The sequence below is a fragment of the Labrys sp. E2SS-1L genome (assembly GCF_057073705.1).
Genome location: NZ_CP172713.1, coordinates 628,372 through 684,209, shown reverse-complemented (window position 1 = coordinate 684,209; position 55,838 = coordinate 628,372). Strand labels below are relative to the sequence as shown.

The following is a 55,838-nucleotide window of genomic DNA, read 5'->3' as shown; positions in this document are numbered from 1 at the left end:
GTCCGCGTCGGTGGCGCCGTGGAACTCGGCGGTTTGGAACTCAAGCCGAATTTCCGGCGCTCGGAAGCCATGCTGAAGAAGGCGCAGGCCTTCCTGCCAGGCCTGAAGCCGGAAGGCGGCGTGCAATGGATGGGCTTCCGCCCCTCCCTGCCCGACAGCCTGCCCGCCATCGGCCGTTCCCGCGCCACGCCCCGCGTGATCCATGCCTTCGGCCACGGCCATCTCGGCCTCACCCAGTCGGCCGGCACGGCGCGCATCGTCGCCGACCTCCTGACCGGTCACAAGCCCGCCATCGATATCGCTTCTTTCTCGCCTCAGCGTTTCTGACGAAAAGGTCCTGCCATGGCCAACCACACGTTCTCATGCATCGACGGCCACACCTGCGGCAATCCCGTCCGCCTGGTGTCGGGCGGCGGCCCGCTTCTCAAAGGCGCGACCATGCTGGAAAAGCGCGCCCATTTCCTGCGCGAATTCGACTGGATCCGCACCGGCCTGATGTATGAGCCGCGCGGCCACGACATGATGTCGGGCTCGATCCTCTATCCGCCGACCCGGCCGGACTGCGACGTCGCCGTGCTGTTCATCGAGACCTCCGGCTGCCTGCCGATGTGCGGCCACGGCACCATCGGCACCATCACCATGGGCATCGAGCACGGCCTGATCACCCCGCGCGAGCCCGGCAAGCTCTCGATCGACGCCCCTGCCGGCAAGGTCGACATCACCTACCGCCAGGAAGGCCGCTTCGTGGAGGAAGTGCGCCTCACCAACGTGCCCGGCTTCCTCCATGCCGAGGGCCTGACGGCCGAGGTCGAAGGACTGGGCGAGATCGTGGTCGATGTCGCCTATGGCGGCAATTTCTACGCCATCGTCGAGCCGCAGAAGAATTTCCTGGATATGGCCGACCACACCGCCGGCGAACTGGTGGGCTGGAGCCCGAAGCTGCGTGCCGCGCTCAACGCCAAATACGAGTTCGTCCATCCCGAACACCCTGAGATCCAGGGCCTCAGCCACATCCAGTGGACGGGCAAGCCGACGCAGGCAGGCGCCCATGCCCGCAATGCTGTGTTCTATGGCGAGAAGGCCATCGACCGCTCGCCCTGCGGCACCGGCACGTCCGCCCGCATGGCGCAGCTCGCCGCCAAGGGCAAGCTCAAGGTCGGCGACGACTTCGTGCATGAATCGATCATCGGCTCGCTGTTCAAGGGACGGATCGAGGCGGCCACCGAGATCGCCGGCCGCGCGGCGATCATCCCCTCCATCGCGGGTTGGGCGCGCATGACCGGCATCAACACCATCTTCATCGACGATCGCGACCCCTTCGCCCATGGTTTCGTGGTCAAGTAAGCCGGTTTCGTATTGAAATGAGCAGTTCCCCTTCCGCGCGCAGCATCCTCGCAGGCTCCGCCCACGGGCCCGTCATTGCCAGCCAGGAAGCGCTCAGCTTCTGGGGCGGTGTCGATCCCGCCACCGGGCGGGTGATCGACGTGCACCATCCGCTGCACGGGACCTGCCTCACCGGCGGCATCCTGATGATGCCGTCCAGCCGGGGTTCCTGCACGGGTTCGGGCGTGCTGCTCGACCTCGTCCTCAATGGGCGGGCACCTGCGGCACTGGTTTTCGGCGAGCCCGAGGACGTGCTGACCCTGGGAGCGCTGATCGCCGCCGAGCTCTTCGGCAGGGCTCTGCCCGTGCTGCGCCTGGCGCCCGAGGCTTTCGCGGCCCTGGCGCGGGCAAAGTCCGCGCGGATCAGCGAGACAGCCATCGAGATCGACGGCCTGTCCTTGCCTCTCGCACCTCCTGCCACCACGACGCTCGACCTCACCGAGGCCGATCACGCCATGCTCGATGGACGGGATGGACCGGCTGCGCAGCAGGCCATGCGCATCATCTGCGCCATGGCCGCCCAGCAGGGCGCCCAGGGGCTTGTGGACGTTACCCAGGGCCATATCGACGGCTGTATCTATGCCAGCGCCGCCAACCTGACCTTTGCCGAGAAGATGGCCGAGATGGGCGCTCGTGTCCGCGTGCCTACCACGATGAACGCCATTTCGGTCGACCATGCCAACTGGCGGGAACAGGGCGTGCCGCCCGCCTTCGGCGCGCCGGCCGCGCGCCTTGCCGATGCCTATGTCCGCATGGGCTGCCGGCCGACCTTCACCTGCTCGCCCTATCTGCTCGACAGCGCTCCCCATGCGGGCGAAGCTATCGCCTGGGCCGAGTCCAATGCGGTGATCTTCGCCAATACCGTGCTCGGCGCACGGACCGCCAAGCATCCCGATTTCCTCGACCTCTGCATCGCCGTGACGGGGCGGGCGCCGCTGTCGGGCGTCTATCTCGACCGGCACCGCGAGGCCCGCCGTCTCATTGACGTCGAACTCCCCGACCAGGTGGACGATGCCTTCTGGCCGCTGATCGGCTATCTCGCCGGCCGTGCCGCGCCCGAACGCATCCCGCTCCTGCGCGGCCTCGCCAAGGCCGGGCCCTCGCGGGACGACCTCAAGGCGCTCTGTGCCGCTTTCGGCACCACCTCGGCCGCACCGATGCTGCATGTCGAAGGGGTCACGCCGGAGGCCGACGGTGCCGCAGCCGATGACGCCGACACTGTCGTCATCACGCGCGCCGACATGGCCGCGGCCTGGCAGCGCCTCAACGAAGGGCCGGAACAGGTGGAGCTCGTCGCCATCGGCAGCCCGCATGCCTCGCTCGACGAATGCCGCGGCCTTGCCGAGGCGCTGGCGGGCCGCAGGCGTCTTGCCGATGTCGCCGTCATCGTCACCGCCGGACAGCAGGTCATCCGCGAAGCGGAAGGCGACGGCACCCTCGCACGCCTGCAGGAGAGCGGCGTGCAGGTCCTGCCCGACCTGTGCTGGTGCTCGATTTCAGAACCGGTCTTTCCGACGCGGACCCGGGCCGTGATGACGAATTCCGGCAAATACGCCCATTACGGCCCGGGTCTCTCCGGCCGCGCCGTGCGCCTCGGCAGCCTCGCCGATTGCGTGACCGCGGCGTTGACCGGTCATGCCCCGCATCGTCTCCCCACCTGGCTTTCCTGAGGACTTTTCCATGCGCAGCACGAAAACCATCCACGTGATCTCCGCCCATGCCGAAGGCGAGGTCGGCGACGTCATCGTCGGCGGCGTCACCCCGCCGCCGGGCGACAGCATCTGGGAGCAGAGCCGCTGGATCGCCCGCGACCAGGCCCTGCGCAACTTCGTGCTGAACGAGCCGCGCGGCGGCGTGTTCCGCCATGTCAACCTGCTGGTGCCGCCCAAGCATCCCGAGGCCGATGCCGCCTTCATCATCATGGAGCCGGAAGATACCCCGCCCATGTCCGGCTCGAACTCGATCTGCGTCTCCACCGTGCTGCTCGACAGCGGTATCCTGCCGATGCACGAGCCGGTGACGGAGATCACGCTGGAGGCTCCCGGCGGACTCGTCCGCGTCCGCGCGGAGTGCCGGAACGGCAAGGCAGAACGTATTTTCGTACGCAATCTTCCTAGCTTCGCCGACAAGCTTGATGCAAAGCTCGAAGTTGAAGGGTTAGGTACGCTCACCGTCGACACCGCCTATGGCGGCGACAGTTTCGTCATCGTCGATGCAGCCGCCCTGGGTTTCAGCCTGAAGCCCGACGAAGCGCATGACATCGCCACGCTCGGCGTGCGCATCACCAACGCCGCCAATGCGGCGCTCGGCTTCCACCATCCCGAGAACCCCGACTGGAAGCATTTTTCCTTCTGCCTGTTCGCTGGCGCCGTCGAGCGCACGGCCGAGGGCCTGCGCGCCGGAGCCGCGGTGGCGATCCAGCCGGGCAAGGTCGACCGTTCGCCGACGGGCACGGCGCTGTCGGCCCGCATGGCCGTGCTGCATGCCCGCGGACAGATGACGCAGGAAGACAGCCTGACCGCGGTTTCGGTGATCGGCTCGACCTTCACGGGTCGCATCGTCGGCACCACCGAAGTCGGCGGCCGGCCGGCGGTGCTGCCCGAGATCTCGGGCCGCGCCTGGATCACCGGCACCCACCAGCACATGCTCGACCCCTCCGACCCCTGGCCCGGCGGCTACAAGCTGAGCGACACCTGGGGCGCGCGCTGACAGGCGCGCTGCCGCAAACCATCGGCACCGTCATTGACCCGAAACCTGCCGCCTCTATATCGATAAACGACAACGGTTTTCGAAAAGACGGGCACTGTGGCAATGGCGGCCGACGGACTACCGGATCCTCCCGAGCGGCCTGATGCGTCTGCGCAATCCTCCGAGACCGGACAGGAGCAAGGCCTACCGGCCATGCACGGACCTGCCGACGGCTCACCCCGGGAGGTCTTCGGCGTCTTCCTCAAGCTCGGGCTGACCTCCTTCGGCGGACCGATTGCCCATCTCGGCTATTTCCGCGATGAAGTGGTGGTACGTCGCCGCTGGATCAGTGAAGCCGCCTATGCCGATCTCGTTGCGCTCTGCCAGTTCCTACCGGGGCCCGCCTCCAGCCAGGTCGGCTTCTGCCTGGGCGTCCTGCGTGGTGGCGGATTGCTGGGTGGGCTCGCGGCCTGGCTTGCCTTCACCTTGCCCTCGGCCGTCATCCTGACTGCCTTTGCCCTCGGCGCGTCGGCCCTTGCCGGTCCCCTGGCGGCAGGCGCGCTTCACGGCCTGAAGCTGGTGGCCGTCGCCGTCGTCGCCCAGGCGATCTGGGGCATGGCCAAAACCCTGACGCCGGACAGGGAACGTGTCGGCATTGCCTTGGTGGCCGTCGCCATCACCGCCCTGACGGCAGGCTGGTTCAATCAGATCGGCGCCATCGTGATCGGTGCGCTTGCCGGGCTCTGGCTCTGTCGCAGCGGACAGAGCGCTCCCGTCGGCCGCCTCGGCTTTGTGGTATCGCCACGCAAGGGCATTGTCGCCCTGGCCCTGTTCGCCGCCTTGTTCTTCATTCCTGTCTTGCTCGCAGGCGCGACGGGCGGAGACTCGGCCTTCAAAGGCGCGATCACCCTGTTCGATGCCTTCTACCGCTCCGGGGCGCTGGTCTTCGGCGGCGGCCATGTCGTCCTGCCTCTGTTGCAGGCCGAAGTGGTGGCGCCCGGCTGGGTCGGCAACGAGGCCTTCCTTGCCGGCTATGGCCTGGCCCAGGCCATGCCGGGGCCCCTCTTCACCTTTGCCGCCTATCTCGGCGCCGTCATGACACCAGCGCCGAGCGGCATTGCCGGCGCGCTGATCGCCCTCGTCGCCGTCTTCGCGCCGGGCCTGCTGCTGGTCTACGGCATGCTGCCCTTCTGGGATGCACTGCGCTTGCGTCCTGCAGCACAGGCGGCCATGCGCGGGGCCAATGCTGCCGTGGTCGGCATCCTCGCTGCGGCCCTCTATTCCCCCGTCTGGACCAGCGCGGTCCTTTCGCCGCGAGACTTTGCGCTGGCGCTGGCCGGCTTCCTGCTGCTCACGGTCTGGAAAACGCCACCCTGGGTCGTCGTCGGCGTGCTGGCCGCAGGTGGGATTGTCCTTCGTTTGAATTGAGCGCCAAAGTCGGCCACACCGCGTGTACACGTCATAGGATTAATCGTTTTATAGTATATTTTCGTAATTTTTCCGATAAAATTGGGTCCATCTTTTGTAATATACAGTTGTCAATCGCTTCGGCGCGGTGTTTTATTGAAACAAGAGCGGAATAGTCCGCCGCAACAATCCGGCGCAGGGGGTAGGCGATGACATCGACCCTCGACTTCTTCAAAGCCGTCAAGTTGGATACAGGCCAGTCCGAGACGACCCAGATCCATGAAGCTCTGCGGAGCGCCATCATCGCGATGGCGATGGCACCGGGGGAGGCCGTTCGGGAAGAGGAGATCTGCGCCGGACTGTCGGTATCCCTTGCGTCCTTGCGGGATGCTATCCTGCAACTGGCAAACGAACGCTTCGTCGTCATCGAGCCTGAGGGTCATGCTCGCGTCGCCGCGATCGACATCGGCGAGGTGCTCACCGGCCAGATCGTCCGCGAAACGCTGGAGGTCCGGATAACCCGCCTTGCGGCCCGGCACTTCGCCCCGGCCCGGGCCACGGATTTCGAGCTTTCCCTGTCCCTGCAGGACGAGGCCGCCAAGCGGCACGACACCGATGAATTCTTCGCTCTCGACCATGCCTTCCATCAGTTGATCTGCGAAATCTCCGGCATCAGCAACAGCTGGCGCATTCTGCATGCGGCAACGGGGCAACTCGACCGCGTCAGGCGGCTGGCCTTTGCCTTCGAGAACAGCTTCGACGTGGTGATCGCCGAACATGGCGCGATCTATCAGGGCTTGAAAACCAGAAGCGAGCAGGCCGCTGTCACGGCCCTCCAATTCCAGCTCGACAGCATGTTCGAAAACCTCCGGCTGCTGCGAAAGCAAAGCCCGGATCTGTTTGCCGATTACGGCGATATCGATTTCGACATGATCCGATAGGCGCGACGCGCTGATCAGGCGGCTTGGCGAACCAGCAAGCTCCCGCCGCGACCCAAATTTAATTGCATAAAATTTGGATTTATTTGCCAAGAAAATGCGTTTGTATGCATTCAAATCAAATGCCAGGATTGTTTAGGTGATCGAAAAAATAACACTCTATTTTTGTTGATTGGTGCTGCCGTCTCCGTGGCAGGCCCTGTCTTTGGGATCGACCCGCCATGAGCATGACCGAATTTCGGGGCCCCGGATTGTCCGAGAGCCAATGGCACCAGATCAGGACGCTGGCCACCACGCTCGACAACCGGCAGTTGCAATGGCTGAGCGGCTTCTTCGCCGGCATCGAGTTCAAGGCCGGCGACTGGGGAACGCATACCCCTCTCGCGCCGACGCAACAGGATGCCGTTTCCAGCCGCCGGATCACCATCCTCTATGGCAGCGAGACCGGCAACAGCAGCGCCCTCGCGGCAAGTCTTGCCGAGCGGGCCAGGGCCGAGGGGTTCTCGCCCCAGTTGTTCGACATGGCCGACTACAAACTGCGCGGCTTGAAGGAGGAACAGGATCTCCTTCTGATTGCCAGCACCTATGGCGAAGGAGACCCGCCCCAGCCGGCAGCGAATTTCTTCGAATTCGTCGAAAGCCGCAAGGCGCCCAGGCTGCCGGGTCTGCGCTTTGCCGTGCTGGCTCTGGGGGATTCCACCTATGAACGCTATTGCGAGGCGGGCAAGCGCCTCGACCGGCGCTTCGAGGAGCTCGGCGCCATCAGACTGCAGCCGCGCGTCGACTGCGACGTCGACTATGACGAGCCGGCCGCGGCCTGGATGACCAACGTGCTCAGCCACATGGCCAAGCCGGCCTCGACGATAGCCGGCTCCCCGGCAGTGGCGGAACCGCGCACCAGCACTGGCTTCGACAAGCGGAATCCCTTCGCCGCACGCATCCTCGACAATCTCGTTCTGAGCGGGCGTGGTTCCTCCAAGCAGGCCCACCATGTCGAGATCTCCCTGGAAGGCTCGGGACTGGCCTATGAGCCCGGCGACTGCCTGGGGCTGATGCCGAGCAACGATCCGGCTGTGGTCGAGGCCATGATCGGCGAGCTCGGTTTCGACGGCGCAGCGACGGTCACGGTGAAGGATACGCCCTTTGCGATCCAGGAGGCGCTCGCCCGCCATGTCGAGATCACCGCGCTGACGCCGCGTTTCATCGAGCATTGGGCAGGAATCACCGGTGCCGAAGCCCTGAGGCGCCTCGGCGATCCTGCCTCGGTCGAAGACCGGTCTGCCTTCATGCGCGGGCACCACATCCTTGACGTTGTCAGGCGTTTTCCAGCCAAAGGCCTCGACCCGCAGATGCTGATCGCCGGTTTGAGGCCGCTGCAGCCACGGCTCTATTCCATTGCCTCGAGCCTGTCCGCCGTGCCTGACGAGGCCCATCTGACGGTCTCCACCGTCCGCTACGAGCTGGCAGGCGAGCCGCGTTCCGGCGTGGCCTCGGGGCATCTCGCCGATCGCGGCCAGCCGGACCAACAACTGCCGGTCTATATCCATGCCAATCCGCATTTTCGCCTGCCTGCCGACGACGTGCCCATCATCATGGTCGGTGCCGGCACGGGGGTGGCGCCCTACCGGGCCTTCATGCAGGAGCGCGAGGCACGCGCGAGCAGCGGGCGCAGCTGGCTGGTGTTCGGCGAGCGCAATTTCCGCACAGACTTCCTTTACCAGAGCGAATGGCTGGCCATGCTGTCCGCCGAGGTGCTGACCCGCATGGACGTGGCCTTCTCCCGTGACGGACATGAGAGGATCTATGTCCAGCACCGGCTAAAGGAACAGGCGCGCGACATCTTCGCCTGGCTGGAGGAAGGCGCCTCCTTCTATGTCTGTGGCGACGCCAGCCGCATGGCCCCCGACGTGCACCAGGCCCTGCGCTCGATCATCGCCACGCAAGGCGGCCTCGGCGCGGATGCCGCCGACGATTATCTGCAGCGCCTGCAGCGCGAGCATCGTTACCAGCGCGACGTCTATTGAGGCTGCCATGACCGATCTCATCGCCCCCACTGACCGCAGCCGCGACCTGTCGCAATCGCTTGAGCACCTCGGTCCCGACGAAGCCCTGAAAGCCGACAGCGACCAGTTGCGCGGCACGATCAAGACCAGTCTGCTCGACCGGCTGACCGGCTCGGTCACGCCCACCGATACCAAGCTGATGAAGTTCCACGGCATCTACCAGCAGGACGACCGCGACCTGCGCGACGAGCGCCGGCGTCAGAAGCTGGAGCCGGCCTATCAGTTCATGGCAAGGGTGCGCCTGCCCGGTGGCGTGTGCACGCCCGCGCAATGGCTCAAGCTCGATGAGCTGGCCCGGGCTTATGGCCAGGAGACGCTGCGGCTCACCACGCGCCAGACCTTCCAATTCCACTGGCTGCTCAAGCACGATCTCAAGGCCACGCTCCAGGGCCTGCACGAAGTCCTGCTCGATACGATCGCGGCCTGCGGCGACGATTCACGCGGCGTGATGGCCTCGGTGAACCCGCATCTGTCGGCGCTGCATGCCGAGGTCTACCGCTACGCCCGGCAGGCCAGCGACCACGCCATTCCCCGTATGCCCGCTTATCACGAGATCTGGTATGGCGAGGAGCGCGTTGCTTCGTCCGAGCCGGAGGAGCCCTTCTACGGCCGGACCTATCTGCCTCGGAAATTCAAGATCGGCTTTGCCATTCCGCCGATCAACGACATCGACGTCTATGCGCAGGATCTCGGTTTCATCGCCATCGCCGAGCGTGGAAAGCTGGCCGGTTTCAACGTCGCCATCGGTGGCGGCATGGGCCGCACCGACCAGGCGCCGGCAACCTATCCGCGCCTTGCCAACGTGATCGGCTTCGTCGAGGCGGACAAGGTGCTGGCGGTCTGCGATGCCGTGATGGGCCTCCAGCGCGACTATGGCGACCGCAAGGACCGCGCGCATGCCCGCTTCAAATATACGATCGACGACCGCGGCCTCGACTGGACCAAAGCCGAGATCGAGCGGCGCCTCGGCTTCGACCTCCAGCCGGCGCGCTCCTTCGACTTCACCGCCAATGGCGATGCCCTGGGCTGGCAGGTGGGCGAGGATGGCCGCCATCACCTCACCTTGTTCATCGAGAACGGCCGTATCGCCAACCACCCCGGCCGGGCCCTGATGGACTTCCTGCGCGCGGTGGCGCGGATCCATACCGGCAGCTTCCGCCTCACGCCCAACCAGAACCTCATCATCGCCGAGATCGCGCCACAGGCCAGGGCCGGCATCGAGGCGCTGCTCACCGAATATGGCCTGGGCGCCAGCAAAGGCGAGAGCGGGCTGCGGCTCAACTCGATGGCTTGCGTGGCCCTGCCGACCTGCGGTCTCGCCATGGCCGAAAGCGAGCGTTATCTGCCCCATCTGCTCGACAAGCTCGAGGAAATCCTGCGCAGCCACGGCCTGACGGACGAGCCGATCACCATCCGCATGAGCGGCTGCCCCAATGGTTGCTCACGTCCCTATATCGCCGAGATCGGTCTCACGGGCCGGGCCCCAGGCAAATACAACCTCTATCTCGGCGGCGGCTTCCACGGGCAGCGGCTGAACAAGATGTATCTCGAAAATGTCGGCGAGACCGCCCTACTCGCGGCCCTCGACAAGACGCTCGGCCATTTCGCCAAAGAGCGGCAGGAAGGCGAGCGCTTCGGCGATTTCGTCATCCGCGCCGGCTATGTGGCGGAAGTGAAGGCCGGTCGCGATTTCAACGCCTGAATCATCATAATCCAGCAAGGAAAGCCCCGATGTCGATCCAGCTCGGCCAGATCGCCCCCAACTTCATCCAGAACAGCACGGAAGGACGCATCAGCTTCCATGATTGGCTGGGCGAGTCCTGGGGTGTCCTGTTCAGCCACCCCCGCAACTTCACGCCGGTCTGCACCACCGAACTCGGCGAGGTCGCCCGCCTGAAACCCGAATGGGACCAGCGCAACGTCAAGGTGCTCGGCCTGTCGGTGGATCCGCTCGACGCTCATGCCGCCTGGGGCGAGGATATCGCGTCGACCCAGGGCCATGCCCTCAATTTCCCGCTGCTCGCCGACGCGGACGGCGCCGTGGCGCATCTCTACGGCATGATCCATCCCGAGGCCGATGCCAATGTCACCGTGCGGGCCGTGTTCGTGATCGACCCGGCCAAGAAGGTTAGGCTGGTGCTGACCTATCCGCCGAGCGCCGGGCGCAATTTCGCCGAGATCCTGCGCGCCATCGACAGCCTGCAGCTGACCGATGCCCAGAAGGTCTCCACCCCGGTCAATTGGGAGCCCGGCCAGCCGGTGATCATTTCGCCGAGCCTCAGCGACGAAGCGGCCCGCGAGCGCTTCCCGCAGGGCTGGACTACGCTGACGCCCTATCTGCGCGTGGTGCAACTGGACGCCTGACGACCCCGGAATTACCCGGGCGGCGGGTCATGCTCAATGCAGCCCGCCGACCCCGAGCAGCCGCTCGATCACCTCCGGTTGCTCGGAAAGCGTGGCCGAAGCGCCGGACCAGGCGATGCGGCCCCTCTCCAGAATGACGACATGATCGGCGAAGTCGATCGCAGTCTGGATGCGCTGCTCGACCAGCAGGATGGTCATCTCGCCCCGGGCGGCGAGGCGCGAGAACACGGCCATCAGTTCCTCGCAGATGACGGGGGCCAGCCCTTCCAGCGGCTCGTCGAGCAGCAGCACCGTTGGCCGGCCCAGAATGGTACGGGCCGTGGTGAGCATTTGTTGCTCGCCTCCCGAAAGTTGCGAGCCGAGATTCCTGCGGCGCTCCTTGAGGCGCGGAAACATCGCATAGGCTTCCTCGATCGCCGGGCGGCCGCGGTTCTTGAGGCCGACGAAAAGATTCTCCTCCACCGTCAGCGAAGCGAAGATGCAGCGGGCCTGCGGGACATAGCCCAGACCGCTGCGGGCGCGCGAGGCGCTGTCGAGCGGGCTGATATCCCTGCCGCCAAGGCACAGCGTGCCGCCATAGCGCCGGGTCTGTCCGGCGATGGTGGCGAGCAATGTCGTCTTGCCCATGCCGTTGCGCCCGAGCACGGCCAGGCGCCCACCGGCGGGAACGGCGAAGGAAATGTTCTCCAGCACCCGGGTCGGGCCATAGCCGGCGCTGAGATCGCTGATTTCAAGCGGCGTTGCGGTCATGCTGACTGCTTCTCATGGGCATAGTTTCCAAGATAGGCCTGGCGGACACGCGCATCCTTCGTCACCTCCACAGGAGAACCATCGAAGATGATGGCGCCGGCGGCCAGCACGATGACACGCCGGGCGAACCGGAAAACCAGATCCATGTCATGCTCGATCATCAGCACGGCGAGGTCGGCGGGCAGGCCGGCCAGCGCTTCCTCGATGCGGGGCGTATCGCTTTGCGGCACGCCGGCAGCCGGCTCGTCGAGCAGGAGAACCTTGGGCTTGAGCGCCAGCGCCAGCGCGATCTCGAGCAGGCGCTGCTGGCCATAGGCGATTTCCGCGACCGGGCGCGTGGCGATGGCTGCCAGGCCGAGCGTAGCCAGCAATTCGTCAACCTCGGCCATCACGTCGGGTTTTGCACGATAGTGGCCGAAGAGACGGCTGGCACGGCCCGTGCGCTGCATGACGGCAAGAGCCAAATGTTCCTGCGGCGTCATGTCGGGAAAGAGCCGGGTGACCTGAAAGGAGCGTACCAGACCCCGGCGGACGCGCGCCGTCGGTCCGAGCCCGGTGACGTCCCTGCCGGCGAGCATCACCTTGCCGGAATTGGGCACGAGATGGCCGGTGACCAGATTGACGAAGGTGGTCTTACCGGCACCGTTCGGGCCGATCAGGGCGACACGGTCGCCGGCGTTCAGGGTGATCGACAGGCCCTGCGTCACGGCAAGGCCGCCGAAGGATTTCTCCAGATCGAGGGTCTGAAACACCGCGCTCATCCGCCCCTCCCCTTGAAACGGGCAAGCAGTGCGGCAGCCGAACCATAGAGGCCACGCGGCGCGAACAGCACGACCGCGATCAGCAGGGCACCAATGATGGTAAGCCAATGGAACGGATTGGCCGCCGAAACGAAATCCTCGAAGCCCATGAAGGCAATCGTGCCGACGAGCGCCCCGTAGAGCGAGCCGGTGCCGCCGAGCACGAGCATGACCAGGGCCTCGGCCGAAAGGGTAAAGCTCAGGCTGTCGAGGCCGACAACCTGGGTGGAAAGGGCGTTGAGCCCGCCGCCCAGGCCGGCCACGGCGCCGGAGATGACATACATCTTCAAAAGCGTGCCCTGAACCGAAGCGCCCATGGCGCGGATACGGACGGGGTCCTGCCGGATGCCGCGGCAGAGCATGCCAAAGGGCGAGCGCACGACCAGCCTGAGCAGGATGAAGACGACGAGGAGAAGCGCCACCCCCAGTCCATAGGCGGTACGCCCCCAAAGGTCGAATTCGAACAGACCGAAGACCGGATCGGGGGCGATGCCCGACAACCCGTCACTGCCGCCTGTATAGGCCGAAGCCTTGTTGGCGACTTCATGGAAGAGATGGACCACAGCGATCGACAGCACCAATTGCGCGAGCCCGTGCCCGCGCAGGATCACCGCACCAGAGACCAGGCCGGCGAGCGCACCGCCGACGGCCGAGATGGCGAGCATCGCCAGGGGATCGGTGACGTTCCACTGCACGGCGGCCATGCCGGCGGCATAGGCGCCGGCACCATACAAGGCCGCATGCCCCAGCGTGGCGACGCCGCAAAAGCCGGTGACGAGGTCGAGCGAAAGCACGAGCAGCGCAACTGAGAGGATGCGGGTCAGCAGCGCCAGATTATCCGGAAAGAGCACATAGCCGATGGCGGCGGAGGCTAGGATGGCCGCAAGACCGGCCAGGTCGCGCCTCAGCCAACTAGTTTGCGATGTTTCTCCCCGGCCGGCCATAGGTTTGTTCTCCGCCATCTCCATCTAGGCGCTCCTGCCCATCAGGCCACGCGGGAAAACGCAGACGATGGCGATCACGGCGAGATAGAAGAAGAATTCCCCATATTCAGGCAGGAGATAGCGGCCGGCGGTGTCGACCAGACCGAGCACCAGACAGGCTAGCAAGGCGCCGGGGATCGAGCCCGCTCCGCCGACGCAGACCACCACCAAGAAGGTCACCATATAGCGCAGGGCATAATAGGGCTCGATCGGCAGGAGTTCGGCTCCGACAATGCCGCCAAAAGCTGCAAGGCCGACGGCGATCGCGAAGCTGACGGCGTAGACGGTTCCGGTGCGCACGCCGAGCGAAGCAGCCATGGCGGCATTGTCCACCGCGGCACGCAGTTTAATGCCGAAACCGGTCTTCTCGATCAGATACCAAAGGGCCAGGGCAACGCCCAGGCCACAGGCGATGGCGAACAATTTATGCGCGGCGATCGAGCGAAAGCCGAGATCCGCCGGGCCACTCAGCATTTCCGGCAAGGGAATGGTCTTGAGCGTGGGGCCGAAGACGTAATTGGCGATGCCGATGACACAGAAGGTGATGCCGATGGTCATCAGCACCTGGGTGAGTTCGGGCGCCCCATAGAGCCGGCGGTAGAGCAGACGCTCCAACGGAAGGGCGATCACCACCGTGCCCGCGATGGCCAGCATGATGGCCACGACATATCCCAGGCCGAGTGATTGTGCGGCGTAGGACGCGATATAACCGCCAATCATGGCGAACGCGCCGTGGGCAAGGTTGATCACCCGCATCAGCCCCATGGTCACGGACAGCCCGATGGAAATAACGAACAGCACCATGCCATAGGCAAGGGCATCGATACCCACGCTGAGAATGGTTTGCATGGCCTCATCCAGCATTGGAGGAATGACGATTTTCTCAAATCGTTGTTTGCTCTATTTCCTTTTCATGAAGCATTTTATGAATTGAGATCCATCGGAAGATACTTTCATCCGAATGCCGCTTGCGCCCGCCCGAGGCTCTCGATGAGCGGCTGCTATTTCGAAGCCGCCAGCCCGGGGTCGCCCTGCTTCTCGAAAGTAGCGATTTCCTTGTTGTAATAGCTGCCGTCCTCGGCCTTGGCGACCTCGCGCAGATAGATGTTCTGGGTGATGTGACGGCTTTCAGGGTCGATCGAGACGGGTCCTCGCGGGCTTTCCCAGGCCAGGCCCTTGACGGCATCCACGGCCTTCTGGGCGTCCTGCTTGCCAGCCGTCGCCTCGATCATCTTGTAGATGACATGCATGCCGTCATAGGCTCCGACCGCCGGAAACGACAATTCGCTCGGGTTGCCGATGGCCTTGCGAGCCGCCTCGACGAATTTCTTGTTCTCGGCCGAGTCATGCGAGACGGCATAATGGAAGGTGGTCAGCAGGCCCTCCGCCGCCTGGCCGAGCGCCGGCAGGTCCGACTCCTGGGTAAGGTCTCCGGGCGCGAGCAGCTTCACACCCGACTTGGCCAGCCCATTCTCGTTATAAGCCTTGACGAAGCCGAGCGTGGTCGGCCCCGACGGCAGGAAGGCGAATAGGGTATCGGCGCCGGAATCCTTGACCCTTTGCATGATCGGACTGAAATCGTTGGTCGACAGGGGCATGCGGATGGTGCCGACGACCTCGCCGCCAACGCCGGTGAAGCTGGTCTTGAAGGCGTTCTCGGCATCGACGCCGGGGCCGTAATCGCTGACCACCGTGATCGCCTTCCTGGCGCCGCGCTCCTTGGCAACCTTGGCCATGGGCGCCGAGGTCTGCCAGGTGGTGAAGGAGGTGCGCACCACCAGGGGGCTCTTGGTCACGATGGCTGATGTCGCCGCATTCATCACCACGAGCGGCACATTGGCCTGCTTCAGCAGCGGGGTGACGGCCATCGCGTCCGGCGTGAAATAGAAGCCGGCGAGATATTGGACGCCTTCCTTCACCACGAGTTCCTGGGCCAGCGCCTTGGACTGCGCAGGATCGGCCTGGGGCACGTCGCGATAGATGATCTGGATGTCGTCATTGCCGGCCTTGCTGCCGTGCAGGGCCTGATAGGCGTCGATGCCCGCTTTGAAATTCTTGCCCTGAATGGCGAAGGGCCCCGAGAACGGACCGATGACGCCAACCTTGATGGTTTCGGCCAGGGCACTACCGGACAGCATGGCTATCGCCAAAGTAGCGAAAACAGATCTGGCGGCGAGAACGGATTTTTTCATTCTTTCCTCCCAAAGCCGGACCAGCGCTTTTCGGGCACGCCGCTCGCAGGCTTTCCATATTGGTCAAATGTGACGTGTTGATTGGTAATGTAAAATGAAAACAAGCGCTCGAAACATAACCTACAGGATATGTGATGGAGCTGACGCTAAGCGATTTCAGTAGGGAAGACCGACATAGTTTTCGGCAAGCGCCGCAGACGCCATCTGCGAATGAACGAGGTAGTCGAGTTCGGCCTCCTGGATCCGTTGCCCGAAATCGTCGGTATCCGGGAAGCGATGAAGCATCGTCGTCATCCACCATGAAAAACGCACCGCCTTCCAGACGCGGGAAAGCGCCCGGCTCGAATAGGCATCGATGCCGGCCGATGACTTCTCCCGATAGAATTCCCGCAATCCCCAATAGAGATAGCGCACGTCGCTGGCGGCGAGGTTGAGCCCCTTCGCCCCGGTGGGCGGCACGATATGGGCGGCATCGCCGACCAGGAACAGGCGCCCGAAACGCATGGGCTCGGCAACGAAGGAGCGCAGTGGCGCGATCGACTTCTCGAAGGAGGCTCCGGTGACGATGCCGGCCGCAGCCTCGGCAGGCAGCCGCCGGCGCAGCTCATCCCAGAAGCGATCGTCGCTCCAATCCTCGATCCTGTCATCGAGCGGGCACTGCACATAATAGCGGCTGCGATGGGTCGAGCGCATCGAACACAGCGCAAAGCCCCTGGGATGGTTGGCATAGATCAGTTCGTGGCCGGCCGGCGGCACCTCGGCAAGAATGCCGAGCCAGCCGAAGGGATAGGCTCGCTCATAGGTCCTGATCGCGGTCGACGGCACCGATTTGCGGCTGACGCCGTGGAAGCCGTCGCAGCCGGTGATGAAGTCGCAATCGATGCGATGGCCGACGCCGTCCTTTTCATAGGTGACATAGGGCGCCTCGCCACTGAAGTCGTGGGGCTCGACATTCCCGGCCTCGTAGATGGTGGCCAAGCCGGCTGCCTCGCGTTTGTCCATCAGGTCATGCGTCACCTCGGTCTGGCCATAGACCATCACGCGCTTGCCGCCGGTCAGGGCCGCCAGGTCGATGCGGTGCAACCTGCCGTCGAAGGCCAGCGAGATGCCCTCATGCGGCAGGCCTTCGGCATGCATGCGCGCGCCTGCCTTGGCTTCGTCGATGAGATCCAGCGTGCCCTGCTCGAGCACGCCCGCCCGCACGCGACCGAGCACATGATCGCGGCTGGCACGTTCGAGGATGATATTGGCGATGCCCTCATTGGCCAGCAATTGTCCAAGCAGCAGGCCGGAAGGACCCGAGCCGATGATGACCACCTGTGTGCGCATTTCCTGCCCTCATCGCCACGAGTTCCATGCCATCGGCAGGCCCGGGTCGGTTTTCGTTCCATTCCTGCCTCGGGATCGCGACTATCCGTCGGCGAGCACACCGATACTGTCGATCTGGGCGGCGAGTTCCCCCGCCAGCCGCAGCGACGCCGCGGCCGCCACGGCCATTTGCGGCAGAAGCAGCCATTCCAATGTCCACGCCGCACCCGAGCGTTCCTGTTCGTGCAGCAAGGCCTGATGCATGCCGGCAAGCTGGGTGGCGTTGAAGCGGGCGAGCGTGACCAGCACCTCCGCCGCCACCGGATTTTGCTTGTGGGGCATGGCGGAGGACCCGCCACCCGCCGATAAGACAATCTCGCCGCCATCCTGGGCCATCAGGGCGATATCCTGGCCGAATTTGCCGAGGCTTCCGGTGATCAGCGACAATAGATTGGCGAAATCGGCGAGCCGGTCACGCTGGCTGTGCCATTGCGCGGCATCGCCGAGGCCGAGGCGAGCCGCGAGCCGGGCCCGAACGGCGGCGGCCTTGGTCCCGAGTTTGTCCAGCGTGCCTGCGGCACCGCCGAACTGCACCACCAGCAATGCCGGCCGCAGGGTTTCGAGCCGTTTCCTGTGCCGTTCCAGCGGTTCGCGCCAAGCCTGTATACGGTCGGTGACAGTGATTGCGATCGCCGCCTGCATGCGGGTGCGGCCCATCAGCCTGCGGCTGCCGAATTCGAGTTCCAGGCCAGCCAGTTTCGCGACCATCTCGACCAACAGGTCATCCAGCCGCTGCAAAACCGACACCAACCGCAATATCAGGGCGGTATCGATGACATCCTGGCTGGTGGCGCCGAAATGCAAGCTGTCGCTGGCGGGCGTCCCAACCGCCTCACGCAATTGGCGCACCAGCTCCGGCACGATGACGCCGTCACGGGCAACGCCGCGTCTGAGCGCCTCGAGATCGGGGACGAACGAGGCCAGGGCGGCGGCGATCGTCGCGGCGACATCGGCTTCGATGACCCCCTCCTCGGCTTCCGCCTCGGCGAGGGCAAGCTCGAAGGCCAGCATCGCCGCCATCTCCACCTCGAAGGAGAACTGGCGCACCGTTTCTTCATCGCCCAAGAGGGCGGCAAGAACGGGATGATCGAGGGGCGAGACTGTCATATGTCGAAGAACACCGTTTCGTGCTCGCCCTGCAGGTGGATGTCGAAGACATAGGCATCCCCTTCGCGCGCCGCGACGAGCGTGGCGACGCGATGGCGATGCTCGATGCGGGCCAGCACCGGGTCCTCGGCATTCGCCTCCGCCTCATCGGCGAAATATAGGCGGGTGTGCAGGCCGAGATTGATGCCGCGGGCAACGATCCAGACGGTGAGATGCGGCGCCATCAGGCGGCCATCCTTGAACGGTACCCGGCCGGGCTTGACCGTCTCGAACACGCACTCGCCGGTCGTCATGTTCGTCGCCTTACGGCCCCAGCCGGTGAAATGGGGATCGGCCTTGCCGCGCCGTTCCGACGGCGAATTGTAGAGACCCGCATGGTCGGCCTGCCAGATCTCGACCAGCGCATCCTTGAGTGGCGTCCCCAGGCCGTCGATCACGCGCACCCGCACGCTGATGCGCTCGCCCTTGGTCGCATCGTTGACCATGACATCGCCGAGGTCATGGTCATAGACGCCTGCTATCTCCGCGAAATTCGGCGTCAACCCGATATGGACATAGGGACCGGCAGTCTGCGAGGGGCTTTCCTTGAAGCGGTCGAGAGCCTGAACCATCAATTGCCCTCCAGCCGGTTCTCGAACATCGTCGAGCGGCGCCCGCGCAGCACGATGTCGAACTTGTAGGCGCGGGCGTCCATGGGGATGGTCGCCTGCATGTCGAGGGCTGCGATCAAGCTTTCGATACCGACCTTGTCGGGGATCGTCTTCACGATCGGGCAGAGCCAGATCAGCGGATCGCCCTCGAAATACATCTGCGTGATCAGGCGCTGGGCAAAGCCATGGCCGAACACCGAGAAATGGATATGGGCGGGGCGCCAGTCATTGACGCCATTCGGCCAGGGATAGGGACCGGGCTTGATGGTGCGAAAGGCATAGCCGCCGTCCTGATCGGTGATGGTGCGGCCGCAGCCCCCGAAATTCGGGTCGAGCGCGGCGAGATAGCCTTCCTTCTTGTGCCGGTAGCGTCCGCCGGCATTGGCCTGCCAGAATTCGAGCAGTGCACCCGGCACACCCTTGCCGCACTCGTCGAGGACACGCCCGTAGACAATGATGCGCTCGCCGATGGCACTCTCGCCCGGCCTGGCGAAATTGTGGATGAGGTCATCGTCGAGCGGTCCCAAAAGATCATGGCCGAACACCGGCCCGGTGATCTCGGACAGTGTATTGTCGAGCGACAGCAGCGCTTTTTGCGGCGAACGCAGCACGGATGTCTTGTAGGGCGGCGTCAGGGCCGGCGGATGCCAGCTTCTATCGCGCTGGAAGAAGGCGCCCGTCTCGGGCCGGAGGTCGGTGCGTTCAGCGGACATCGGATTTTCCTGCCTCCTCGTCCATCTGGGCGAATACCTGCTTGGCGATCCTGATGGCCCGGTTGGCCGCCGGCACACCGGCATAGACAGCCACATGCAGGAAGACCTCGCAGATGTCCTCCCGCGTCGCGCCGGTATTGGCGGTCGCCCTGACATGCATCGCCACTTCCTCGTCATGGCCGAGTGCCGCCAGCAAGGCGAGGGTGACGATCGAGCGCTCCCGTTTCGTCCAGGTCGGACGCGACCATACAGTTCCCCACGCAGCCTCGGTGATCAGTTCCTGGAACGGGCGGTCGAATTCGGTGGAAACCCCCTCCGCATGGTCGACATGGGCATCGCCGAGCACGGCGCGGCGAACAGCGAGGCCCTCGCGATATCTGGCCGAGCGTGGCGCCGGAACACTCATTGCAGGATCACTCCGATGGCAGGCGTGCGAGAAACTGGGTGATGAGGGCAACGAGCATGGCGGGTTGCTCGATGCAGGGAATATGGCCGGCGCCGGTGATGACCTCGAATTGCGAGCCAGGAATGATCTTGGCCATCGAGCGCACCAGAGCCGGTGGCGTCGAACCGTCCTGATCGCCGACGATGCAAAGTGTGGGAACGGCGATCGCCTCGGCGGTCCTGGTATAGTCGGCATCGCGTATCGCCGCGCAGGTCGCGGCATAGCCCGCCACGGACTGACGGGTAAGCATGTTGCGGCAACCGTCCAGTTCGGCCTTGCGCTCGGCATGGAAACGCGGCGTGAACCACAATTTCATCACGGTATCGGCGATCGCGGCGATCCCGTCCTCCTGAACGGTAGCGATGCGGCTGTTCCAGCCATCGGCGGTACCGATCTTGTGCGCCGTGTCGCACAGCACCAGGCCTCCGACGATCTCCGGCCGGCGGTCGGCGAGGCCAAGCGCGATCAGGCCGCCGACCGAAAGGCCGCACAGCACCACGTCCTCGATGCCGAGATGATCGATGAGGCCGAGGAGATCGCCGACATGATCCTCGATCGCATAGGGGGTGGCGCCAAGGTCGGATAGCCCATGGCCGCGCTTGTCATAGACGAGCGTCGAGACCGAGCCGCCAAGTGCGCCGGCTACCTCGTTCCAGATGCGCAGATCCGTGCCGAGCGAATTGATGAAGACGAGGTGCCGCCCGCCCCGCCCGGCCGGTCTGTGGTCGAAATGCAGCGTGATGCCGCCGATGGAAATGAACTGCACGGCCGTCTCCTCTCCACGAAGATGGATGACGCTATTGGTTTGGTAAAATCATATTTTCTAGCGTTATCTTAACTGCTGGGTTATGGATCGCCATGATCGACAGCCGTGTCAAGTTCCGCCATCTTCAGACTTTCCTGGAAGTCGCGCGCCAGAAAAGCGTGGTGAAGGCGGCCGGTGTGCTGCATGTCAGCCAGCCGGCAGTGACCAAGACGATCCGTGAGCTCGAGGAAGCCTTGGGCGTCAGCGTGTTCGAACGGGACGGCCGCGGCATCAGGATGACCCGGACCGGCGAAGTGTTCATGCAGCATGCCGGCCTCGCCGTCAGCGCCCTCAGGCAGGGGATCGATTCCGTCGCCCTGGCCGGCGCCAAGGTGGGGCCGCCCCTTCGCATCGGCGCGCTGCCGACGGTCTCGGCCCATATCATGCCGCTCGCCATGCAGTTCTTCCTCAAGGAGGACACCGGCGTCACCGTCAAGATCGTGACCGGGGAAAACAGCGTCCTCCTGGAGCAGTTGCGCATCGGTGAACTCGACCTCGTGGTCGGGCGCCTGGCGGCGCCGGACAAGATGACGGGCTTTTTCTTCGAGCACCTCTATTCGGAGCAGGTCGTGTTCGTGGTGCGTCCTGGACATCCGCTGCTGAACAGCGGCGGCAACCTGTTCGAGCAGATGGGCGCCTACCCCGTGCTGATGCCGACGCGCGGCTCCGTCATCCGCCCCTTCGTGGAGCGCATCTTCATCGCCAATGGCGTCGCGACCGTGCCGACGGAAATCGAGACGGTGTCGGATTCCTTCGGCCGGGCCTTCGTGCGCCGGAGCGATGCGATCTGGGTCATCTCGCACGGTGTGGTCAGCAACGACATCGAGGAAGTCACCTTGAGGACCCTGCCGATCGAGACCAGTGATACCAAGGGACCGGTCGGCCTGACCATGCGCACCGACATGGTGGCCCACCCCGCCTTCACAATTCTGCTCAGGACCATCCGCGAGGCGGCCGGGAAGCTCGGTTGAAAGCCGGCGTGGTTCGGCGACTACTCGTCTTTGTCCCCGCCATCCTCATCGGCCTTACGGCGTTCGATCACGGCCTGCACCTGCGTGAAGTCGGAAGGGGCCATCGACAGCCCCTCGATCTTGTCGCTCCCGAGTTGGTTGACGGTCGCCCGCAATTCTCTCACCGGCACGACCTGCACATCGCCGCCACGCAGCATGATCGCCACTGTTCCCGGCTCGACCAGATCGCTGGCCACAATGCCGAGGCCGTCCAACAAGATGACTTCACCGGTCACGCATCACTCTCCCCTAAGCTACTTCTCCTGACCGAGCCACCAGGACGATCGAGAGGAGTTTGCAGCATGCCAGACATTTGCAGGATTCCCGGCAAGGCCCATGGGCGGGCCTTGCCGGGAATCCTGCATGGTCTCTCCATGCGCCTACCATAGGGGGATCGGAAAGGTGTACCAACCTTTTAAGACTGCCGTCTCGCGTCGATCTCCGCGAGCAAGGAAGTCATTGCAGGCGAAAGCGCTGCTGCAGAATTGCCGAGGGATGGACGATCGACCTCGCTTCGAAGCGACTGCATTTGGAAGACGTCACTGGAACCCGGAAGGGGGCGCCGAAACAAAGGGCCAGTGTCAAAGCGCATTCCTTACAAACCACGCCTTTCTCCATCCCCTTGTTTCAACACTTTTTCTTAACCGAAAAGCCTGTCGACCTTTCTGGAAAATGCCCTAGGCGTTGCCCTTCTTGGCCCTGCCCCGCGCCGTGCGAACCGGAGCCTTCTCCTTGGTCTGTCGGCCTTGCTGACCCAGACCGAGTTCCTTTGCCAACCGTGAGCGATGGGCCGAGTAATTCGGTGCCACCATGGGATAGTCGGCGGGCAGCCCCCATTTCTCGCGGTATTGCTCCGGCGTCATGTCATAGGCGCTGCGCAGGTGCCGGCTCAGCGACTTGAACTTGCGTCCATCCTCCAGGCAGATGACATAGTCGGGCGTGATGGACTTCTTGATCGGCACCGCCGGCGCTGCCGCAACGACGGGTTCGATTGGCCTTCCAGTATTCAGATCGCTCAACCGTCCATGTACCGATCTGATGAGTTCGGAAAGGGACGAAGAGGAGACCTGATTGTTCGCCACATAGGCAGAGACGATATCGACCGTCAGGTCGACCAGTTTCGTGTCAGCTTCAAGCACGTTGAGCCACTTTCGTTGTTGTGTTGATTTCAAAGTGAGTGAAGTTTTCTTAGTGACCGCAGCGTTGTGGACCCTATTGCCGCGGTGAGTCTGTGACACTCAAGCAAATTTCCACCCATGTAAAGCCATGCTGGGCAAGTCTTTGGGCCTATCCTCAGGCAACACCGATAGTGCTGGCGATTCGACAGGCCCGGCCTTCGGCCATCACGTATAAGACTGTCGATATGCTTAAGAAAAAGGCAGTCCCTCTTCTTCCCGGATGCAGGCCGAGGCCATAGGCAGCCAGGCAGGGCACTGGTGGCACCGCTCCGCCGAGCCATCGATTGGCCTCGAGGAGTTCCTTCGGAAACATCACGCAATCCTCGTCTGCCGCAACGAAGACCCAGGCCGGCCTCATAGTTGCCAGGAATAGCCACCGTCATGACGGGCTGACGATTGAACGACTTCAAGAAAGTCGTCAATATCATCCTCCGATCTGGAGAGTTCACCAATGAGGATTGCCTTCGCCTTGTCTTGCGCTGGCCTGATCGCCTGCTTGGGCACCGCCTCGGCCTGGGCCGATGGCGCCAGCTGCAGCGACATCAAGCGCGCATTGGTCTCCGCGAATATGGACTTGATGCGCATCGAGCGAGGACCGCTGCCTGTCGCGCCGGTGCAGGCCGCCTTGGTGATCGGCCAGATGTCTGCCCTCACCCAGCTCACCCAGCTTGCCTGCGACGAGGAGGATGCTCGCCAGATCGCAAAGGTCGTCGGGGTTCGCCTGCGTGGCCTGCAGGCCATGCTGCCGATCGGTTCCGCCCCTGCCGAGTCAGCACAGGCTCCGGAACCCCCTGCCGAAACGGCGGAGAGCGCGGAAACTCCACCGACGCCACCTCCGGCCCCGCCCAGCGAAGCCCGGCGGCAGATCACCCGGAAGCCAGCGAGTGCCGTCGGCTGCCACCGCGTCTATTATACGAGGGACGGCCATCGCTATTGGCGCTGCCAGCGCTGACCACAGCGGGCCTCGCAGCCGCGCTCATTCGCTGCCTTCGCAGATCGGGGTCGGCCGCGGCGGCGGAGCGGGATGATCGAGCTTGTATTGCGCCAGGACCGGTTCGAGGACTTGTCGCGACCAATATTTGGGGGCGCCGATCTCCCTCAGGCAGGCAGCATTCCAATAGAGGCCGGCCCGGGCAGGCGATTGACCGGCTGCCACCGCGCGCGCGACATTGCTGACGTCGGCGGCTTCGGGATAGATATACAGCGTGGTCGGATAGTCCCTCACCATGGACAAGATCTGCTTCACATCCCCGAGCGACCAGCTGGTGCAGCCATTGCTGCGCCCGCCGGCATAGTCCACCAGCTTTCCAAAGGGAACATAACCGTCCTGGTTCGCATAGGGGCTACTCGGAGCCTTGCGCAGGCACACGCCCTTCAGGGCGACGGCGGCATGGCCCCCGATCGCGCGCTGGCGGGCATTGGCGGTCTCGCCCACGCCATCGAACTGGATGAAGGATCGCAGGAATGCTGCGTCCTGGTTCGCCGCCACGCGATAATAGCCCTTGAAAGAGGTCTTGGTTTCGGCCGTCACATAGGAACCGCCGGTCGTCAGTTCTGAATCCTGCGCATTGCCGAAATGCCTGGCGCAGCGTCGCCCGTTGGAAAAGTCCGCCACGCCTCTCAGATTGCGGCCGCCGCCATGCCCGGCCGAAATGGCCCGGAAGGAATGCTGGGATTCACAGATGATGTAGAAGCGTCCACCCGAACTGCCAGGATCGTTGGGCCGCGTCGCATCCATGGCGAAGTAGCAAGGGTTGCTGATGGCTCCCTGGCTTGCCTTCTGGATATAGAGAGCCCGGGCTCTTTGCAGGACCGGCAAGGCGATCTGTCCTTGCCCCTCGCCGACATAGGTCATCAGCCAGGAGGGAATGCCGGCTGCCAGGGCCCCACTCGATCCGCCGGCGATGGCGGCACCGAAGAACAGGCAGGCGACGCCCACGCCCTTCGCCAGCCTGGATTTCGGCCGCACCGAGCTTGTCGGCCTTCCAAAGCGCGACCCAAAGGCTGCTTCCAGGGTCTCCATTCTGCGGGTGCGAGGGGTCGCCTTGAGCATGTGCGCCAACCGAGCCATCGTGAGTTCTTTCCCTCTTTTCGCCGAACCGGCCCGCGAAGAAGGCGCAGCACCAGGCGATGCGAAGACCAGGCGAGCACGGCCGCAATCGGCATGGGGTCAGGCTAGCCTGGAAGCGTTACGTTTCCTTTACTCGCCATGCATGTCGGTGGAGGACGGCAAATTGATGGAGAGCTTGCGTTGCGATGGAGAGCCGCTCTGGCGGCTAAAGGCGGCACCGTGGCGGCGACCTCAGCAGAGCTTCAGAGCGCCCGCTTTCGAGCTGCCCGTCTTGCGGTCGATGACGAGTTCGAAACTCACCTTTTGTCCCTCGTGCAACTCGCCAAGGCCCGAGAGCGTCACGGCGGTGATGTGGACGAAGATATCCCGGCTGCCATTATCCGGCGCGATGAAGCCGTATCCCTTGGCAGGATCGAACCATTTGACAGTACCAGTGCTCATGCTGAGCCTCCCCCCAAGAGGCTTCAATCCCGGCTTTCGGCACCCAATGCGGATTCGGAGTTTTGCCAAAGACACCAGGCCACCCCGCAGACGCCATTCGTTCGGATCGCGTAGAATGTCATCGGCGAGCCACCGGCAGGCTATTCCCGATGGCACAGGCAAATGGCTCGCTGCCTCCACTCCATTCAGAAAGAGCCCGACGTTTTGAACGCCGGGCAAGGTCGTGTCTTAGGACCTGTCACCCGCCAGCTCCTCCTAAGGCAGGTACTGGCAGTATCTCGATTTTCGCACGATCTCGTGATTTCGCCGTGACAAAATGCCTTCGGGACAACGGGGCTCAAGCACGATGGCGCAACAGGGCAATACGGCATTGCATGTGCATCGTCGTCAGGCCGCCGGGAAGGCTTCCTCGGAGCTCGTGCTTTCACGCTTCCCTTGATACTTTCGGGCGTAATGAGCAGGTGGCAGGCCGACATGCCGGCTGAAGGCAACGCTGAACGTACTCGCCGAGCTATAGCCCACCCGCTCGGCAATCTCGGCGATACCGCCCTCTCCATTCCGCAACTGGCGCTTGGCCAGTGCCATGCGCCAGGACAGCAGATACTCCATCGGCGAGACACCGACCACATGCCTGAACCTTTCGAAGAAAGCCGAACGGGACAGGGCTGCCGCCTGTGCAAGAAGCGCCACTGTCCACGGACGGGCCGGATCTGCGTGCATATGCCGGATCGCAGGCGCGAGGCGCCCGTCGGCAAGGCCGCACAGGAGTCCGGGAGAGGCTGTGGTGCGGGCTGTCGACCGTAGAGCCTCGATGAGAAGGACTTCCAGCAGGCGTGCCAAGACGACCTCACGCGCCGGTCGCAGCCCGCGTGATTCCTCGCCGACGAGTTTCACCAGGGTTGCGAGCCGGCTTTCGCCGCGCACATGGACGAGTTGCGGCAGCAGTGAAACCAGCAAGGCCGCATCCGGCGAAGCGAAGTGGCAGTAGCCGACCAGCAGCACGACGTCAGGCGGCCCGTCGGGAAGGCCGAGCCGGAATTCATTGTCACCGAGGGAAATCGGTGTGCTGTCGGCGACATTCGAGGCCATCGGAGCCAGGCTCGACATGGCGAAACCATAGGCCGCGGGGATCAGCGCAAAATCGCCGACCTGCAACGCGATCGGCTCCTGTCCATCGGCTGCGAGGCGGCATGCTCCCTCGAGGACCGCACAGTAGAACGGCCGGCCGGCCTCGGTACGGCGCACGCGCCACGGCCCCGCCGCACCGACGATTTTCGAAAACCGGGCCTCCGGCTGGAGCAGCGTGACGATTTCAGCAAGCGGATCGGTCAAATTCGGACTTCTGCAAATGAAATATGGACTTCTCATTGTAGCAAGTCCGAGCCCCGCGATCTAGCTTTCCGGCTCCGCCAACCCTTTTGTGGAAGCCTTATGAAAACCATCCTGATTACCGGATGCTCATCCGGATTCGGCCTCGAAATGGCCCGCTATTTCCTCGATCGTGGCTGGAAGGTCATCGCCACGATGCGCATGCCGCGCGAGGAGATCCTGCCACGCTCCGAGCATATGCGCCTGCTGGCCCTCGACGTCACCGATCCCCACAGCATCGGCCAGGCCGTGGAAACCGCGGGGCCGGTCGATGTCCTGGTCAACAATGCCGGTATCGGCGTGCTGAACGCCCTTGAAGGCACTTCGATGGATGACATTCGCGAGGTCTTCGAGACCAACACACTCGGCACCATCGCGATGACACAGGCCCTGCTGCCCCAGTTTCGACAGCGCCGGGCCGGTGTCATCGTGAATGTCACCTCAAGCGTCACCTACAGGCCCTTTCCGCTGCTAGCCGTCTATAGCGCCAGCAAGGCGGCGGTGAATGCCTTCTCGGAATCGCTGGCGCTCGAGCTTGCTCCCTTCGACGTACGCGTTCGCCTGGTGTTGCCCGGACGTGCACCGGAAACCCGCTTTGGCGAGAATGCGCGAACTCGCATGCAGGACGGCATCCCCGATGCCTATGCCGACCTGGCGCAGAACGTCTTTGCCGAATGGGGAAAGGCAACCGCAACGACGAAGGCACGGGACGTCGCGGAAGCGGTATGGCACGCCGCGAACGACCCGTCCTGCCCTCCACGTATCGCCGCCGGCGCCGATGCCTTGGCGCTGGCGGGAACGAGCTGAAGCGCGGCAACGCTCGCCCATCGCTTTTTTCCGGCAGCGACGGTGAGTTCTCCTTGGTATCAGGTCTCAGTCTACCGCTCTCGGCGAGGCAGAACAGGAAGGTAATATTCTGCTTCAAATTGATAGAATACTGATAGTGTGACTGCTAACGAGACGTCATCTGCCTGGAATAGACAAGACAGAAGGCATTTTTTACGTCCAGGCACTGATCGGGCTTGATCAATTCTGCGACTGGGCCGTAGATCGGTCTTGGGGATGAACGTGATTTCCAAGCGATTCACCTGGTTGCGGGGGATGTTTCGTGGCGACTGACTCCAAGGGACGTGCAGTTTTTCGGTCGATCATCGGCGCTGGCGCTCTCGTCGCGCTGGGAGCGGTACTTTGGTTCGCCACACGCCCTCCCCCGCTGGTGGTGCAGGGTGAAGTCACCGCCAACCGGGTCGACATCAGTTCCCGGGTGGCCGGCCGCATCGCCAAGCTGGCCGTCGATGTTGGGGATAATGTCAAGCAAGGCGATGTGATCGCCCAGCTTGAGAGCCCCCAGCTCGATACCGGCCTGCTGGCGGCGCGTGCGGCCCTGAACGTCGCCAAGGCCGATTTCGAACGCGTCAACAGCACGCGGGCCGAGACGATAGACGCGCGCCGGGCGGACCTCGCTGCGGCGAAGGCCGACGTCGTGCTCTACCAGGAAGTCTCCAATCGCCAGGCGGCTCTGGTCAGGAGTGGCAACACCCCCCAGCAGCGGGTCGACGAGGCCACGCGCAATCTCGAGGCCGCGACCCGCAAGCAGGAAGCCGCCGAAGCCCAGCTGCGCCTGGTCGAAAAGGGCGCGAGCGACGAGGAGAAGGCCCTGTCGGCCGCCCAGGTCAAGCAGGCCGAGGCCAGCCTCGGCCAGCGCGAGGCCGATGTGGCCGAGATGACCATCAAGGCCCCGATCTCCGGGCAGGTGACCACCCGGGTCGCCGAGCTGGGCGAGAATTTCAGTGCCGGCGCACCCATCTATTCACTCATCGACCTCGACGAGCCCTGGTTCACCTTCAATTTGCGCGAGGACCTACTGGCCGGGCTCAAGGTCGGCGACAAGTTCGAGGTCGCCATTCCTGCATTGGGTGCCAAGACGCTGACCGTCCATGTCACCACCATCAACGTACAGGGCCAGTTCGCGACATGGCGGGCCACCCGGGCCACCGGAGACTTCGACCTGCGCACCTTCGAAGTCCGGGCCAAGCCGGTCGATCGCGTGGAGGGATTGCGCCCGGGCATGAGCGTCATCGCGGCCTGGAACCGGCAAGGCCATTGAGATGACCGGTATTGGCCGCATCAGAGCCGGCTTCTGGCTGGTGTTCTGCCGGGAGTTCGCCTGGCTGCGCCGCCGCCCCTTCCTGCTGTGCCTGACCACGATCATACCCTTGATCCTGATCGGCGTGCTGTCGGTGACCTTCAGCGCGGGCCTGGTGACCCGCCTGCCCATCGCGGTGCTCGATCTCGACGGCAGCGACTTGTCGCGCCAGGTCATCCGCACCGTCGATGCCACGCCCGACACGGCGCTCGGCATGCGCGTCGCCGATCTCGGCGAAGGCAAGCGGGCCATCCAGTCCGGCCAGATCTATGGCCTGCTGATGCTGCCCAAGAATCTGGAGCGCGATGTCTTCGCCGGGCGCCAGCCCCAGGTGGTGTTCTTCTACAACAATCAGCTGATGACCCCCGGCGGCCTTGCCTCGCGGGGCGTCAACAACGCCGTGCCGGCGGTCGAGGGAGCCGTGCGCATCTCGCTGCGGACCAGCCGGGGCACGCTCGCGGCGGCGGCGCAGCAGGCGATCACGCCGATCCCCGTGCAGACGCAGGCCCTGTTCAATCCCACCCTGAACTACGCTCATTTCCTGCTCGCCTGCATCATGCCGGCCGTGCTGCAGATCGTGATCGTGCTGTCCTCGGTCTATGCCGTCGGCCTCGATACGCAAACGCGCTATCGCCTGCGCATCCTGCGCCGGCTGGGCAACGGGCTATGGCCGGCCCTGGCCGGCAAGATGCTGCCCTACACGCTGATTTTCCTCGGGGTGCTCGGCCTTGGCGACGCCGTCCTGTTCGGCCTCCTCGGCTTGCCGCTGCGCGGCAATCCCTTCCTGCTGCTGACGGCCGGCACGCTCTATATCCTGGCCTGCCAGTTCTACGGCCTGGTGCTGACTTTGTTCATCAAGCCCGTCGCCTCCGCCCTGAGCCTGGCAACACTGATCGTTTCACCCGCCTTCGGCTATATGGGGATCGGCTTCCCCCGCCTGGGCATGAACGCCTTCGCCTATTGGTGGAGCGCCGGACTGCCGGGCACCTGGTACCTGACCGCCCGCATCGACCAGACGCTGCGGGGCACGCCGCCGGATCTGTCGCTGCATCCCATCGCGATCCTGCTCGCCTTCGTCATCGGCCTGGCGCTGCTGTCCGGCCTCAAGCTGGAGCTGATGGGCCGGCATACCCAGGCTGAAAAGCGGGCCGCCTTGGCAGCGCAGGCGGAGGCGCGGGCATGAGCGGCATCCTCAAGACCTTCAGGCACGAGCTGGGACGCATCTTCGCGCTCAAGGCGATCTTCTCGACCCTGTTCGTCGCCGCCCTGATCTATGCGGTCTATTATCCCCAGCCCTATCGCAACGAGGCGCTGCGCGACGTGCCGATCGCGGTGGTGGACCTCGACGGCACCACGGCCAGCCGCGAACTGGCGCGGCGGCTCGATGCCTCCTCGGACGTCGCGGTGGCGATGGCCCTGCCCAACCTCGCCACCGCCGAGCGCGAAGTCTTCAAGCGCACGCTCTCCGGTGCGGTGGTGATCCCGCTCCATTTCGAGCGCGACCTCCTGCATGGCCGCGCCTCGCCGATTTCCCTCTATTCCGACGCCAGCTATTTTCTGATCAACTCGCGCGTCGCCGGCGCCGTCAATACGGTGGCCCGCAGCTATGGCACGGAAGTCGAGACGGCTCGCCTGATCGGGCTGGGCGTCGACCCGGCAGTCGCGGCTTCGGCGACCAGCCCGATGCCGCTCGTCTCCATTCCCCTGTTCAATCCCCAGGGCGGCTACGCGACCTATGTGCTGCCGGGCGCCTTCACCATCATCATGCAGCAGACCCTGCTGATCGCGGTCTGCCTGCTCGCCACCATCGCCGGCATGCCCGGCATCGCCGGCCAGAGCATCCCCAATGTCGGTGCAACCGCCACGGTCCTGGGCAAGCTCGCCGCCTACCTGGCCGTGGCCGCGCTCCTGGTGCCGTTCTATTTCATCGTGCTTCCCTATTTCTACAACATTCCCCGGCTGGGCGCCCTCGGCACCATGGCGCTTCTCGCCCTGCCCTTCGTGCTGTCGGTCAGCGCGCTCGGCATGGTGATCGGGCTGATGCTGCGCTCGCCTTTGACCGTGCAGCTCACGGCCGCCGCCCTCGGCATGCCGCTCTTCTTCCTGTCGGGCTTTTCCTGGCCGATCGAGGCGGTGCCGCCCGTCCTGCGCGCCGTGGCCCAGCTCATTCCCGGCAGCATGGCCATCACCGGCATGACCCAGGTGGTCGAGATGGGCGCCTCGATCGACGATGTCAGGGTGCAGTTCCTCGGCCTGTGGGCGCTCGCCGCCGGCTATACCCTGCTCGCCATCCTGCTCGAATGGCGCCGCCAGCGGCGCCAGGCGGCCCGATCCGCCCTCGCCTGAGCTGTTTCAGGCGCCGAGCCTGTCGGCCAATTCGGTGAAGCTGCCAGCATGGACGTCGAACCAGGGCTCGGGCGAGACATCGGGCCGGACATCCGGCCCGAACTCCTGCGGCCGCGCCACGAAGGCGGTCCGCATGCCGAAAGCCCTGGCGGCCTTGAGGTCGTATTTGTGGCAGGCGACCATCATGATCTGGTCGGGCCGATAGCCGAGATAGTCGACAGCGAGCTGATAGACGGCCGGAGCCGGCTTGTAGCTGCGGGCCAGTTCCGCGGTGAGCACCGCGTCGAACGGCAGGCCGGCATGCCTGACCACGGCGACCACCGCCGCCATGCCGGCATTCGACAGGGTCGAGGTCACGTATTTGCGTCCGAGCCGGTCGAGCCCCGCCACGCTGTCGGGCCAGGCATCGAGCTTCGTCCAGACCGTGTTGAGTTCGTCCCGCTCCGCGATCGAAAAACGCCCCGACAAGGCATGGCGCTCCAGCAGGACATCGAGCGCCTGGCGATAGATCGCGTCCACCCGGATCCACGGTCGCTGCCCGGCAATGACCTCGTCGAGCGTGCGGCGATAGAGATCGCGCCATTCGGCCGACAAACGCGCCCAATCCACCGCGATGCCCTTGGCGCGGTTGAGCGCCTCACCCATGCGCATGATAGGCCGGTAGAAATCGACGCAGGTTCCCTGCACGTCGAAGGTCAGCGTCTTCACGCCTTCAAGAGCTTCAGCCGCCACGGCACCCTTCCTGTCCGGAGCCATTGCGAGCACCGCTGCACCCGCGCTGGCCAGAATATCTCGACGATTCAATCGAGTCGAAAGCCCCGATAATTTCACGGGTCCTGCTCCCTGGTTGCCGTTGTCTCATCGCGACCGGAAGGAATGGTCAATCTCACGGTCCATCGCCGGATCGCTCAGACGTTGGACGAATGGATCGCGTCAATCACGGCGTCGGTGACGTCCTTGGTGGTGGCGGTGCCACCGACGTCGGGCGTCAGGATGCCTGATCCCGTCACCCTTTCCACCGCCCGCATCAGCCTGGAGGAGGCTTCCGCCTCGCCGAGATGGTCGAGCATCTGGGCGGCCGTCCAGAAGGTCGCAACGGGATTGGCGATGCCCTTGCCGGTGATGTCGAAGGCCGAGCCGTGGATCGGCTCGAACATCGAGGGAAAGCGCCGCTCGGGATCGATGTTGCCGGTGGGTGCCACGCCCAGGCTGCCGGCAAGCGCGCCGGCAAGATCGGAAAGAATGTCGGCATGGAGATTGGTGGCGACGATGGTATCGAGGCTCCGGGGATTGAGCGTCATGCGTACCGTCATGGCGTCGACCAGCATCTTGTCCCAGCTCACGTCCGGAAATTCCTCGGCGACCTCAGCGGCGATCTCGTCCCACATCACCATGCCGTGGCGCTGCGCGTTCGACTTGGTGACGACAGTCAGGAACTTGCGCGGCCGCGATCGGGCCAGCCTGAAGGCATAGCGCATGATGCGGGTGACGCCGACGCGGGTGAAGATCGCCACCTCCGTGCCGACCTCCTCGGGAAGCCCCCGGTGGGCGCGGCCGCCGTGCCCGGAATATTCGCCTTCCGAGTTCTCGCGCACGATCACCCAGTCGAGATCGCCCGGCCCGCACTGACGCAGGGGCGAGGTGATCCCCGGCAGGATCTTGGTCGGCCGCACATTGGCATATTGGTCGAAGCCCTGGCAGATCGGCAGGCGCAGTCCCCACAGCGTGATGTGGTCGGGGACGTCGGGCGCGCCGACCGCGCCGAAATAGATGGCGTCGAACTTCTTGAGCCTGGACAGCCCGTCGGCCGGCATCATCACGCCGTGCTTCTTGTAATAGTCCGAACCCCAGTCGAAATTCTCGATATTGAACTTCAGGCCGCCGTCGCGCCTTTCGAGGGCGGCCAGCACCGTGGTGCCGGCTGCGATGACTTCGGGGCCGATGCCATCGGCGGGAATGGCTGCGATCGAATATTCGCGCATCTTGTGTGCTCCGTGGGAAAAGAGAAGATCAGGGGTGCTGGCCGGCGGCATTGGTGTTGGCCGTATCCGGTGTGTTGGTGGCCGAACGGGCGAGGACCAGGGTCAGCACGGCCGACAGCACCAGAAGTCCGGCGACGAAATAGAGCCCGCCGGCAAAGCCGCCCGTGACGTCCTTGATCCAGCCGATCATCGAGGGACCGACGAAGCCGCCGAGATTGCCGATGGAGTTGATCGTGGCGATGCCCGCTGCCGCAGCCGGGCCGGACAGAAACAGGGTCGGCATGCTCCACAGCGGCGGCTTCGAGCAGCTGATGCCGATATTGACCAGCGTCAGGGCGATCAGGACTGTGACGACCCCGCCGGCACCGGACGCGAAGGCAAGGCCACCCGCCGCCAGCAGGCAGGCGAAGACGACATGCCAGGTACGCTCGCCGGTCCGGTCGGAATGACGAGCCCAGATCACCATGGCTATGACGGCCATCACGGCGGGAATGGCATTGAGGAAGCCGACCTGCAGCGAGGTCAGGCCGAACTCCCTGATGATCTGGGGCGCCCAGATGCCAAGCGTATACAAGCCGGCTGAAGTGCCGAAATAGACCAGGGCAAGGGCGAGGACGCGGATATCGGCAAGGCCCGCCCAGATGCTGTGATGGGCCTTGGCGCCCTTGGCCTTCTGCTCGTCCGCCATGGTTGCGACCAGCCAGGCGCGCTCCTCCTCCGTCAGCCATTTCGCCTTTTCGGGGCGATCGGTGAGATAGAACAGCACGACGACGCCGAAGACCAGCGCCGGCGCGGCTTCGATCAGGAACATCCACTGCCATCCGGCCAGCCCCATCAGGCCGTGCATTTCCATGAGCGCTCCGGAGATCGGCGAGCCCAGCGCCGTGGACAGGGGAGCGGCCGCCATGAAGATCGCCGTGACGGCGGCGCGGCGGCGGGCGGGAAACCAGAAGCTCAGATAGAGGATGATGCCCGGAAAGAAGCCGGCTTCGGCGACGCCGAGCAGGAAGCGAAGGATGTAGAAACCCGTCACCCCCTGCACGAAGGCCATCAGGCCGGAAATGAGGCCCCAGGTGATCATCACCCGCGCGATCCAGATGCGCGCGCCGACCTTGTCGAGGATGAGATTGGAGGGCACCTCGAACAGGAAGTAGCCGAGGAAGAAGATGCCGGCACCCAGGCCGAAAACAGTCGAAGAGAAGCCGAGATCCTTGTTCATTTCCAGCGCGGCAAAGCCGATATTCACGCGATCGAGAAACGCAATGAAGTAAAGCAGCATGATGAAGGGCACGATACGCCATGAAATCTTGCGCAGGACACGACTTTCCAGCTCGCTTACCACGACAATCTCCTCCCATTTTTTTTGCAAGGCGCATCTGCTGCGCTTGTCCATCGTTTTCTCGCGGAGGAGGCCTGGACTTCAATGTTCCCAAGATTATATAATTATTTTGTATAATTAGGAGGAGATCGTGGAGCTCGGCCAACTCCGGTGTTTCGTCGTGGTGGCAGAGGCGCTGCATTTCGGCCGGGCCGCGCAGAAGCTCGGCATGCTGCCGGCCTCACTGGGCCGGCATATCCGGCTCCTGGAGGAATCGCTGGGTACGCAATTGCTGCTGCGCACAACGCGCAATGTCAGCTTGACCAGCGAGGGGGCGACGCTCCTGCCCCAGGCACGCCAGCTCCTCGCCCAGTCCGACGACATCGTGACCCGTTTCAGGGCGATGGGCGTGAGCCCGGCCAAACCGCTGCGGATCGGCGCAATCGACAGCGCTGCCGCCGGCCTGTTGCCGATGCTGCTCCAGGACCTTCGAGCCGTTCATCCGGAGATGGCAACCCAGCTCATCGAGGACAAGACCATCCGACTCCTGCCCCGCTTGCTGTCCGGAGGCATCGATCTCGCCTTCATCCGGCCCCCGGAGGTGATCGACCCTCACATCAAGACCGTCCGGCTGTTTCACGAGACCGCGGTGGTGGCGATGTCGGTCCAGCACCGCCTGGCGGGGCGGAACCATGTCGCCATCCACGAACTCGAGGACGAGCCACTCATCGTGCCGGAACGGCGATCCCGTCCCCACAGCCACGACCTCACCATCAAGCTGTTCACCGAAGCGGGACTTCAGGCCAGGGTCGCGCAGTTGGCGGATGAGAAGCAGACCATCGTCAATCTCGTGGCAGCCCGGATCGGCATCGCCATCGTGCCGCAATGGACCGCCCGCCTGGCGGTCAGCGGCGTCGCCTTCGTGCCATTGGCCGTCGAACCGGGCACGATGATCAACAAGCTGCCGCTTTCGATCGCCTGGCTCAAGGGCGCGCGCGATCCGGACCGGGACAGGGTCCTGGAGGTCTTGAACCGGAACCTAGCCCGATATGAGGAATCGGCCTGAGGCTTCCTACAATTTGATGGAACCATCAAGAATGGCCGCGGCGTATCGGAAAAGGCGCTGAAGCTGCGGAACGCATGGCCCGGGTATTTTTCCAAGGGGCGCAAGCCGTCCTAGCTCGCCCACAAAGCAGGAGCGTAGGTCGCGATATAGTTCCACAGGCGATTGGCGACGGGACCGTGCGGGCGATCGCGTCGCCGCGCAGCGACCAGGTCGGTTTCGACCCCCGGAAAGGCGCTTCCGGCAATGGAAAGAAGGCGTCCATCGCGCAATTCCTGCTCGATCATGAAGCGCGGCAGGTGTCCCCAGGCCATGCCACGGATGATGACCTCCTTCTTCATCGCGTGGTCGGCGACCGTGCATTGCGGCGCGCCTTCCATGACGTAGAAGTTCATCTTCGCCGCCGCCCGAGCAGTATCGCGGATGATGCATTGGGTGAGGCCGCGCATTTGATCGGGCGAGATCCGGCGTGTAGGCGCGAACGGCAAAAACCCCGGGGCAACCACCGGCACGAATGATACCGGGCCCAGATCGATCCATTCCAGGCGCGGATCACCTTTCTCGATCCAATGCAGGATCAAATCGGCCTCGTCCTCCAAAAGCCGTTCCGCCGGGCCACCGATCGTCTCGAAATGCAGATCCAGCCGTGTCTGCGGACATTGCGAGAAGAAGCCGCCCAGCAGTTGCAGGCCTTCATGCAGGGGGCAGGTGTCGCCGAGTATGACACGCAGATGCGTCTCCTCGCCCATGGCGAGTTGGCGGGCATGCACACGCAGTGCCTCCATCTCGCCGAGCAGGGACCGGGCCTTGCGATGGAACGAGCGGCCTGCCTCGGTCAGGGAGACGCGATAGCCGCTGCGGTCGAGCAGCAGGACGCCGAGATTGGCCTCAAGCTTGGCAATCGCCGCAAATATCGCCGCATGCGAGCGATTGAGCGCGACGGCCGCAGCCTGAAAGCCGCCTTCGCGGACCACCGCATCGAAGCACTGGATTTCCTGAAGCGTGAACGCATACATTGTCATTTTTTATTACAATGATTGTAATATCTTTTCAATTTTTATCGAAATTGCCTGGCCCTAATTTCGGAACACCCCATCGAGGAGGGCGGATTTCGCCTCCCTGGGCCCGGCAGTGACGCCGGAAAGAACAGGCATGAAAGGTTCACGCTATGACCAACGCCACCGCCCGCCTGCCTATGCAGGATCGCGAACAGCCGGCAGCCCCGTCGTTCTTCACCACCGGGGACGGCGTCAGGATCGCCTACACGACCGACGGCCCGGAAGACCGCCCGGCGCTCATCCTGTCCAATTCCATCGGCACGACCCTGCACATGTGGGATCTGCAGATCCCGCCATTGTCGCAGTATTTCCGGGTCATCTGCTATGATTTCCGCGGTCACGGTGCCTCGGACGTCCCGCCCGGCGCCTATTCCGATGGCCGGCTCGGCCGCGACGTGCTGGAACTGATGGATTGGCTCGGGATCGAGCGCGCGCATTTCCTCGGCCTGTCTCTGGGCGGCTTCGTCGGCCAGTGGCTCGCCATTCATGCCCCGGAGCGCATCGAGCGCCTGATCCTGAGCAACACGGCCGCCCAGCTCGGCCCTGCAGCCTATTTCGACAAGGCCATCGCCGCGGTGCTGGCCGCGCCGGATATGGCGGAGACGGCGGAAACCTTCCTCGGCAACTGGTTTCCGAAGGCCATGATCGCAGCGAATGGGCAAGCCATCCGAACCTTCCGGGAGATGCTGCTGAACACGTCGCGCCAGGGTCTGGCCGGCAACTGGGCAGCCGTACGCGACGCCGACCTGCGCCGCACCATTGCCCTGATCGCCGCCCCCACTCTGGTCATCGCCGGCGAGTTCGACACGGTCACATCCCTCGGCAAGAGCGAGGAGATAGCCGCCACCATTCCCGGGGCTCGGCTGAAGGTGCTGCCCGCCGTCCACCTCAGCAATATCGAGTTTCCGCAGGAATTCGTGGCGGAGGTGCTGTCGTTCCTGCAGGTGGATCCGAGTTGATGGCAATCGCCGTCGCATACATTGTGGCCACGTCCCTCGTACGGGGCGTGACCGTAAGCAGCGTAGAGCGGGGTGCAGACAGCGATTGGGAGCCGGACCTCAAACGCGCTCAAGCGCGATGGCAATGCCCTGCCCCACCCCGATGCACATGGTCGAGAGCGAGCGCCTGCCGCCCTTGCCGGCCAGTTCCAGTGCCGCCGTACCGGTGATGCGCGCGCCGGACATGCCGAGCGGATGGCCAAGCGCGATGGCACCGCCATTCGGGTTCACGCGCGGATCGTCATCGGCAATGCCGAGCTGGCGCAGGGTGGCAAGTCCTTGCGATGCAAAGGCTTCGTTCAGTTCGATCACATCGAAATCGCCCTGCGCCAACCCCAGTCGCGCCATCAGCTTTTGCGACGCGGGCGCCGGGCCGATGCCCATGATCCGCGGCGGCACGCCGGCCATCGCACCGCCGAGGACGCGGGCGATCGGCGTCAGGCCATGAGCCTGGGCTGCCGCTTCCGAGGCCAGGATCAGGGCGGCGGCGCCATCATTCACCCCCGAGGCGTTGCCCGCCGTGACCGAGCCTCCCTCGAACAGCGGCTTGAGCCTGGCGAGCGCCTCGGCCGTGGTGGCGCGGGGATGTTCGTCGCGCTCCACCATCACGGGATCGCCCTTGCGCTGCGGGATGGTGACCGGCACGATTTCCCGTGCCAACCGTCCGTTGGCCTGCGCGGCCGCCGCCTTTTGCTGCGAGGCCAGCGCCATGGCGTCCTGCGCTTCGCGGGTCACGCCGAAATCATCCGCGACGTTCTGTCCGGTCTGCGGCATGGAGTCCGTGCCATAGGCCTTGTGCATCGCCGGATTGACGAAGCGCCAGCCGATGGTGGTGTCGTGGATCTCGGCATGACGCGAAAAGGCACTCTCTGCTTTGGGCATCACGAAGGGCGCGCGCGACATGGATTCCACGCCGCCGGCGATCATCAGGCCGGCCTCGCCGGCCTTGATGGCGCGGGCTGCGGCGAGGACCGCATCCATGCCCGAGCCGCACAACCGGTTGATGGTGGTGCCGGGAACGCCCACCGGAAGCCCCGCCAGCAGGAGCGACATGCGGGCGACGTTGCGATTGTCTTCTCCCGCCTGGTTGGCGCAGCCGAAGATCACGTCGTCGACATCCTGCCAGTCCACGCCGGCATTGCGCGCCATCAGCGCCTTCAGCGGCACGGCGCCGAGGTCGTCGGCCCGAACCGGCGCCAGCGCACCGCCGAAACGGCCGATCGGCGTGCGGATATAGTCGCAGATGAAAACCTCGGTCATGTCACAACTCCGGAACGACGAGATCGGCAACCGGACCGGGAACATGGAGCTTTGCTCCCGTCACGGCCTGCAATTCGTCGATGGAAAGGGAGGGCAATTTCTCTCGCAGCACGAACCGACCGCCTTCGATGTCGACGACGGCGAGGCTGGTATAGACCCGGGTGACGCAGCCCACCCCGGTCAGCGGCAGGGTGCAGCGCTCGAGCAGCTTGGGCTGGCCGTCCTTGGTCACGTGATCGGTGATGACGGCCACGCGCTTGGCGCCGTGCACAAGGTCCATGGCACCGCCGACGGCGGGCACGCCCTTCGGGCCGGTGGACCAGTTGGCGAGATCACCCGTCTGGGCGACCTGATAGGCGCCGAGGATCGCCACATCGAGATGGCCGCCGCGCACCATGGCGAAGCTGTCGGCATGATGGAAGAAGGCGGCACCGGGCTTCAGCGTCACCGCCTTCTTGCCCGCATTGATCATGTCCCAGTCTTCCTCGCCCTGCGCCGGGCTCTCGCCAAAATTCAGGATGCCGTTCTCGGTGTGGAAGATCGCCTCGCGCCCGGCGGGCTGATACTGGGCCACCTTCTCGGGCAGGCCGATGCCGAGATTGACATAGGCGCCGTCAGCGATGTCCTGCGCGGCGCGCCATGCAATCTGGTTGCTCGACAATCTGCTCATCTCAGGCCTCCAGCGGATAGGCGGCATTGGCGCGATTCAGGTCTTCTTCCTGATGCGGATGCGGCACTTCGACGATCTTCTGGACGAAGATGCCGGGGGTCACGACGGCCTCCGGATCGATCTCGCCCGCAGCTACGATCCGGCTGGCCTGTACGATGGTCACGGCAGAGGCCATACACATCAGCGGGTTGAAGTTCCGTGCCGCCATCCGATAGGTCAAATTGCCATAGGGATCGGCGAGTTCGGCCTTCACCAGCGCGACATCGGCTTTGAGCCAGCGCTCGCGCACATAGGAGCGCCCCTCGAACTCCTCAACCGGCTTGCCCGCCGCCAGATCGGTGCCGAAGCTGGTCGGCGTATAGAAAGCGGGGATGCCCGCACCGCCGGCGCGGATGCGTTCGGCCAAAGTGCCCTGCGGCACCAGTTCCAGCTCGATCTTGCCGGCAAGGTAGAGGTCGGTGAACACCACCGGGTCGGCCGAGCGTGGGAAGGAGCAGATCAGCTTGCGCACCATGCCCGCTTCGATCAGGGCGGCAAGGCCGACATGCCCGTTGCCGGCATTGTTGTTCACCACCGTCAGGTCCCTGGGGTGCCCCGTGGCCCGATAGCGGTCGATCAGGGCGTGGATCAGCTCGATCGGCGAACCAGCGCCGCCAAAGCCTCCGATCATCACCGTCATTCCGTCCTCGATCTTAGCTACGGCGCTGGCGAGGTTCGCGACTGTCTTGTCCATCTCCATCCATCCATGGTCCGAACGCGGTCTCGAGGCGCAGAATTAAGCGCGATGGTGCATTCCGTAAATCCAATTTGTGCGATATGATGATATTTGTTTACATATCGCACAAGGAACTCCGATGGCCATCAGTGAGCGCGACATCATGGGCGGCCTGGCCAAGGGATTGGCGGTGATCGAGACCTTCACCGCCGAACGCCCGCGCCAGTCCATCTCCGAAGTCTCGGCCGCCTCGGGGCTGGACCGGGCGACGGCGCGGCGCTGCCTGCTGACGCTCGCCCACCAAGGCTATGCCGACTATGACGGCAAGTTCTTCACCCTGACGCCGCGCATCCTGCGGCTCGGCACGGCCTGCCTGGCGACCATGCCCTTGCCGCAGATCGTGCAGCCGATGCTGGACAGGCTATCGGAGGAGATCGGCGAAAGCTCGTCGGTTTCCATTCTCGATGGCAGCGAGATCGTTTATGTCGCCCGTGCCGCGCAGAAGAAGGTGATGTCGGTGGTATTGATGCCGGGCTCGCGTCTGCCGGCCTATTGCACTTCTATGGGTCGGGTACTGCTGGCCGGACTGCCCGAACCGGAAGCCCGCGCCATTCTGGGTACCAACAGGCTGCCGGCCCGCACGTCGCGCACCCTGACCGATCCCGAGGCGGTCATCGCCGAACTGGTACGCGTCAGGGCCCAGGGCTATGCCGCCATCGACCAGGAGGTCGAGGAAGGCTTGCGCTCGGTCGCGGTGCCGCTCCTCAATGCCCGCGGCCGCGTGATCGCGGCGCTGAACACCGGCCTGCCGGCGTCCGGCCCGGTGGCGGATCTGACCGGACGCTATCTGCCGGCCCTGCTGGGCGTGCAGGCGCAACTGAAGCCGATCCTGCGATAGAAGCCGCCGGCGCGCTCAGATCTCGAGCAAGGCGTATGGTCGTCCCGTCGGCTTTTCGATATGGGCCGCCACATTGTAGACGGGCGCACCGCGCGACGTCTTGCCCTGATAGGCCCCGCGATGGGCATGGCCGTGAACGACCGCGCTGACCTCGAAGCGATCGATGGTTTCGGCCAGCCGCGAAGACCCCAGGAAGGGATAGATTTCGAGCGGCTCGCCCTGCACCGTCTCGACGATCGGCGCGTAGTGCAGCACCACCACCGCCCGATCGGCGCGGACCTGCCGCATGGCATTTTCCAGGCGCATCGCCTGATCGATGCCCTCGGCCACCATGGCCTTGATGGCGGGTTCGCCGAACGAACTCAACATGAAGCGGCCGAAGCCACCTGCAAATCCCTTCACGCCGACGAAGCCGACTCCCTCGATCTCGACATGCTGGCCATCGAGCAGGTGTACCTTCGCTGCCTCCAGGATCGCAGCCAGCTTGTCCGCTTCGCCTGCCTCATAGTCGTGATTGCCCAGCACGGCGACCACCGGAATGCTGCAGGCGGCGAGGTCTGCGGCAAGATGTTCGGCCTGTTTCGGCTTGCCGAGATCGGTGAGATCCCCGGCCAGCACCAGCACATCCGCCGCCTCGGAAATCTCCTTGAAGAGATCGCGATAGGAGTCTGCCGGCGTGTCCTTGACATGCAGGTCGGCCAGGGCCGCCACCGTGATGGTCCTTGGCTGGTCATTCATCGCTTCTGCGTCCCTTGGAAGAGCGGCGGTCCCCCTCCCCCCCGACATCGGCAAATCCCCATTCCTTGACGTCGATCTCGAAGTCTATGCGTGAATACATGCGGCCCCGGCAGATCTTCATCTGTGGCGGCGGCAATTGCCGCTGTGCGCCAAGCCGGTCGAGCAACTCCGTCAGCAGCCAGGCCGGGACGACGTCGCGCTCGGACGGATAGATCCAGCGGAAATTGAGCAGATGCATCAGGAGCACCTCCCAATGCACTTCCATATGCGCGAGCAGGCGCTGCCAGTCGATCTGCGCATGCGTCTTGAGGATGAGATGGACCACGTCGGCCCCATCATAGCGATGACGCATCTGCACGAAACATTTGGACCAGATGAGGTCGGTCGGTCCGACGATGCCGACCTTGCAGTCGTAAAGATGGATCTTGCGCCCCTGTTCGAACCAGTCGTCTCCCACCGGCATCGTGCCGTTGGGCGAGGCAAAAATGACGTCGAAGAACTTCTTGCCCTTGAAAACCTTGCCGAGCCAGCGATCGTCCTCGATCTCGACGGCGTAGTTCTCGGCCTGGAAATAGGCGAGCAGGCGCTGGGCATCGCCCGCCTTGCAGAAGATATCCAGATCCTTGGTCAGGCGGGTGATGCCGGTATAGGCGCTGACGGCAAAGGTGCCGGCCACCAGAAACGGCACATCGCAGGCGCACAGGTCCTGGATGGCCTGTTGTACGAAGCCCTCCGCTTCATCGTCGTGCAGCAAGGGCTCGGCCATGGCCTGCATTAGATGCGGCTGCTTTACCTTGGCTGCCTGTTTCTTGCCGCTTGTCGCCATCCCCACCGCCCTTGCCTGCCGTGACAGGTAGATCGTCCCTGTTGGAACCGATGTTGAGGAACTTGGTTCCGAAGCTGTTCGTCTCACGGGCGCTCGGTGACGTAACAACCTTGGCCGTGACGGGGACTTCGGAAAGGCTCATGACCTCGGCCGCAGCCGGTCCATGCTGTTGCGGGTGAGCGCTACCCCCGGCGCGATGCTGCTGCGGTGGATCGAGGAATAGCCCATGCGAAAGAAGCGGCAGGGACCCTCGTTTCTGGCAAAGAAGGGCGAGCCCGCTTCGATCAGCACGCCATCCTCCTTGAGGTCCGCCATCAGCAGGTCGGCATCCAGGCCGTCGGGACCCGCGATCCAGAAGGAGCTGCCGCCGAAGGCAGCGGAACCGGCAATCATCAGGCCCTGCTCCCTGAGTGCCTCCGCCATCACGATGTGGCGCCCGTGATAGGCGCCGCGCATGCGGTGGACGAGGGCATCGTAATGTCCGAGGCCGAGAAAATAGGCGACGGTGCGCTGCAGATGGCCGGCCGGATGGCGCAGCATGAGGGCGCGCAAGGCCCGTGCCTCCCGGATGAATGCCGCCGGCGCAACCAGATAGCCGAGGCGCAGGCCCGGAAACAGGGATTTGGAGAAACTGCCGACATAGAGGACCCGTCCGCTGCGATCGAAGGCCTTGAGCGCCGGCGAAGGCGGGGCCAGGAAGCTCATCTCGAACTCGTAATCGTCCTCGACGATCATGAAATCCTTCCGGGCTGCCGCCTCCAGCAGGGCGACACGCCGTTCGACAGGCATGGTCGCCCCTGTCGGACAATGATGGCTCGGCGTCACGAAGACGGCGTCGACCTGCTCGGGCAGCGCGTCGGGCGGCAGCCCCTCCTCGTCGACGTCGATGGCGGTGACGTCGGCCCCGCTCAACTGCAGGGAGGCGCTCATGTCGGGATGGCATGGATTTTCGCACACCGCCCGTGAACCTCGGCCCAGCAGGAGCTGAATGACGATCCACAAGGCGTTCTGGGCACCGACGGTCACCAGGATCTCGTCCGGCGCAGCGCGAATACCGCGGCTGGGCAGTGTGCGCGAGCAGATGTAGTCGACGAGCCGTGCGTCGTCGGCGGCGGCGAAATCGCCCGCCATCAGCTCGAAATCCTCGCGGGCCAGGGCACGCCGCGCGCAGTCGCGCCAGGCATTGAGATCGAACAGGGAGCTGTCCATCTGGCCATACAGGAAGGGATAGGGATAGCGCCGCCAGTCAAGCGGCTTGCGGATCTGCTTGGCGACGATGAAGCTCGCGCGCAATTTGGCGCTCCAGTCGATCCGCTCCGTCTCGATCGAAGGCGCAGCGATCTCCAGCGTGTTGAAGGGTGGGTTGTCGGCGATGCGATAGGCGCTGCGGCTCGAGGCCTGGATATAGCCCTGCGATGCCAGCTCCTGATAGGCCAGCGTCACCGTGATCCGGGAAATGGTGAGATAGGCGGCGAGCTTGCGCGTCGACGGCAGATGCAGGCCCGGGCGCAGGCGTCCCGCCAGGATGGAGGAGACCACGGTCTCCCGGATCTGGGCCTGGAGCCCGATCCGGCTCGCCTTGTCGACGAAGAAGATCGTCTCCGAAACCGTCGTCTGGCTCATCCTTCCCATCCCTGGCGCGTTTTCCTGGCGCGGCGATGGCGTGCGGGCGCGCCTTGCTCCGGCAAACTGGACTCATTCAACTTGCCAACTGGCTCTAAGGCAACAGGCCGGCGTGATTTATCCCTTAAGCCAATAAGACCGGGTCTGATGGCACCGGTGAAAATCCGGCGAAAACAGCCGGTGGCGCCGGGACCCCCGGTTGCCGCAAGCCAAAGGGGAATGATCATGCAACTGATCAAGCGTATGGCCGGCGCCATGACGGTGGCCGCCGGTCTCTTCAGTGCCGCCTTCGCCCATGCCGAAACCAATCTCGTGGTGGGCTACCAGCAGATCGTCGGCCCGTTCGTGACGGCGATCGCCGACGGCCGCTTCGACGCCGCCGCCAAGGAGGCCGGCTACAAGATCGACTGGCGCCAGTTCAGCTCGGCCGGCGACATCACCACCGCGCTGGCCTCGGGCGACGTGCCGATCGGCGTCATCGGCTCCACCGGCACCGCCGCTGCCGCCACCCGTGGGGTCGACCTGCAACTCTTCTGGATCCTCGACAATATCGGCAAGTCCGAAGCGCTGGTGGCGCGCGAGGGTTCCGGCATCACCAAGCCGGAGGACCTGAAGGGCAAGAAGGTCGCCGTCCCCTTCGTCTCGACCTCCCACTTCCATCTTCTGGTCGGTATGAAGCAGGTCTGGAAGCTCGACCCGCGCGAGGTCAACATCCTCAATCTCAAGCCGCCGCAGATCGTGGCCGCCTGGCAGCGCGGCGACATCGATGCCGCCTATGTCTGGCCGCCCGCTTTGTCGGAAATCCTGAAATCGGGCAAGGTGATCGCCGATTCCGAGGGCATAGGCGCCGCCAGCGTACCAACCTTCGACGGCCTCGTGGTCTCAAAGGGCTGGGCGGAGGAAAATCCCAAACTCATGGCAGCCTTCACCAAGGTCCTGGCGCAGGCCTATGCCGACTACAACGCCAACAAGGCGGCGTGGACCGCTGACTCCCCGCAGGTCCGCGGCATCGTCAAGCTGATCGGAGGCGATGGCCCCAGCACTGTCGAGGCCCTGAAGCTGCTCTCCTTCCCCAATGCAGCCGAACAGGCTTCGGATAGCTGGCTCGGCGGCGGCGCGGTGCGCGCCCTCAATGCGAGCGCAAAGTTCCTGGTCGAGCAGAAACAGATCAGCAAGTCGCTCGACGACTACGCGCCCTATGTGAACGCGAGCTTTGCCCGGAGCGCGGCCAAATAGAGCGCCCCGATCGCGCACACCGTCGATCGCCCGTGCAACCCTTGCTCCGGGCGGCCGACAGCACATCCAACGTGCCCCGTGACCAAGCTGCCGGGAGGCATTCGTTATGGAAACGCTTAGTGTCAAGAACGTCAGCCTGACATATCCAGGCCTCTATTCGGACCAGGCCGTCATAGCCCTCAAGGGCGTCAATCTCAGCATCAACAGCGGGGATTTCGTCGTTGCCCTCGGTGCATCGGGGTGCGGCAAGACCACATTGCTCAACATCATGGCCGGTTTCATGGCGCCGTCCGATGGCGAGATCTCACTCGGGAACAATCGGATCAGCGGTCCGGGCGCCGACCGGGGCGTGGTGTTCCAGAAACATGCGCTGCTGCCCTGGCTCAACGTGATCGACAACACCGAGTTCGGCCTCAAGCTGCGCGGCGTCGACAAGACCAGGCGGCGGGAGCTCGCCACCAAGAACCTGGCCCTGGTCGGCCTGCAGGACTTCCATCGCCACATGATCTACCACCTGTCGGGCGGCATGCAGCAGCGCGTGGGCATCGCCAGAGCCCTGACTTGCGACCCGGCCATGCTCCTGATGGACGAACCGATGGCGGCGTTGGACGCGCTGACCCGCGAGACCATCCAGGAACTGCTGCTCAAGGTCTGGCAGCTCACCAACAAGATGTTCTTCTTCATCACCCACAGCGTCGAGGAAGCGCTGTTCCTGGGGTCGCGGCTGATCGTGATGTCGCCGCGCCCCGGCCGCATCACCCACACCTACGAACTCGATTTCAATCGCCAGTTCCTCGCGGAGGGTAACGCCCGTGCCATCAAGTCCAGCCCCCAGTTCATCAGGATGCGTGAAGAAGTACTCGGCATCATCTATGGCGACGAGCGCGCCAATCCGGAGGCAGCCCATGCTTGAGGGTGTCCTGAAGGCGCGGCCCGTCCAGCCCGGCAAGATCTTCGGTGCCCCCGGCGACGGCAGCAGCGGCCTGATCAGCCTGGCCACCGCCATCGTCCTGATCGCCCTGTGGTTCCTCGTCACGGAAACCGGCTGGGTCAAGCCCCTATTCCTGCCATCCCCCCTGGCCGTCTGGGACAAGTTCGTACTGGCGCTCACCGACGGCGTCTCCAACTCGACCCTCGCCGAACACACCATGGCCAGTCTCGGCCGCGTCGTCGGTGCCTTCCTGCTCGCCCTGGTTACCGCCGTGCCGATCGGCATCCTGATGGGTGTCAACCGCTTCGTACGCGGCCTGTTCGATCCGATCATCGAGTTCTACCGGCCACTGCCGCCACTCGCCTATCTGCCGCTGATCATCATCTGGCTCGGCATCGGCGAGTTCCCGAAAGTATTCCTGATCTATCTGGCAATCTTCGCACCGATGGCCATCGCGGCCCGGGCCGGCGTGCGCTCGGTCTCGACCGAACAGATCCATGCCGCCTATGCGATGGGGGGTACCCGCAGCCAGGTCATCAGCCAGGTCATTCTGAAGGCCGCCCTTCCGGAGATCTTCACCGGCATGCGCATCGGCATCGGCGTCGGCTGGACCACGCTCGTCGCGGCCGAAATGGTCGCCGCGAACCGAGGCCTCGGCTTCATGGTGCTCAACGCGGCCGAGAATCTGGAAAGCGACACGGTGATCATGGGCATCTTCATCATCGGCATCTTCGCTTTCGCCTTCGACCTTTTGATCCGCCACCTGGAAAAGGCGCTCATCCCCTGGAAGGGCAAGATCTGACGGCCGCGCAACCGTACTTGAGGGTGCCCACCCTGGGCTGATCGCCCGACGCCGGCGCCGCACCGGACCAACTTGAAAACAAGACCAACGGGCCGCCCAGCCGGCTCACGGCGAAGCTTTGCCCGAAGGGTCGCCGCGAAAATACGAGGAAACTGAAATGTCGATGACCGCAGCCGATCTTGCCCGCCTCTTCGATGCCTTCAACCGGCACGACATCGACGGCGTCATGGCCTTCTTCGCCCCGGACTGCGTGTTCGACGCCGTCGGCGGGCCGGAAGTCTACGGCACCCGCTTTTCCGGCGGCCAGGCCATCGCCGATGCCTTCAGCGCTGTGTGGCAGGCGATGCCCGATGCGCGCTGGGCCCATCACAGCCATTTCGTCCATGACGACCGGGCGGTTTCGGAATGGGTCTTCTCCGGCACCCAGGCCGACGGCAGCCGCATCGAGGCGGAGGGTTGCGACCTCTTCACCCTCGCCGACGGCAAGATCATCCGCAAACAGGCCTTCCGCAAGAACCGGCCGCCGCAGGCTGCGCAGGGCTGAGCTCAGCGCGGGAGGACAATCCGATGGACCAGCTGCTTGCCAGGACGACGGCGCCAAGACAGCCCTTCGATCCGGCCTATGATCCGATCCATGCCCCCGATCCGGGCACCGGCAAGGACTATGCGCCGACCTACTGGATCGGCACGGCGGGCACGCCGCCCGCCGACGATGGCCCCGTGACCAGAGACCTCGATGTCGATGTCGCCATCATCGGCTCGGGCTATACGGGTCTGTCCTGCGCCATCCATCTTGCCAGGGAACATGGCATCAAGGCGACGGTACTGGAAGCCAACGGCGTCGCCTGGGGCTGCTCGACTCGCAATGGCGGCCAGGCGCAGATCTCATCGGGCCGATTGAAGCGCTCGCAATGGATCGAGCGCTGGGGGATGGATGTCGCCAAAAAGCTCCATGGCGAGATCGCCGATGCCTTCGAGCTGTTCCGAGAACTGATCCGCTCGCCGGAGATCGACTGCGAGCCCCAGGATGGCGGCCATCTCTACATCGCCCATCGCGAGAAGATGATGCCGGCGCTGGAGAAGGAAACGCAGCTGCTGAACGAGGTGTTCGGCTACCGTGCCCGCATGGTCGGACGCGACGAGATCCACAGCGATTTCGTGCGCGACGCCGAGGCCAAGGGCGCCATGTACGAGCCCGACGGCATCGGCATCCATGCCGCCAAGCTCGCCTTCGGCTATCTGAAGCTGGCACGCAAGCTCGGAGCCAGGGTGCATGTCTCGAGCCCCGTGCTCGGCTGCGAACTCAAGGGCGGCGTCCATCATCTGAGGACGCCGGGGGGAACCGTGCACGCCCGCGCCGTCTGCATCGCCACGGCCGGCTACACCTCGCCCGGGTTGCATCCCCTGACCCGGCACCGGCTGATGCCGATCCTGTCCAACTCGGTCGTCACCCGCTCGCTCACGCAGGAAGAGCGAGAAGCGCTGAATTTCAGGACCCACATCCCGCTGACCGATACGCGCACCTTGCGCCATTATTATCGCCTGCTGCCGGATGGCCGCCTGCAGATCGGCAGCCGCAGCGCCATCACCGGCGGCGATGCGGCCAATCCCAAGCATCTCAACCTGCTGGTCGAAGGGCTCTACCGGAAGTTCCCGATCCTGCGCGGCATCGAGATCGACTATTCCTGGTGGGGCTGGGTCGATGTCAGCCACGACATGATGCCGCGCATCTTCCGCCCCGACCCGGCCCAGCCGCTGTTCTACGCCATGGGCTATGGCGGCAACGGCGTCATGTACTCGGCGCAGGCCGGCCGCCGCATGGCCCAGATGGTCGCCGGCAAGGGCGGCGGCCTCGATTTGCCGATCTTCACCTCGCCGCTGCCGAGCCACGGGCTGCTGACGCCGTTCAGGCGCCTGGGACAGTGGGGCATGTACCGCTGGTACTACCTCAAGGATGAGATTTTCTAGAGCGCCTGCCGATCAAATTGGTTTTGAAAACCAATGTATCTATTTGAAATAGAAAATGAAAATTAAAACACCCTCTCAGCATCGAATGGCCCCTTCGAAAGGAACCAAGCCATGAAAATGACCACGGAAGAAGCCTTCGTCAAAGTCCTCCAGATGCACGGCATCGAGCATGCCTTTGGCATCATCGGCTCGGCCATGATGCCGGTGTCGGACCTCTTTCCCAAGGCCGGCGTCAAGTTCTGGGACTGCGCTCACGAGACCAATGCCGGCATGATGGCCGACGGCTTCAGTCGCGCCACCGGCACCATGGCCATGGCGATCGGCCAGAACGGACCGGGTGTTACCGGCTTCATCACCGCCATGAAGACGGCCTATTGGAACCACACCCCGCTCCTGATGGTCACCCCCCAGGCGGCCAACAAGACCATCGGCCAGGGCGGCTTCCAGGAAGTCGACCAGATGGCGATGTTCGAGGAGATGGTGTGCTATCAGGAAGAGGTGCGCGATCCCTCGCGCATTCCCGAAGTGCTGAACCGGGTGATCGAGAAGGCCTGGCGCGGCTGCGCTCCGGCGCAGATCAATGTTCCCCGCGACTTCTGGACCCAGGTGATCGATGTCGATTTGCCGGCGATCGTCCGCTTCGAACGCCCGGCCGGCGGGCCGCAGGCGATCGCCCAGGCCGCCAAGCTCCTGTCCGAGGCGAAATTCCCGGTGATCCTCAACGGCGCCGGCGTCGTCATCGGCAATGCCATCGGCGAGTCCATGGCGCTGGCCGAACGGCTCGATGCGCCGGTGTGCTGCGGCTATCAGCACAACGACGCCTTCCCAGGCAGCCATCGCCTCGCCGTCGGGCCGCTCGGCTATAACGGCTCCAAGGCCGCGATGGAACTGATCGCCAAGGCCGACGTGGTGCTGGCGCTCGGCACCCGCCTCAACCCGTTCTCGACCCTGCCGGGCTACGGCATCGACTATTGGCCGAAACAGGCTGCGATCATCCAGGTCGACATCAATGCCGACCGCATCGGCCTCACCAAGAAGGTCACCGTCGGCATTTGCGGCGACGCCAGGCAGGTGGCGGGCCAGATTCTGGCGCAATTGTCGCCGGCGGCCGGCGATACGGGCCGCAAGGAGCGCGTGGCCACCATCCACCAGACCCGTTCGGCCTGGCTGCAGCAGCTCTCCTCGATGGACCATGAAGACGACGATCCGGGCACGGAATGGAACGACGGTGCCCGCCGGCGCGAGCCCAACCGCATGTCGCCGCGCCAGGCCTGGCGCGCCATCCAGGCCGCGCTGCCGAAGGAGGCGATCATCTCCACCGACATCGGCAACAATTGCGCGATCGGCAATGCCTATCCGAGCTTCGAGCAGGGTCGCAAATATCTGGCGCCCGGCATGTTCGGTCCCTGCGGCTACGGTTTCCCCTCCATCGTCGGCGCCAAGATCGGCTGTCCCAACACGCCGGTGGTGGGCTTTGCCGGCGACGGCGCCTTCGGCATCTCGATGAACGAGATGGGGGCGATCGGCCGCGAGGACTGGCCGGCCATCACCATGGTGATCTTCCGCAACTACCAATGGGGCGCGGAAAAGCGCAACACCACGCTGTGGTACGCCAACAATTTCGTCGGCACCGAGCTCAACCCCAATCTCAGCTACGCCAAGGTGGCCGAGGGTTGCGGGCTCAAGGGCGTCAGCGTCGACACGCCGGCCGGCCTGACCGAGGCTCTCGCCAGGGCGCTCGACGATCAGGCCAGGGGCGTAACCACCTTCGTCGAGGTCGTGCTCAACCAGGAGCTGGGCGAACCCTTCCGGCGCGACGCCATGAAGAAGCCCGTGCCGGTCGCCGGCATCGACCGCGCCGACATGCGGCCTCAGCAGCGCGCCTGACCGACTGCGGCCTGCCCCGAACCGGGCAGGCCCTTCGCGCCGCATGCCAGCTTCCCGACCACAGGACACGCGCCCATGACGACCTCAGCCGTAACGCCCAGCCGGTTCGGAGGGCTTCCCTCGGCGGCAGTCCGCTATTGGCCGGGCGTGGCGGTGACCGGTGCCACCGCCATCGCCGCCCAATTCCTGTCCGACCATTACGGCGCGCCGGCCATGCTGATGGCGCTGCTGCTCGGCATCGCCCTGCATTTCCTGTCGGAGGAAGGGCGCTGCGTTCCCGGCATCGACCTGTGCGCCAGGAAGGTGCTTCGCCTCGGCGTGGCCTTGCTGGGCATGCGCATCAGCGTCGACCTGCTGATCGGGCTCGGCGCCGGCACCATCCTCCTCTTGGTCGCGGCCATCGCGGCCACCATCGGCTTTGGCCTGCTGGCCGCCAAGGTGCTCGGCCGGGGCTGGCGGCTGGCGCTGATAACCAGCGGCTCGGTGGCGATCTGCGGTGCCTCTGCCGCCATGGCCATTGCGGCCGTGCTGCCCAAGAACGAGTTCTCCGAGCGCAATCTGATCTTCACGGTGCTCTCGGTCACCGTGCTCAGCACCATCGCCATGATCGTCTATCCGATCCTCGCCCACGCGATCGGGCTTGATGCGCGCGCCACCGGCATCTTCTTCGGCGGCACCATCCACGACGTCGCCCAGGTGGTCGGGGCGGGCTTTTCCGTCTCGCCGGAGGCCGGCGAGGCGGCCACGCTGGTTAAGCTCATCCGCGTGGCCATGCTGGCGCCGGTGGTGCTGGTCTATTCGCTGGCCACCCGCAACATTGCCGGCCCGGACGATGCTGCCGGCCGCCCGCCCCTGCTGCCCGGCTTCGTCATTACCTTCCTCATCCTGGCCGCGATCAATTCGTTCGGCCTGATCCCGCGGGTGGTCGCCGAAGCGGGCGCCGAGGTCTCGCGCTGGGCCCTGCTGGCGGGCATCGTCTCCGTCGGCATGAAGACGGCGCTGCGCCGGGTGCTCGAAGTCGGCGGTGACGCAGTCGCCCTGATCGTCGCCGAGACCGTCTTCCTCGCCCTCTTCATCCTCGCCGGCATGTATCTCCTGGGGCATGTGTCATGAAACCGCTCGACCGCATCATCGCCGCGGCCAAGGCCGCACCCAGGCGCATCGTCCTTGCCGAGGGCGAGGACCCGCGCATCGTCGAGGCGGCCTTGCGGGCCAGCCGGGATGGCATTGCCCAGATCATCCTCGTCGGCAGCGGCGACATCATCAGGCAGCGTCTGCTCGAAGCCGGTGCCGCAAGCGAAGAGATCCGCATCGAGGACCCGGCCACCTCGCCGCTCGCCCCTCGCCTGGCCGCCGCCTATCACCGGCTGCGCCAATCCAAGGGCGTCGACGCGCAGGCGGCGGTCGAGGCGTTGCGCTCGCCTTTGACCTTCGCCGCCATGATGGTGCGCGAGGGCGAGGTCGACGGCACGGTGGGCGGTGCCGTGGCGACCACCGCCGATACCGTGCGCGCGGCGCTGCAATGCATCGGCCGGGCGCCCGGCGCCGCCCTGGTCTCCAGCTTCTTCCTGATGATGCTGTGCCAGCCCTACCACGTGAAGAAGGGCGCCTTCCTGTTTGCCGATTGCGGCCTCGTCATCGATCCCGATGCGGCAGAGCTCGCCGATATCGCGCGGGTGTCCGCCCGCTCCTACCAGGCCCTAGCCGGCGTATCGGCCAAGGTGGCGATGCTGTCCTTCTCCACGATCGGCAGCGCTTCGCACGAACGCGTCTCCAAAGTGGTGGAGGCGACGCGCCTTGCCCATGCCGCCGATCCCGATCTTGCCATCGACGGAGAGCTGCAGTTCGACAGTGCGTTCGTCGAAGCGGTGAGTGCCGCCAAGGCACCGAACTCACCCCTGCACGGCGGCGCCAATGTCTTCATCTTTCCCAATCTCGACGCTTCCAACATCGGCTACAAGATCGCCCAGCGCATCGGCGGGGCGAGCGCCATCGGGCCGATCCTGCAGGGGCTGGCCAAGCCTGCCAACGACCTCTCGCGCGGCTGCAGCGCCGAGGATGCCTATCACATGATCGCGGTCACCACGCTCCAGGCGGCCGACATGCGTCAGCCGACTGCGTCCTTCCTCCATGGCGGTGACGGTGACTCCAAGCCTTGAGGCATGGGACAGGAACAAGGCGGCCGGCCTCGCGTTTTTCCGGTCAAGTCAACGCCCGCATATCTGCGCAAACGACCGCACGACACCACCAACGATAACCCCAGGAAGGTGACCATGATCAGCCGACGCAATGTCCTGAAGCTGGGCGGCTCGACTGCCGCCGCCTTGGCAAGCGGAATGATTTTGCCGCCTCTCGCCCACGCGGAAGAGACGGTCACCCTGCCCTTTGCCAATGGCGAGCGCCCCTTGGTGACATATCCCGGCAAGCGCCCCCTGATCGGGCTGACCGAGCGCCCGCCGCAGCTCGAAACGCCCTTCCAGATCTTCAATGAAGGCATCATCACCCCGAACGACGCCTTCTTCGTGCGCTACCACCTCTCCGACATCCCGCTCGGGATCGATCCCCAGACCTACCGGGTCGAGGTCAAGGGGCTGGTCAGGACGCCGCTTTCCCTGTCGCTGGATGACCTCAAGGCTTTCGAGCCGATCGAAATGGTGGCCGCCCACCAGTGCTCGGGCAACAGCCGCGGCTTCGTCGAACCGCGCGTCGCCGGCGGACAGCTCGCCAACGGCGCCATGGGCAATGCCAGCTGGAAAGGCGTTCCCCTCAGGGCTATTCTCGACAAGGCCGGCGTGCAGCCCGGCGCGGTGCAGGTATCGTTCGGCGGCCTGGACGGTCCGGCCGCGCCCGATACACCCGATTTCGTCAAGGCTCTCGACATCGACCATGCCCGCGACGGCGAGGTGATGCTGGCCTATGCCATGAACGGCGAGGACCTGCCCTGGCTGAACGGCTTCCCGGTTCGCCTGGTCGTACCGGGCTGGTACGGCACCTACTGGCTCAAGCACCTCAACGAGATCACCGTGCTCGACAAGCCGTTCGAGGGCTTCTGGATGAAATCCGCCTACCGCATTCCCGACAATGACTGCGCCTGTACCGAACCCGGCAAGGCGCCGGACAAGACCGTGCCGATCAACCGGTTCAATGTGCGCTCCTTCATCACCAGCGTGCTCGACGGCCAGAAAGTGCCGGCCGGCGCACCCATGAAGCTGCGCGGCTTCGCCTTCGATGGCGGCTCGGGCATCAGGCAGGTTTCCATCTCGACCGACGACGGCGCCACCTGGCTGCCGGCACGCCTCGGCGAGGATCTCGGCAATTATTCCTTCCGGGAGTGGACCACCGATATTCGGCTCGAGCCGGGAGCCCATGTGCTCAAGGTGCGCGCCACCGGCAATGACGGCAAGACCCAGCCCGACAAGCCGCTGTGGAACCCGGCCGGCTACATGCGCAACTGCGTCGAAGCCACCAAGGTCACGGCAGCCTGAGGAGAGCCATGATGAAACGTATCGTCACCGCATCACTGGCAGCCGCCCTCGCTTTGCTGCCTGTCTCCCTGGTCTTCGCCCGGCCGCTGACCTACCAGCTTCCCGACGAGGCTTCCAAATTCAAGGACGGGCCGAACCTCGAAACCGCGCAGAACAATTGTACCGCCTGTCATTCGGCGGACTATATCCGCACGCAGCCGCCGAAGAAGGGACAGGCCTTCTGGGCTGCCGAAGTCAACAAGATGATCAAGACCTACAAGGCGCCGATCGCCGAAGCCGACGTGAAGGCGATCGTCGAATATCTTGACTCAACATACTGACATATCACGATAAAATCATATATGGAGATCGCAGGGCGATCTCCGCCAACGGGTGGCGGCATCGTCAGCCCCGACGAGCCGCCTCGATCGCCGCGACGTCGATCTTGCGCATCGCCATCATCGCTTCGAAGGCGCGTTTGGCTTCCGCGCCACCGGCAGCCAAGGCCTCTGTCAACACCCGCGGCGTGATCTGCCAGGAGATGCCCCATCTGTCCTTGCACCAGCCGCACGCGCTTTCCTGACCGCCATTGCCGACGATGGCATTCCAGTAGCGATCCGTCTCCTCCTGGTCGTCCGTGGCGATCTGGAAGGAAAAGGCTTCGCTGTGCTTGAACGCGGGTCCGCCATTGAGGCCGAGGCAGGGAATGCCGGCAACGGTGAATTCGACCGTCAGCACGTCGCCCTCCTTGCCTGACGGGTAGTCGCCGGGTGCGCGATGGACGGCATGCACCGTGCTGTCGGGAAAGATCTCGGCATAGAAGCGGGCCGCAGCCTCGGCTTCCTTGTCGTACCATACGCAGATCGTGTTCTTGGCGACGGCCATTGCTTGTCCTTTCACTTTCAAGGCCAATACGGCCCTGGAATGTCACTGAACCTCGCTCAGTGTCGCTGAATCTCGCTCGCCCTCGGTTAACTCCATGTCAGTCCCGCCCCAGTATCTCGATATGAAAAGCCTCGCTCGCTTCGTCAGCCGGGAACATGCATTCGATGCGCAGTTCCTGGGCGGCGACCGCCTGGGGCGTACCAACGGTGGTGACCATTGAGAAATAGTCGAGCACCCTGCCGTCCTTGACAAGGCCGATCGGGATGACCGGCATCGCCGCAAGGGGGCTTGCAGCCTCGG

General features: G+C 64.5%; 56 protein-coding genes (2 of these 56 only partly in view). 28 read left to right on the top strand and 28 right to left on the bottom strand.

The genetic code is table 11. The features are described 5' to 3' along the window. The 9 genes from ACIGJE_RS28855 to ACIGJE_RS28815 all read left to right on the top strand — a co-directional run. Positions 1-327, top strand: the 3' end of a protein-coding gene (locus ACIGJE_RS28855) for an NAD(P)/FAD-dependent oxidoreductase (RefSeq protein WP_415083529.1). The gene continues 918 nt to the left of window position 1, outside the view; 327 of the gene's 1,245 nt are visible here — the last part of the coding sequence; its start codon lies off the left edge, out of view; it ends in the stop codon at positions 325-327. 15 nt (positions 328-342) lie between these two features. Beyond that, positions 343-1,344 carry a 4-hydroxyproline epimerase gene (locus ACIGJE_RS28850; protein WP_415083527.1) on the top strand — a complete coding sequence of 334 codons (1,002 nt, stop codon included), beginning with the start codon at positions 343-345 and terminating at the stop codon, positions 1,342-1,344. Between the two features lie 17 nt (positions 1,345-1,361). Further along, positions 1,362-3,053 (top strand): cis-3-hydroxy-L-proline dehydratase, encoded by a 1,692-nt coding sequence (gene lhpI / locus ACIGJE_RS28845; protein ID WP_415083525.1) that lies wholly within the window; start codon positions 1,362-1,364, stop codon positions 3,051-3,053. Between the two features lie 10 nt (positions 3,054-3,063). Beyond that, entirely contained in the window at positions 3,064-4,092 is a 1,029-nt protein-coding gene (locus tag ACIGJE_RS28840) for a trans-3-hydroxy-L-proline dehydratase (protein ID WP_311941090.1), read from the top strand. Between the two features lie 192 nt (positions 4,093-4,284). After that, positions 4,285-5,499: a chromate efflux transporter gene (gene chrA / locus ACIGJE_RS28835; protein ID WP_367624433.1), complete on the top strand. Its 1,215-nt coding sequence runs from the start codon at positions 4,285-4,287 to the stop codon at positions 5,497-5,499. Between the two features lie 188 nt (positions 5,500-5,687). Then, on the top strand, positions 5,688-6,419 hold the full coding sequence (locus ACIGJE_RS28830) for a GntR family transcriptional regulator (RefSeq protein ID WP_483681124.1): 732 nt from the start codon (positions 5,688-5,690) through the stop codon (positions 6,417-6,419). Between the two features lie 218 nt (positions 6,420-6,637). Further along, entirely contained in the window at positions 6,638-8,440 is a 1,803-nt protein-coding gene (locus ACIGJE_RS28825) for an assimilatory sulfite reductase (NADPH) flavoprotein subunit (protein ID WP_483681123.1), read from the top strand. Between the two features lie 7 nt (positions 8,441-8,447). Then, positions 8,448-10,181, top strand: coding sequence for an assimilatory sulfite reductase (NADPH) hemoprotein subunit (cysI, locus tag ACIGJE_RS28820; protein WP_483681122.1), 1,734 nt, complete (start codon positions 8,448-8,450; stop codon positions 10,179-10,181). Between the two features lie 29 nt (positions 10,182-10,210). Beyond that, the gene (locus tag ACIGJE_RS28815) at positions 10,211-10,843 is read left to right on the top strand and encodes a peroxiredoxin (protein WP_367624437.1); all 633 of its coding nucleotides are present in this window, start codon (positions 10,211-10,213) and stop codon (positions 10,841-10,843) included. 33 nt (positions 10,844-10,876) lie between these two features. Here the strand turns inward: ACIGJE_RS28815 and ACIGJE_RS28810 are convergent, their stop codons facing one another. The 11 genes from ACIGJE_RS28810 to pcaD all read right to left on the bottom strand — a co-directional run bounded on the left by ACIGJE_RS28810 (position 10,877) and on the right by pcaD (position 20,617). Next, entirely contained in the window at positions 10,877-11,593 is a 717-nt protein-coding gene (locus ACIGJE_RS28810) for an ABC transporter ATP-binding protein (protein ID WP_415083513.1), read from the bottom strand. After that, entirely contained in the window at positions 11,590-12,354 is a 765-nt protein-coding gene (locus ACIGJE_RS28805) for an ABC transporter ATP-binding protein (RefSeq protein ID WP_483681119.1), read from the bottom strand. The genes ACIGJE_RS28810 and ACIGJE_RS28805 overlap by 4 nt, the downstream gene beginning before the upstream one ends. Continuing rightward, on the bottom strand, positions 12,351-13,337 hold the full coding sequence (locus ACIGJE_RS28800) for a branched-chain amino acid ABC transporter permease (RefSeq protein WP_483681117.1): 987 nt from the start codon (positions 13,335-13,337) through the stop codon (positions 12,351-12,353). The genes ACIGJE_RS28805 and ACIGJE_RS28800 overlap by 4 nt, the downstream gene beginning before the upstream one ends. Positions 13,338-13,361: 24 nt before the next feature. Then, entirely contained in the window at positions 13,362-14,225 is an 864-nt protein-coding gene (locus ACIGJE_RS28795; RefSeq protein WP_483681115.1) for a branched-chain amino acid ABC transporter permease, read from the bottom strand. Between the two features lie 152 nt (positions 14,226-14,377). Then, a complete protein-coding gene (locus ACIGJE_RS28790) occupies positions 14,378-15,568 on the bottom strand; it encodes an ABC transporter substrate-binding protein (protein ID WP_483681113.1) in 1,191 nt (396 codons plus the stop codon). 156 nt (positions 15,569-15,724) lie between these two features. Continuing rightward, a complete protein-coding gene (gene pobA, locus ACIGJE_RS28785) occupies positions 15,725-16,897 on the bottom strand; it encodes a 4-hydroxybenzoate 3-monooxygenase (RefSeq protein WP_483681111.1) in 1,173 nt (390 codons plus the stop codon). A gap of 81 nt (positions 16,898-16,978) precedes the next feature. Next, the gene (locus ACIGJE_RS28780; protein ID WP_483681109.1) at positions 16,979-18,043 is read right to left on the bottom strand and encodes a 3-carboxy-cis,cis-muconate cycloisomerase; all 1,065 of its coding nucleotides are present in this window, start codon (positions 18,041-18,043) and stop codon (positions 16,979-16,981) included. Continuing rightward, on the bottom strand, positions 18,040-18,654 hold the full coding sequence (gene pcaG / locus ACIGJE_RS28775; RefSeq protein ID WP_311941054.1) for a protocatechuate 3,4-dioxygenase subunit alpha: 615 nt from the start codon (positions 18,652-18,654) through the stop codon (positions 18,040-18,042). Before pcaG ends, ACIGJE_RS28780 begins: the two co-directional genes overlap by 4 nt. Next, complete coding sequence (gene pcaH, locus ACIGJE_RS28770; protein WP_483681107.1) at positions 18,654-19,406, bottom strand: protocatechuate 3,4-dioxygenase subunit beta; 753 nt, start codon at positions 19,404-19,406, stop codon at positions 18,654-18,656. Before pcaH ends, pcaG begins: the two co-directional genes overlap by 1 nt. Continuing rightward, the gene (gene pcaC, locus ACIGJE_RS28765; protein ID WP_483681105.1) at positions 19,396-19,812 is read right to left on the bottom strand and encodes a 4-carboxymuconolactone decarboxylase; all 417 of its coding nucleotides are present in this window, start codon (positions 19,810-19,812) and stop codon (positions 19,396-19,398) included. Before pcaC ends, pcaH begins: the two co-directional genes overlap by 11 nt. Before the next feature lie 7 nt (positions 19,813-19,819). After that, on the bottom strand, positions 19,820-20,617 hold the full coding sequence (gene pcaD / locus ACIGJE_RS28760; RefSeq protein ID WP_483681103.1) for a 3-oxoadipate enol-lactonase: 798 nt from the start codon (positions 20,615-20,617) through the stop codon (positions 19,820-19,822). A 92-nt stretch (positions 20,618-20,709) separates the two neighbouring features. On the opposite strand from pcaD, the gene pcaQ reads away from it, so the two are divergent. Continuing rightward, complete coding sequence (gene pcaQ / locus ACIGJE_RS28755; RefSeq protein ID WP_483681101.1) at positions 20,710-21,627, top strand: pca operon transcription factor PcaQ; 918 nt, start codon at positions 20,710-20,712, stop codon at positions 21,625-21,627. Positions 21,628-21,647: 20 nt separating this feature from the next. Here the strand turns inward: pcaQ and ACIGJE_RS28750 are convergent, their stop codons facing one another. After that, the gene (locus tag ACIGJE_RS28750) at positions 21,648-21,902 is read right to left on the bottom strand and encodes a hypothetical protein (protein WP_311941039.1); all 255 of its coding nucleotides are present in this window, start codon (positions 21,900-21,902) and stop codon (positions 21,648-21,650) included. A 441-nt stretch (positions 21,903-22,343) separates the two neighbouring features. Continuing rightward, the gene (locus ACIGJE_RS28745) at positions 22,344-22,805 is read right to left on the bottom strand and encodes a Ros/MucR family transcriptional regulator (RefSeq protein WP_483681099.1); all 462 of its coding nucleotides are present in this window, start codon (positions 22,803-22,805) and stop codon (positions 22,344-22,346) included. 490 nt (positions 22,806-23,295) lie between these two features. On the opposite strand from ACIGJE_RS28745, the gene ACIGJE_RS28740 reads away from it, so the two are divergent. Then, entirely contained in the window at positions 23,296-23,796 is a 501-nt protein-coding gene (locus ACIGJE_RS28740; protein WP_483681097.1) for a hypothetical protein, read from the top strand. 24 nt (positions 23,797-23,820) lie between these two features. Here the strand turns inward: ACIGJE_RS28740 and ACIGJE_RS28735 are convergent, their stop codons facing one another. From ACIGJE_RS28735 to ACIGJE_RS28725, 3 genes are all read right to left on the bottom strand, one after another. After that, positions 23,821-24,915 (bottom strand): hypothetical protein, encoded by a 1,095-nt coding sequence (locus ACIGJE_RS28735; RefSeq protein ID WP_483681095.1) that lies wholly within the window; start codon positions 24,913-24,915, stop codon positions 23,821-23,823. Positions 24,916-25,146: 231 nt separating this feature from the next. Continuing rightward, positions 25,147-25,356 (bottom strand): cold-shock protein, encoded by a 210-nt coding sequence (locus tag ACIGJE_RS28730; protein ID WP_394312187.1) that lies wholly within the window; start codon positions 25,354-25,356, stop codon positions 25,147-25,149. A gap of 387 nt (positions 25,357-25,743) precedes the next feature. Beyond that, on the bottom strand, positions 25,744-26,688 hold the full coding sequence (locus ACIGJE_RS28725) for an AraC family transcriptional regulator (protein ID WP_483681093.1): 945 nt from the start codon (positions 26,686-26,688) through the stop codon (positions 25,744-25,746). A gap of 99 nt (positions 26,689-26,787) precedes the next feature. Here ACIGJE_RS28725 and ACIGJE_RS28720 point away from each other — a divergent pair, with 99 nt between their 5' ends. The 4 genes from ACIGJE_RS28720 to ACIGJE_RS28705 all read left to right on the top strand — a co-directional run bounded on the left by ACIGJE_RS28720 (position 26,788) and on the right by ACIGJE_RS28705 (position 31,216). After that, the gene (locus tag ACIGJE_RS28720; RefSeq protein ID WP_483681091.1) at positions 26,788-27,531 is read left to right on the top strand and encodes an SDR family oxidoreductase; all 744 of its coding nucleotides are present in this window, start codon (positions 26,788-26,790) and stop codon (positions 27,529-27,531) included. 301 nt (positions 27,532-27,832) lie between these two features. Further along, complete coding sequence (locus ACIGJE_RS28715; protein WP_483681089.1) at positions 27,833-28,831, top strand: HlyD family secretion protein; 999 nt, start codon at positions 27,833-27,835, stop codon at positions 28,829-28,831. Position 28,832: 1 nt separating this feature from the next. Next, complete coding sequence (locus tag ACIGJE_RS28710; protein WP_483681087.1) at positions 28,833-30,053, top strand: ABC transporter permease; 1,221 nt, start codon at positions 28,833-28,835, stop codon at positions 30,051-30,053. Further along, on the top strand, positions 30,050-31,216 hold the full coding sequence (locus tag ACIGJE_RS28705; RefSeq protein ID WP_483681086.1) for an ABC transporter permease: 1,167 nt from the start codon (positions 30,050-30,052) through the stop codon (positions 31,214-31,216). The genes ACIGJE_RS28710 and ACIGJE_RS28705 overlap by 4 nt, the downstream gene beginning before the upstream one ends. Positions 31,217-31,222: 6 nt before the next feature. Here the strand turns inward: ACIGJE_RS28705 and ACIGJE_RS28700 are convergent, their stop codons facing one another. The 3 genes from ACIGJE_RS28700 to ACIGJE_RS28690 form a co-directional block, all read right to left on the bottom strand. Then, positions 31,223-31,948: a haloacid dehalogenase type II gene (locus ACIGJE_RS28700; RefSeq protein WP_483681084.1), complete on the bottom strand. Its 726-nt coding sequence runs from the start codon at positions 31,946-31,948 to the stop codon at positions 31,223-31,225. A gap of 176 nt (positions 31,949-32,124) precedes the next feature. Next, entirely contained in the window at positions 32,125-33,198 is a 1,074-nt protein-coding gene (locus ACIGJE_RS28695; RefSeq protein ID WP_483681083.1) for a tartrate dehydrogenase, read from the bottom strand. 28 nt (positions 33,199-33,226) lie between these two features. Next, positions 33,227-34,591, bottom strand: a complete 1,365-nt coding sequence (locus tag ACIGJE_RS28690) for an MFS transporter (RefSeq protein WP_483681082.1) — start codon at positions 34,589-34,591, stop codon at positions 33,227-33,229. Positions 34,592-34,667: 76 nt separating this feature from the next. Between ACIGJE_RS28690 and ACIGJE_RS28685 the strand changes: the two genes are divergently transcribed. After that, positions 34,668-35,582 carry a LysR family transcriptional regulator gene (locus ACIGJE_RS28685; protein ID WP_311944551.1) on the top strand — a complete coding sequence of 305 codons (915 nt, stop codon included), beginning with the start codon at positions 34,668-34,670 and terminating at the stop codon, positions 35,580-35,582. Between the two features lie 110 nt (positions 35,583-35,692). On the opposite strand, the gene ACIGJE_RS28680 is transcribed toward ACIGJE_RS28685, so the two are convergent. Next, the gene (locus tag ACIGJE_RS28680; protein ID WP_483681080.1) at positions 35,693-36,595 is read right to left on the bottom strand and encodes a LysR family transcriptional regulator; all 903 of its coding nucleotides are present in this window, start codon (positions 36,593-36,595) and stop codon (positions 35,693-35,695) included. A 152-nt stretch (positions 36,596-36,747) separates the two neighbouring features. On the opposite strand from ACIGJE_RS28680, the gene ACIGJE_RS28675 reads away from it, so the two are divergent. After that, positions 36,748-37,596 carry an alpha/beta fold hydrolase gene (locus ACIGJE_RS28675; RefSeq protein ID WP_311944548.1) on the top strand — a complete coding sequence of 283 codons (849 nt, stop codon included), beginning with the start codon at positions 36,748-36,750 and terminating at the stop codon, positions 37,594-37,596. Between the two features lie 99 nt (positions 37,597-37,695). On the opposite strand, the gene pcaF is transcribed toward ACIGJE_RS28675, so the two are convergent. From pcaF to ACIGJE_RS28660, 3 genes are read right to left on the bottom strand one after another with little or no spacing between them, the layout of a single operon-like run. Continuing rightward, positions 37,696-38,895, bottom strand: coding sequence for a 3-oxoadipyl-CoA thiolase (gene pcaF / locus ACIGJE_RS28670; RefSeq protein ID WP_415083475.1), 1,200 nt, complete (start codon positions 38,893-38,895; stop codon positions 37,696-37,698). Position 38,896: 1 nt separating this feature from the next. After that, positions 38,897-39,565, bottom strand: a complete 669-nt coding sequence (locus ACIGJE_RS28665) for a 3-oxoacid CoA-transferase subunit B (RefSeq protein ID WP_187829337.1) — start codon at positions 39,563-39,565, stop codon at positions 38,897-38,899. Between the two features lies 1 nt (position 39,566). Next, complete coding sequence (locus ACIGJE_RS28660; protein ID WP_367624457.1) at positions 39,567-40,298, bottom strand: 3-oxoacid CoA-transferase subunit A; 732 nt, start codon at positions 40,296-40,298, stop codon at positions 39,567-39,569. 121 nt (positions 40,299-40,419) lie between these two features. On the opposite strand from ACIGJE_RS28660, the gene ACIGJE_RS28655 reads away from it, so the two are divergent. Beyond that, a complete protein-coding gene (locus ACIGJE_RS28655) occupies positions 40,420-41,178 on the top strand; it encodes an IclR family transcriptional regulator domain-containing protein (RefSeq protein ID WP_311944541.1) in 759 nt (252 codons plus the stop codon). A gap of 15 nt (positions 41,179-41,193) precedes the next feature. On the opposite strand, the gene ACIGJE_RS28650 is transcribed toward ACIGJE_RS28655, so the two are convergent. The 3 genes from ACIGJE_RS28650 to pdxR form a co-directional block, all read right to left on the bottom strand. Further along, positions 41,194-41,916 (bottom strand): metallophosphoesterase family protein, encoded by a 723-nt coding sequence (locus ACIGJE_RS28650; protein ID WP_394312208.1) that lies wholly within the window; start codon positions 41,914-41,916, stop codon positions 41,194-41,196. Further along, positions 41,909-42,742, bottom strand: a complete 834-nt coding sequence (locus ACIGJE_RS28645) for a nucleotidyltransferase family protein (protein WP_367624459.1) — start codon at positions 42,740-42,742, stop codon at positions 41,909-41,911. The genes ACIGJE_RS28650 and ACIGJE_RS28645 overlap by 8 nt, the downstream gene beginning before the upstream one ends. A 138-nt stretch (positions 42,743-42,880) precedes the next feature. Next, entirely contained in the window at positions 42,881-44,365 is a 1,485-nt protein-coding gene (gene pdxR, locus ACIGJE_RS28640) for a MocR-like pyridoxine biosynthesis transcription factor PdxR (protein ID WP_483681078.1), read from the bottom strand. Between the two features lie 225 nt (positions 44,366-44,590). Here pdxR and tauA point away from each other — a divergent pair, with 225 nt between their 5' ends. The 10 genes from tauA (at position 44,591) to sorB (ending at position 54,994) form a co-directional block, all read left to right on the top strand. Next, positions 44,591-45,601: a taurine ABC transporter substrate-binding protein gene (tauA, locus tag ACIGJE_RS28635; protein ID WP_483681076.1), complete on the top strand. Its 1,011-nt coding sequence runs from the start codon at positions 44,591-44,593 to the stop codon at positions 45,599-45,601. A 106-nt stretch (positions 45,602-45,707) separates the two neighbouring features. Then, entirely contained in the window at positions 45,708-46,514 is an 807-nt protein-coding gene (locus tag ACIGJE_RS28630) for a taurine ABC transporter ATP-binding protein (protein ID WP_367624462.1), read from the top strand. Next, the gene (locus tag ACIGJE_RS28625) at positions 46,507-47,334 is read left to right on the top strand and encodes an ABC transporter permease subunit (RefSeq protein ID WP_367624463.1); all 828 of its coding nucleotides are present in this window, start codon (positions 46,507-46,509) and stop codon (positions 47,332-47,334) included. The genes ACIGJE_RS28630 and ACIGJE_RS28625 overlap by 8 nt, the downstream gene beginning before the upstream one ends. A 163-nt stretch (positions 47,335-47,497) precedes the next feature. After that, positions 47,498-47,878, top strand: a complete 381-nt coding sequence (locus tag ACIGJE_RS28620; RefSeq protein ID WP_311944567.1) for a nuclear transport factor 2 family protein — start codon at positions 47,498-47,500, stop codon at positions 47,876-47,878. A gap of 23 nt (positions 47,879-47,901) precedes the next feature. Continuing rightward, the gene (locus ACIGJE_RS28615) at positions 47,902-49,302 is read left to right on the top strand and encodes an NAD(P)/FAD-dependent oxidoreductase (protein ID WP_415086145.1); all 1,401 of its coding nucleotides are present in this window, start codon (positions 47,902-47,904) and stop codon (positions 49,300-49,302) included. Positions 49,303-49,413: 111 nt separating this feature from the next. Beyond that, a complete protein-coding gene (gene xsc, locus ACIGJE_RS28610) occupies positions 49,414-51,189 on the top strand; it encodes a sulfoacetaldehyde acetyltransferase (protein ID WP_415086147.1) in 1,776 nt (591 codons plus the stop codon). Between the two features lie 75 nt (positions 51,190-51,264). Beyond that, positions 51,265-52,302, top strand: coding sequence for a YeiH family protein (locus ACIGJE_RS28605; RefSeq protein WP_415086149.1), 1,038 nt, complete (start codon positions 51,265-51,267; stop codon positions 52,300-52,302). Beyond that, positions 52,299-53,348, top strand: coding sequence for a phosphate acetyltransferase (gene pta, locus ACIGJE_RS28600; protein WP_415086151.1), 1,050 nt, complete (start codon positions 52,299-52,301; stop codon positions 53,346-53,348). The genes ACIGJE_RS28605 and pta overlap by 4 nt, the downstream gene beginning before the upstream one ends. A 114-nt stretch (positions 53,349-53,462) precedes the next feature. Further along, complete coding sequence (gene sorA, locus ACIGJE_RS28595; RefSeq protein ID WP_415086153.1) at positions 53,463-54,674, top strand: SorA family sulfite dehydrogenase catalytic subunit; 1,212 nt, start codon at positions 53,463-53,465, stop codon at positions 54,672-54,674. Between the two features lie 8 nt (positions 54,675-54,682). Beyond that, positions 54,683-54,994, top strand: a complete 312-nt coding sequence (sorB, locus tag ACIGJE_RS28590; RefSeq protein WP_311944528.1) for a SorB family sulfite dehydrogenase c-type cytochrome subunit — start codon at positions 54,683-54,685, stop codon at positions 54,992-54,994. A 64-nt stretch (positions 54,995-55,058) separates the two neighbouring features. Here the strand turns inward: sorB and ACIGJE_RS28585 are convergent, their stop codons facing one another. Together ACIGJE_RS28585 and ACIGJE_RS28580 are read right to left on the bottom strand one after the other, a co-directional pair. Next, on the bottom strand, positions 55,059-55,538 hold the full coding sequence (locus tag ACIGJE_RS28585) for a VOC family protein (RefSeq protein WP_415086155.1): 480 nt from the start codon (positions 55,536-55,538) through the stop codon (positions 55,059-55,061). A 97-nt stretch (positions 55,539-55,635) separates the two neighbouring features. Next, a protein-coding gene (locus ACIGJE_RS28580) for a helix-turn-helix domain-containing protein (protein WP_415086157.1) crosses the window boundary here: on the bottom strand, positions 55,636-55,838 show its 3' portion. It continues 631 nt past the right edge of the window; the window shows 203 of its 834 coding nt (coding positions 632-834); the start codon falls outside the window, past its right edge; its stop codon occupies positions 55,636-55,638.

Bases quoted from the DNA above. Each gene is read 5' to 3' on its own strand.
- ACIGJE_RS28850 (WP_415083527.1), top strand. From the start codon at position 343: ATGGCCAACCACACGTTCTCATGCATCGACGGCCACACCTGCGGCAAT.
- lhpI (WP_415083525.1), top strand. From the start codon at position 1,362: ATGAGCAGTTCCCCTTCCGCGCGCAGCATCCTCGCAGGCTCCGCCCAC.
- ACIGJE_RS28840 (WP_311941090.1), top strand. From the start codon at position 3,064: ATGCGCAGCACGAAAACCATCCACGTGATCTCCGCCCATGCCGAAGGC.
- chrA (WP_367624433.1), top strand. From the start codon at position 4,285: ATGCACGGACCTGCCGACGGCTCACCCCGGGAGGTCTTCGGCGTCTTC.
- ACIGJE_RS28830 (WP_483681124.1), top strand. From the start codon at position 5,688: ATGACATCGACCCTCGACTTCTTCAAAGCCGTCAAGTTGGATACAGGC.
- ACIGJE_RS28825 (WP_483681123.1), top strand. From the start codon at position 6,638: ATGAGCATGACCGAATTTCGGGGCCCCGGATTGTCCGAGAGCCAATGG.
- cysI (WP_483681122.1), top strand. From the start codon at position 8,448: ATGACCGATCTCATCGCCCCCACTGACCGCAGCCGCGACCTGTCGCAA.
- ACIGJE_RS28815 (WP_367624437.1), top strand. From the start codon at position 10,211: ATGTCGATCCAGCTCGGCCAGATCGCCCCCAACTTCATCCAGAACAGC.
- ACIGJE_RS28810 (WP_415083513.1), bottom strand. From the start codon at position 11,593: ATGACCGCAACGCCGCTTGAAATCAGCGATCTCAGCGCCGGCTATGGC.
- ACIGJE_RS28805 (WP_483681119.1), bottom strand. From the start codon at position 12,354: ATGAGCGCGGTGTTTCAGACCCTCGATCTGGAGAAATCCTTCGGCGGC.
- ACIGJE_RS28800 (WP_483681117.1), bottom strand. From the start codon at position 13,337: ATGGCCGGCCGGGGAGAAACATCGCAAACTAGTTGGCTGAGGCGCGAC.
- ACIGJE_RS28795 (WP_483681115.1), bottom strand. From the start codon at position 14,225: ATGCAAACCATTCTCAGCGTGGGTATCGATGCCCTTGCCTATGGCATG.
- ACIGJE_RS28790 (WP_483681113.1), bottom strand. From the start codon at position 15,568: ATGAAAAAATCCGTTCTCGCCGCCAGATCTGTTTTCGCTACTTTGGCG.
- pobA (WP_483681111.1), bottom strand. From the start codon at position 16,897: ATGCGCACACAGGTGGTCATCATCGGCTCGGGTCCTTCCGGCCTGCTG.
- ACIGJE_RS28780 (WP_483681109.1), bottom strand. From the start codon at position 18,043: ATGACAGTCTCGCCCCTCGATCATCCCGTTCTTGCCGCCCTCTTGGGC.
- pcaG (WP_311941054.1), bottom strand. From the start codon at position 18,654: ATGGTTCAGGCTCTCGACCGCTTCAAGGAAAGCCCCTCGCAGACTGCC.
- pcaH (WP_483681107.1), bottom strand. From the start codon at position 19,406: ATGTCCGCTGAACGCACCGACCTCCGGCCCGAGACGGGCGCCTTCTTC.
- pcaC (WP_483681105.1), bottom strand. From the start codon at position 19,812: ATGAGTGTTCCGGCGCCACGCTCGGCCAGATATCGCGAGGGCCTCGCT.
- pcaQ (WP_483681101.1), top strand. From the start codon at position 20,710: ATGATCGACAGCCGTGTCAAGTTCCGCCATCTTCAGACTTTCCTGGAA.
- ACIGJE_RS28740 (WP_483681097.1), top strand. From the start codon at position 23,296: ATGAGGATTGCCTTCGCCTTGTCTTGCGCTGGCCTGATCGCCTGCTTG.
- ACIGJE_RS28735 (WP_483681095.1), bottom strand. From the start codon at position 24,915: ATGGCTCGGTTGGCGCACATGCTCAAGGCGACCCCTCGCACCCGCAGA.
- ACIGJE_RS28730 (WP_394312187.1), bottom strand. From the start codon at position 25,356: ATGAGCACTGGTACTGTCAAATGGTTCGATCCTGCCAAGGGATACGGC.
- ACIGJE_RS28720 (WP_483681091.1), top strand. From the start codon at position 26,788: ATGAAAACCATCCTGATTACCGGATGCTCATCCGGATTCGGCCTCGAA.
- ACIGJE_RS28710 (WP_483681087.1), top strand. From the start codon at position 28,833: ATGACCGGTATTGGCCGCATCAGAGCCGGCTTCTGGCTGGTGTTCTGC.
- ACIGJE_RS28705 (WP_483681086.1), top strand. From the start codon at position 30,050: ATGAGCGGCATCCTCAAGACCTTCAGGCACGAGCTGGGACGCATCTTC.
- ACIGJE_RS28695 (WP_483681083.1), bottom strand. From the start codon at position 33,198: ATGCGCGAATATTCGATCGCAGCCATTCCCGCCGATGGCATCGGCCCC.
- ACIGJE_RS28690 (WP_483681082.1), bottom strand. From the start codon at position 34,591: ATGGACAAGCGCAGCAGATGCGCCTTGCAAAAAAAATGGGAGGAGATT.
- ACIGJE_RS28680 (WP_483681080.1), bottom strand. From the start codon at position 36,595: ATGTATGCGTTCACGCTTCAGGAAATCCAGTGCTTCGATGCGGTGGTC.
- ACIGJE_RS28675 (WP_311944548.1), top strand. From the start codon at position 36,748: ATGACCAACGCCACCGCCCGCCTGCCTATGCAGGATCGCGAACAGCCG.
- pcaF (WP_415083475.1), bottom strand. From the start codon at position 38,895: ATGACCGAGGTTTTCATCTGCGACTATATCCGCACGCCGATCGGCCGT.
- ACIGJE_RS28665 (WP_187829337.1), bottom strand. From the start codon at position 39,565: ATGAGCAGATTGTCGAGCAACCAGATTGCATGGCGCGCCGCGCAGGAC.
- ACIGJE_RS28660 (WP_367624457.1), bottom strand. From the start codon at position 40,298: ATGGACAAGACAGTCGCGAACCTCGCCAGCGCCGTAGCTAAGATCGAG.
- ACIGJE_RS28655 (WP_311944541.1), top strand. From the start codon at position 40,420: ATGGCCATCAGTGAGCGCGACATCATGGGCGGCCTGGCCAAGGGATTG.
- ACIGJE_RS28650 (WP_394312208.1), bottom strand. From the start codon at position 41,916: ATGAATGACCAGCCAAGGACCATCACGGTGGCGGCCCTGGCCGACCTG.
- ACIGJE_RS28645 (WP_367624459.1), bottom strand. From the start codon at position 42,742: ATGGCGACAAGCGGCAAGAAACAGGCAGCCAAGGTAAAGCAGCCGCAT.
- pdxR (WP_483681078.1), bottom strand. From the start codon at position 44,365: ATGAGCCAGACGACGGTTTCGGAGACGATCTTCTTCGTCGACAAGGCG.
- tauA (WP_483681076.1), top strand. From the start codon at position 44,591: ATGCAACTGATCAAGCGTATGGCCGGCGCCATGACGGTGGCCGCCGGT.
- ACIGJE_RS28630 (WP_367624462.1), top strand. From the start codon at position 45,708: ATGGAAACGCTTAGTGTCAAGAACGTCAGCCTGACATATCCAGGCCTC.
- ACIGJE_RS28625 (WP_367624463.1), top strand. From the start codon at position 46,507: ATGCTTGAGGGTGTCCTGAAGGCGCGGCCCGTCCAGCCCGGCAAGATC.
- ACIGJE_RS28620 (WP_311944567.1), top strand. From the start codon at position 47,498: ATGACCGCAGCCGATCTTGCCCGCCTCTTCGATGCCTTCAACCGGCAC.
- ACIGJE_RS28615 (WP_415086145.1), top strand. From the start codon at position 47,902: ATGGACCAGCTGCTTGCCAGGACGACGGCGCCAAGACAGCCCTTCGAT.
- xsc (WP_415086147.1), top strand. From the start codon at position 49,414: ATGAAAATGACCACGGAAGAAGCCTTCGTCAAAGTCCTCCAGATGCAC.
- ACIGJE_RS28605 (WP_415086149.1), top strand. From the start codon at position 51,265: ATGACGACCTCAGCCGTAACGCCCAGCCGGTTCGGAGGGCTTCCCTCG.
- pta (WP_415086151.1), top strand. From the start codon at position 52,299: ATGAAACCGCTCGACCGCATCATCGCCGCGGCCAAGGCCGCACCCAGG.
- sorA (WP_415086153.1), top strand. From the start codon at position 53,463: ATGATCAGCCGACGCAATGTCCTGAAGCTGGGCGGCTCGACTGCCGCC.
- sorB (WP_311944528.1), top strand. From the start codon at position 54,683: ATGATGAAACGTATCGTCACCGCATCACTGGCAGCCGCCCTCGCTTTG.
- ACIGJE_RS28585 (WP_415086155.1), bottom strand. From the start codon at position 55,538: ATGGCCGTCGCCAAGAACACGATCTGCGTATGGTACGACAAGGAAGCC.